Raw genomic sequence first — 57,671 nt, forward strand, 5'->3', positions numbered from 1 at the left:
CAGCGTGGTCGCGCCAGCTTCGATGGATTCTTGCAACCATGCCGCTTGCGATGTGGAGCCCGACGCGTCTTGCGTGCTGAAATCGCTGGTGTTTTTGCCCATGGGCAGGTGATTGATGTAGTTGGCTAAATTCAGGTTGTGTACGCAGCGGCCATCTTCGGCACGGATCTTCATCGCATTGCCATCGGTCACGATGCGCTCACGGCCATCTCCCGGAATGTGGTTGTAAATTGAGCGCTCTAGCGCAGTCAACAGCGTTGATTTCCCGTGGAAACCACCGCCCACAATTAAGGTGATGCCTTGACGAATCCCCAAACCACGAATCTCACCTTGGTTGGGTGTGGTCAGCGTCACTTCCAGTGCGCTTGGCGCAGTGAAAGGAACGGCGTCTTTCATCGGCAGGTCACAGTTACCGGCAAGGCGTGGTAGCACACTGCCATTGGCAACAAACGCGACCAAGCCTTGGTCTGCCAGTTGATCGCGCAGTGCGTCTTGATCTTCGATGATCTCACAGTGGTGGATCAGTGCGTCTTTATCCAGCTCACGCTCAATGGTGGCGCGGCGAATGAATTTTGGCATGTGGAACGTCAAGATATTCAGCGCTTTCTTGGCCAAAATATCACGCCCTTCTGCCGGCAGACTCATGCGAAAACGCAGTTCGATTCCGTCATCGGTGAACACCACGGAGGTGCTGTCGAGCACCGTCTGGCCACTGAGCGAAATGGAAATGGAGTTCTCTTGCTTGGCAAATTCAGCAAAGGAACGAGCGATAAAATCACGCGCCGCACGTTGGTAAGACGGCGATTTCTCGCGCAACCAATCAAGGCCGGTGAGCGACCAAGCGCGGGTCGCGCGAAGACGAGAGGCCGAAGCGTAAGGATCCGACTGAACGTGATCGATATACAGGGTGTAGTCACCAAAATCATATTGGCCTTTAATTTGCTGATACGCTCGGTAGTTCTGTTTTTCGAGTTTTTTCAGTATAGATGTTAATAGATCCATCTCGTTTATCGCTCATTGAGAAAGAGAAAAGGGGGCGATTATAGGGAGCGCCCACCTGAGAGTAAAGGGATGATAAGCAATTCAAAGCAGTGGGGAAACCTTTAATTGGCTTCCCCTTGCGTGCGCGGGGGAACCGAGGCGAGCCGCGAAACTACTTTGATGCTAAGTGGGTGTTGTCGCCCAATTTGGCAAAGGAATAACTTTGATTGAGCATCACCAGTTCAAACTCTTCGGTTGGCAATGGACGTCCGTACAGATACCCCTCAGCAATATCGCATCCTTCTTCAATGAAAAACGTGTCTTGCTCTGGGGTGTCGACGCCTTCAACCCCAACTTGCAAATGCAGTTTCTGCGCAACGTGAATGACTGAACGCAGAATCTCTTCGTCTTCGTCGTTATGGGTGAGTTGCTGCACAAAGGTTTTGTCGAGTTTGATTGCATCAAATGGGTAATGTTTTAAGTGATGGAATGAGGCAAATCCCGACCCAAACTCGCTCAGTGTGAGGTGAACTCCCAATTGATGTAAGGCGCTGAGTGTGTTGCGCGCGACGACTTCATCGGACAACAAGGCATTTTCGTTGATCTCCAAATCAAGTTGCGCGGGCGGTACATCATGCGCGTTAAGTAAGGCTTCGATCTGTTGGGCCAACTGACCATTTTGTAGCTGACCCGTCGAAATTGCAGCGGTGAGTCGTAGCGAGGGGAAGGAGTGACGCCAGCGGCCGGCCATTTCAATGGTGTGGCGCAGCACAAAGTTACCCACTTCAAACATCAGCCCGTTTTGTTCGGCCATGTTGATGAGCGCTTCATGTGTGACGTCGCCCAGCAGCGGATGGCTCCAACGCAGGACGGTTTGCGCGCCTAACCAACGGCGTGAACGGGGATCCACTTTGGGTTGAAAATAGAGCGCCAAGTCATCATTTTGCAACGCCTGCAACAGGTAACTTTCCAGTGCATTGGCGGACGCCAATTGATCCGCGCTGGATTGAGAATGGTAGTGGAACTGATAGCCGGAATCTTTGCAGGCCAACATGGCTTCGGACGCAAAGTGGATCAGTTCTCCGGCATGAGCGGAGTCGGCATGGGTCGCAATGCCAATGTAGGCGTTGAGGTGAAAGCGTTCTTGCTCAAGTTGAAACTCGGCTTGATGAATGCCGACCAGCCGATGGCACAGTAGCTCCAAACTGTTCTCTAAGGATGGCGCTTTGACCAACAGCACCAAATCGTTGGCGGTGGGGCGCGCCGTGAGGATTTCAATGCCTTCAAAATGCCCAACGCGTTCGCGGTAGCGCTTCAGCACTTTCTCCCAGTTTTGATACCCCAAGCGCGATTGCAGATGACGGGCGTTGGCAAAGCCAACATACAGCAGTGCCAAATCGTGATCGCCACGCGTGAGTGCTTTGTCGACTTCACGCTCCAAACCGGAATGATTGAAGAAAGCGGTGCTGGTGTCGTGGTGCAATTGGAACGCGACTAACTGTTCCGCCGCTTTACGCTTGTCAATTTCCTGATTGAGGGAGTAGTTGAGGTCGGCCAAATCTTGGGTGCGAATTTGAATGCGTGCTTGCAGATCATCATTGAGCAGTTTGAGCTTCTGATGTTGGTAAATCACAGTGAGTTGCGATTCGAGCGAAACACGAAAACTTTGCAGCAGCTTGCGATACGTGGGCGTGAAGGCATTCGCTTTATTGTCCAGCACACAGATGGTGCCAAACAGGTCGCCATTGGGCCAACAGACCGGAATCCCGCAATAGGCCACCATGCCGTGAGAAATATCAGGGTTATGACGCCATTTCATGTCAGTTAAGGCATTTGGAATGAGTAGTTCTTGACGTGTTTTGGCCACTGTTTCGCAATACAGGCCTTGGCCGAGGGCTTCGGTGTCACCGCTGCGATACGGCTGTTTGACATTGGTGTTGGCGCAGAAAACTTCGATTTCTTCATCGTGCAGACGCATGATGAGTGCGGCGGGAACCTGGAGGATATCGGCCAACAGATTGACGATGGTTTGCCAGCCACTTAGCATCTCTTGAGGAACAGTTAATGACTGTGTATTGATTTTCGACATACAGCCCATCCTTTGAACGTCGGCGGAACCGCTGAGCGATCCGTGCTCAGCTTTCGTGCGCTGCGTTGTTGCAGCACGTATTTACAGTATATGAACGGGTTGGCAAATCGACAAAAAAAGTCCCGGCAAATGCACGGGACCTTCACAAATTGACAGAAATTGTCGCCGATTCGACATTCGGCTCTGGCGAAGCGTCTAAAAGCGTTCTAGGTCGACGTCAGCATCGTAATCGATGCCGTCAAAACCAAATCCATTCAAACGCAGGAACTCGGCTTTAAAGCCCGCGTAGTCGCCCATTTGTTGGAAGTTGCTGCCGTTCATTTCAGCCAGCACTTCACGCACGCGCTGTTGCGTGTCAGGGTTCAGTTCCCAGTCATCCATACGTACCAGACGTTCACCATCAACAGGCACGCTGGTGTGACTATAGAGTTTGTCACTGAACAAACGATGCATCTGCTCAATGCATCCTTCGTGTGTGCCTTTTTCTTTCATCACGCGGTACAGCGCCAACATGTATGGGCTTAAGCCGGGAATGAAAACGCTCGCTTTGGTGACCAAGGCTTTACACACGGTGGCGTAGGCACCGCCATCAAAGTTTGCCAGTTTCAGGTTGAGTGAATGGCTGGTTTGATGCAGGTCGATTTTTGCGCGACCGAGCGTGCCATCGAGATAGATCGGATGCGTGATTGATGGACCCACATACGAAAATGCGATGGTTTTACATCCTGGCGCGATGGACTCGTTGTTGATCAGCGTATCAATCCAGCTTTCCCAATCTTCACCCCCCATCACATGCAGCGTGCTGTCGATCTCTTCATCGTTGGCCGGTTCCAAGGTGGTGTCGACCCATGTGTCGTTTTCCAACACAATCGTCGCGCCAGAAACGGCGTTACCAATCGGTTTGATGGCGGAACGCCAGAACTCATCGCAGCCCGGTTTGCGGCGCATGCCACTGGCAATACTGTAAATCACCAGATCCACTTCACCTTCAAAGTAGGTTTCGATCGCTTCAACGACTTGTTCTCGCACGGCATCGGAAAATACATCGCCGTTGATGTTGACCGCGATGTGGCCTTCACGTTCAGCAAATTTCTTGAACGCCAGATTATTGAAATAGCCAGCGCTGCCCACCCCTTTCTCAGACGGGCCGCGTTCAAAAGAGACCCCAATCGTGTCGGCGTTGGCACCACCAAATGTGAGTGCAATGCGTGCCGCCAAACCAAAGCCGGAAGAGGCGCCGAGGATCAGAACGCGTTTGGGCCCCTGTGTGATCGGTTTTGCCGATTTAACGTACTCAATTTGTTGTAAAACCGCTTGTTCACAGCCAAGTGGATGAGCGGTGCGGGCCACTACACCCTGAATCACGGGCTCAATGCGCATTGATGATCACCTTTTAAACATTACAGTAGGGGGAGTGTTAACAATATCGTAAAGCTGCGTAAATTTTATTGAGCTAGACCATTAAAAACTGGGATTTTAAGCAGGGAAGGCCGATTCCGCATGGTGTGAACGCCGCGGAATCGGGGAGGAAAAGGTGAAAATAAGATCAGAGCAATGGCGCGAGTTGTTGCGCCATAAAATCGGCGATCCAAGGCTGTGCTTCCGGTTTAGGGTGCAAACCATCGTTCATCATCCATTCGGGTTTAACGATGACTTGTTCCAGAAAAAACGGGATCAGCGGCACGGATTTTTCGTCAGACAGGGTGGGGTACAGTTGGGCGATCGCATCGCTGTAACGCTTGCCATAATTGGGCGGAATGCGAATTTGCATCAGAATCACGTGACTCTTATTGGCCTGAATCTGGTCGATCATCGCGCGTAAATTGTTTTCGACCACTTTGGGAGGAAAGCCGCGTAAACCGTCATTGGCGCCCAGCTCGATCAACACGGTGTCGGGTTGATGTTGTTTCAGCAGGGATGGCAAACGGTCAAGGCTATTGCCTGTGGTATCGCCGGAAATACTGCCGTTAACAACCGATACATTTTTGCCGTTTCCCGCCAACGCACTGCTGAGTAAACTGGGCCAAGCTTGCTCAATCGGCATCTGGTAGCCAGCGCTTAAACTATCGCCAAGTATTAAGAGTGTGTTACTACTAGCGCTAGCAGAAAAGAAAAGAACAAGAATCAAGGAAAGTCGTCTCATCATGCAAACACCTGTTATTTCAGCTCAATCGTTATCCAAAGTAGTCTCCACCAATCAGGAGCAATTAACAATCCTTAAAGAGGTGAATCTGCAGATTCATCAGGGGGAAAGCGTTGCCATCGTCGGTACCTCTGGCGCGGGCAAGTCCACGCTGATGACCCTGCTTGCCGGGTTAGATACGCCAAGCCACGGAGAAGTTCATCTGCTGGGCAAAGCGCTCTCCGCGTTGGATGACGAAGCGCGCGCGGCCATTCGCAGTGAATCGGTCGGGTTTGTGTTTCAGAGTTTTCTGCTGATCCCGAGCCTGTCGGCTTTGGAGAACGTGACGCTGCCCTGTTTGTTGAAAGGGGAAGCGGAAGATCGCGAGCGAGCGACTGCGCTGCTGACGTCTGTCGGATTGGAACATCGGATTCATCATTCGCCGAGCCAACTGTCCGGTGGCGAGCAACAACGCGTCGCCTTGGCGCGCGCGTTCATGATTGGCCCGCAAGTGCTGTTTGCTGATGAGCCAACCGGTAACCTCGATCAAGAGACGGCGGCGAAAGTGATTGATCTGCTCTTTGAACTCAACGCGAAACATGGCACCACGCTGGTGCTCGTCACTCACGATCCAAAACTGGCGGCGCGTTGTGATCGTCGTTTTCACATGCAAGCGGGCATGCTGGAGGAGCGCACATGAGTCAGCATTCGGCCCCTGCGCTTAATCGACGTCTCATTCGTTGGAGTTTGAGCGAGATTCGTCACGGCCAGTTGTGGCCTATTTCTGTCGCGCTGACGCTGATCATCGCATGCGTGTTTGCGCTAACGGCGCTGGCTGGTCGCATGGAACAAGTGGTGGTGAAGCAGGGCAAAGATGCCTTAACTGCGGACAGCGTGTTCGTTTCTGCCAACCCGATTCCGCCCGCGCTGCAAGCGCTGACTGAGCAGCAAGCGTTGACCACATCCACCATGACCCGCTTTGCGACCATGGCCTTTAGCGACAACGGCATGCAGTTGGTGACGGTCAAAGCCGTCGATAGCGATTACCCGATTCGCGGTGAGATGCAGCTTTCCGACGGTCAAACCATCGTTAATCATCTTCAGCCTGGTCAACTGTGGCTCGATGAACGCATTTTTGCTCAGCTTGATGTCGCGATAGGAGACAACGTGACGATTGGCGATGCCGATTTTACGGTGAGTGGACGTATTGTCGAAGAGCCGGGGCTGAGTTTTAACCCCTTTCAACAAATGCCGTCGGTGTTGATTCATCAGCAGGACGTGGCCAAAACTGGTGCATTGCAAGTGGGAAGCCGAGTCAGTTACCGCTTGTTTATCAATGGGGAACCGGCGCAAATTGAGGCCTTGAAAAAAGCAACCGAACTGACGCCGAGCGACCGTTGGCGCGATCAAAACAGCGCCAGTCGCACCAACGAGGTGTTTGAACGCACTCAGCAATACCTTTCGTTGACCGTCGCCATCGTCATCATTATGGCCGCGACCACCTTAGTGCTGACGTGTCAGCATTATGTGTCTACGCGTCAACGCACCATTGCGATGCTCAAAAGTTTGGGCGCCAGCAAGCGTTGGATCTTCCGCTGGTTGGCTGTTCAAGTGTTGATGCTGCTGGGGTTTGCTGCCCTTGCTGGCATCGTGATTGGTGTGGGGCTGGAATATCTGCTGCGGGTGCCGCTGGTGGATCTGCTGCCCAATCCGCTGCCGGGTTATGGTTACAAACCGGTGATGGTTGCGTTGGCATCAAGCGTGTTAATTGCGGTGCCCGCGTTGGGCATTCCGCTGGGGCATCTGCTGAATGTGAATGCCGTGAGCGTGATGCAAGCGACGCAACAACAGCGTCGTCACCGCTGGAATGTGGCGCTGATTCTGGTGCCGCTGGTGCCGATGCTGGCGGTGTACTGGCAAAACCGTTTGGTGTGGATTGTGCTCGCTGGCATCGTGGTGCTGTTTGTGGTCTTGGCGCTGCTAAGTGTGGCGGTGACCAAAGCCCTTGGCCGCCTGCCGTTGAACACCTCGATGAAACTGGCGCTGAGCCGCATCAATCGTTCGAGCGTCGCGACCGGTATTCAGTTTGGCGCGTTGTCGCTGTCGTTGATGCTTTTAGCCGTGATGTGGCTGGTGCGTACTGATCTGCTGTCGGATTGGCAACGCACATTGCCGCCGGATGCCGCGAATGCGTTTGCGCTGAATATTGCATCGTATGAAAAAGAGGCGTATCTCAAAACGCTTGATGACGCTGGCATTGAGCGCTCTCAGGCATTTCCAATCATTCGGGGTCGATTGGCTGATATCAATGGTGTGGATGCCAAAACACGGACTCAGGGAGAAGAGGGCACTGATGCGTTACGCCGAGAGCTCAACTTCACATGGGGGGAAACGCTACCGAGCTACAACGAGGTGCTGGATGGTCAATGGACCACGCACGATGGGGTGTCGGTTGAAGAGGATGTGGCGCGCGATCTGGGCTTGAAGATTGGCGATACATTGACGTTTGTGATCAACAGTCAAAAGATTGAAGCGACGGTGAACACCATTCGCCACGTGGAATGGCGTGAAATGAAGCCGAATTTCTATTTCATCTTTACCCCGGATGTCATGAAAGACATCACCGGCAGCTGGCTGGTGAGCTTTCGGGTTGAACCCCAGCATGATGCATTGCTCAATCAATTGTCGCGTAACCACCCGACTGTAAGCTTGATGGATATCCGCTCGATGGGGGCGAAGATCCAAACGTTGCTGACGCAGATCGTTTGGTCGATCACCGTGTTGGCGGCATTGGGCGTGGTGGCCGGTATCTTGTTGATCTTCACGCTGCTGCGCTTGAGTTTGAGCCAGCGCCAGCAAGAGATTCAGCTCTATCGCACGCTGGGGGCGAGCCGTCGCCGAGTCACACGCACCATTTGGGCCGAGTACGGCTTAATGGCACTGATCGCAGGTTTGGTCGCGAGCCTCAGTGCGGACGCCGTGGTGGCAAGCGTGATGAAGTTTGGTTTTGAGCTCACGCCATCTGCGCATTTTGTGATGTGGTTGACGCTTCCTGTGGTGACGTTTTGCACACTTGCTGTGGTTGTGAGCAGTCTCATCAAACGGTTATTAGTTCCTATAAATAAAGCGTTTAATTAGACCTCACTTGAGTAATTAGTTTAGTTATCCACAAAAACAGTGGATAAAGTTTGGGATAACTCAGCCTGTTAATAACTCACAGTTTCGCGCCAGCCCCGTGCCGCCGTAGGATCCAGACCCTTCGTTATGCACAAGGGGCTGAAAACGCGGTTTTGGCAATAATGAGTCAAGCTTTTTTTTGCTTTTTTTGTCTTGATTTGTTCAGAGAGTGATCCAGCTCTATTGATGGGTAGTAACAAAAAAATTGACGACATAAATGAGTCGTTCTTGAATGAAGACCGCGTAAAAAATGTGATTTTCATAGCGTTTTACAAGCATTAGAATAAGCAGCGAATAAATGACGATCGGCAGCGACATGTTACAAACAACGCCAAATACCGTGTCACCCAGCGTCGCTATCATTGGTGGTGGTGTTGCGGGGGCGACCGCAGCAGTTCACATGAGTGAGTTAGGGCTCAATGTGCTGCTGTTGGAAAAAGGGCCGGGTTTAGTCAATGGCCCTCCTATTTGTCACTTGCATGCAGGCGGCAACTTGTACCGCGAAATTTCTCAGCAGCAGTGCATCGAATTATTAAGACAGTCGATCGAAACCGTTCGGCTGTATCCTCATACGTTGAATAAACGCCCGACAGTGATTGCGGTGCCACATTCGGACCCGGGTCAACCGCAGGATATTTTGCCTCGATTGGTGGCGATTCAGAGCGCATATCAGGCGCTGGTGAACGACGATCCTCGCAATGAGATTCTGGGCGCGCCGCAAGATTACTATCAAACGTTTGAACGTGCGGAACTGGAAGCGTTAGCAACCCAGACGCAGCCACACAACCCGACCACGATGGCGGAGTGGTTGATCCCGTTTGCGCAGCATGCGGATCTTTCCGCGCTGAAGTATCCGGTGGTTGCGGTGCAAGAGTACGGCTGGAGCGTGTTTCGCTTAGCGGCCAGCGCGGAACTGGTGCTGGCGTCGCTGAGTAACTGTCAGGTTTTGACCCACGCGACCTTGATCGCATCGGCGTTTGTGGATGGCCAGTGGCAACTGACGTATCAGGATGCCGACGGCCATCAACACCAGTTGGTGTGTGATTACTTGATCAACGCGTGCGGCTTTGAAACTGGAACCGTGGATGACATGACCCATTTTCAGCGTCAGCGATTGGTGGAGTTTAAGGCCGCTTACGTGACGCACTGGCCGCAATGTCAGCAGCAGTGGCCGGAAGTGATCTTCCACGGGCCACGTGGCACGCCGCAAGGTATGGCGCAGCTCACCCCGTATGCGGATGGTGTTTTCCAATTGCACGGCATGACGCAAGGCATCACACTCTTTGATGATGGCTTGGTGGCGTCCAACGGCATGTCATCACAGCCAGAATTGCCCGAATACTTGACTCACAAGATCACGCAAGGCTGGCAAGCGGATGCGACGCGTGAGCGTACGCAGCGCGCCATTGAACATATGAGTCAGTTTGTGCCCGCGTTTGCTCGAGCCGAAGTGGGCGGAAAGCCGCTGTTTGGCGCGCAGCAGATCCCGGGCGATGACGCCACGTTGCGAGCCGCTGATGTGACCTTTGAAGCCCATCATTATGCGCGCATTGAAGTGGTGAAAGGCTCCTCTGCACTTGAAGCGGCGAGAAAAATTGTCTCTGAGTGGCAACTGACGAATGAAGATGCCGCAGCGTCTATTGAGGCGCAGCATCCAGTCAGCATGAGCCTTTCCGCAGCGCAGGTGGAGTGTAAAGCGTTGCAATTGGCGCAAGAACGTGGCTACCCAGCCGCGCTGGCGAAAGTGGTCGGCATGGCGTAACCTTGCGAGACAAGCTGTGATAGACATATAAAAGCCCTGATTGATCAGGGCTTTTTTGTCGATGTCATGCCGATGTCGCTGTCACTGGGTCGCCAGTCACCGTGAGCCGATCAGTAACCAAAGAAGCGCGCCCATTGGCACCACACATCTTGCAGACCTTCTAAATCTCCTTTCACAAAGCGCACGCTTTGCCCGGGTTTGGCTTGCGCCAATCGCGGCAGATCGATTTTCGCCACGCAGCCTATTTTCGGGTAGCCGCCGAGGGTTTGGCGATCATTTAATAGCACGATGGGTTGTCCGTCGGGAGGAATTTGAATCGCACCCAGCGCAATTCCCTCAGACAAGATCGGTTCGGTGGGCGGAGGCACTTCTGGGCCCGTCAAGCGATAGCCCATGCGGTCGGCGTGCTGACTGACGGTGTAAGTGCGCGTAAAAAAGGTGTGCAAACTCTCTTTGTCAAACCAGTCATTCTGATAGCCTTCAATGACCCGTAACCGTAGCGGCAAGTTGTAATCCGGTTTGAGACGAAACGTCATTTGCAGCGGCTTATTGTCCAACGGATGCGAGTCGAAATAGAGTGCATCACCGGCCAATAGAGCGCGCCCGTCGCGATGCAGACCGCCCAAAGTCTCTTTTTTCACCGTCGATACACTGCCCAGATGTTGTTCAACCAAGAAGCCACCGCGCACCGCCAAATAAGCACGCAGGCCATTGCGCGGCAGGGCAAACTTCAGGCGTTGCCCTTTTTGCGCGCGAAACGTACACCAGTTCGTCAAAGGCTCGCCATCGAGGGTTGCGGCCAAATCTCCGCCGGTGAGGGCCAATTGACACGGGTGTTGAATCTCAAATTCGGCTTGGCCTAAGGTGATTTCTAAAGTGGGCGCGTTTACCGGGTTGCCCAATAAATGGTTCGCCCAACTGTAGGCATAATCATCCACTGGCCCTGATTGCGAGATGCCCAAATGGCTGAGGCCAAAACGGCCGAAATCATGAATCAAGCTCAGTTGCCCGGGCTTGATCACGTGAATGCAGGCGTTCATCGTTCACCTCCCGCTTGAAACTGTGCTGGCGCAATGATGCCGCCGAGTGCTAAAAACTCATCGCGCGCAATGGCGCGGAATGTCACTTGGCTGCCGATTTCCCAAGGCAGCATAGGCGAGTGGTTGGGCGTGAAAAGCGGCAGTGGACAGTTGCCGATGACATTCCATCCGCCCGGTGAAGCGTTCGGGTAGACGGCTGTTTGCTGCTCGGCAATGGCGACGCTACCGGCGGGCAGCGAAAGCCTTGGCGTCGCATGGCGTGGGCGGCGCAACGGCTCGGCTACATCGGTCATAAATGCAAATCCCGGCGCAAATCCGATGGCGCACACGGTATACGTTGGGCGGGTGTGTAGGGCAATCACGTCGTCGACGCTTAACCCTTGCTGCTGATACAGCGCCAAATTCGGGCTAACCTCTGGGTGATAATACACGGGCAGTTCCACTGGCGCCGAAGGTTGCGCATCCGTAAGGCTGGCTTTTTCGACGCACTGAATCACCCGTTTCGCGAATGAACTTGGCGCGATGCGGTAGGGCAAGTAATCAATCAGAATGGTGGTGTAGGAGGGCGTCACGTTCATCACGTAGTCCCCCAGTGTTAGACGAATTCGTTTGGCGATTTCTCCGATGGTGACGGACAACGCGGCATGCGCTTGATGCTCAAAACGAATCAGCAGGCTGTTTTCGGCAACCGGCTCAATGGCGTAATTCAGTCGCAATTAAAATCCTTTTTTTATCTCTCAAGTTGATCGCGAATCTTCGCAATGAGGGCAATGGCTTCGTCATTGTCGCCATGAACACACAGCGTATCGGCTTCAATGGGAATGACAAAACCATCGGCACTGGTGACCTTGCCGTATTTGGCGATCTGTTGCACTTGGCTCAGAATGGCATCCTCGGTTTTGAGCACCGCATTGGGCATCGAGCGCGGGGTGAGTGTGCCGTTGGCCAGGTAGGTACGATCGGCAAATGCTTCAAATAACAACGGTACATCGTAACGATCCGCGATATCAAGATAATCTTGATTGTTGGATGAGGCGAGGATCATCAGCGGCACATTGAACACCGAGACGGCATCGACCACCGCCCGAAACACCGTTTTGTCCCGCATCATGTCGTTGTACAACGCGCCGTGGGGTTTGACGTAACTCAGTTCGGCATTTTTGCTTTCACACAAGGCTTTCAATGCACCAATTTGATAGATCAAAATCTCGCAGATCTCTTCATCGTTGAATGCCATAGAGCGGCGGCCAAAGCCTTGCAAATCAGGGTAACCCGGATGGGCGCCAATCATCACATCATGTTGCAGCGCCATATCGATGGTTTTGCTCATCACATGCGGATCGGACGCGTGGAATCCACAGGCAATGTTTGCCATGTCGACATAAGGCATCACGAGGTGGTCTGCGCCCATGGTCCAAGCGCCAAAACTTTCGCCCATGTCGCAGTTGAGTTTGATTGTTCGTGTCGTCACCGGATTCCATATCCTTGTTGTATTGGCCACGGCGAATGTGCTGCCATGCTGCATGGCACACCGTGAAAGCATGCATTGATGATGTCTATGCAGTCTCCGGTTTCTCAGCCGTTTGTCCAGAGGTTTACGTTGCTCTTTTTAAGAATAGTGAACCGAAAACGGATAGGAAAATTCGGCGATGAATTCTTTGCATTGGGTCAGCTTCATCGACTCAAACATGCCACAGAGCAACATCAGTAGAACGACATCGGTTGAGTGAAGTTTGAAATCGCATCGTGATGCGTCGCCGCGAATACGATGTCAAAAGTCGGTACACGTTAAACCGGTAAACAGTGCGTAGCGGCTAAATAATGTGCGTTAGTTCAAAATAAGCGCGGGTATTAGTCACTTTGTTGCATTTAAAGTGTCACGTTCGTGGCCGATTATGCCTATCTTTATCTTCATACCGACCCACACAACGACTCACGAAGGACCCATGATTCAGCGATTTGCGTTGATATTGACCTCAAGCTCTCGGTCACACGGCGACAGGGCTCGGCGCGATGAGTGAACTCTCACTGCGCACCAAGTTGCTGCTGCCCATTTTTATGCTGATGACGCTCATCTTTGTGATTGCGCAGGGCTTTGGGTTGTACACCGGGACTCAATTGCGACAAACGAACCTGATTGAGCGGGTGAACGTGTTGTCGAAAGGGGTGGCGTACAATCTGCAAGCTGCGATGGTGTTTGACGATCAATTGGCCGCACAGGAAGTGCTGTCGGCGTTTTCGGCTGACAAAGACGTGGTGCGCGTCAAACTGTATGACGCGGCTGAACAGCTGTTTGCCATGTATGAACGCTATGACAGCAGTGCGCCGATCCCCAATGCGCAGCAGCGCGAGCAGATTCAACGCCAGCAATACGCCATCAGTGAGGACTACATTTATTTGCGGGTTCCCGTTGTGATTGATGAAACACATGGGGCATCGCTGCGCGTCATCATCTCCAAACAGTCGATTGCGCAGCTCTATCAATCGGCGATGTATAACGCGACCTTCTTTTTCTCGCTGCTGTTTATGGGCGGTTTGATTCTCTATTGGATGGCGCAGCGGATGATTCTGTCGCCCGTTTTGGCGCTCAATCAAGCAGTGCAGGCCTACATCGAACGCCAAGAACGCCGTCAGACCTTGGTCCGCCGCGCCGACGATGAAATCGGCCATCTGGTGCAGGCGTTCAACACCATGCTCGACAAGCTCGATCAACGTGAACGACAGGTGTTGTTTACGCTCGACAAACTTGAACAAGAAAAGTCATTTGCCAACGAAGTGGTCGATACAGTGCAGCACGCGCTGGTGGTGGTGGACGCTATGGGGATGATTCTTCACGCCAACGATGCCGCCAATCACGTGTTCAAATGTACCCGCGCGTATTTGCGGGGGGCCAATTTACTGCATGTGTTGAAAACGGATCAGCTTGACGTCATCCAAGCGGCCATTCGCAACGAAACGCAACTGGATGAACAACTGGTGGTGGCCACGGATGTGCGCAGCCAACCGCTGCTGTTGCGTGTGGGCAGCCGAGCTTTATCGCGTGACGGGCAAACTTTGTTCGCGATTCAAGATGTCACCCAAATCGAGATCGCAAGGCGTCGTCAGCGCTTGGCGGCCGCTGTGTTTGAGAACAGTCAAGATGGGTTGATGGTGCTCAATGCGCAAGGGGACATCACGCTCCTAAACCCCGCGGTATCGCAGTTGATAGGCTATCATCGCGACGCGTTGCTCGATCAACCCCTGCGACACAGCGTGGCGTGGCGGCAGCTTTCATTGCTCATGCCGGCGATTACTGAGGCCGTGGCGGCGCAAGGGCATTGGCAAGGGGAAGTGTGGGAACAGCATCAGGACGGGCACCTTGTGCCGCTGCTCATCAAAGTGAATCGCATCTCATTGCCGGAAGCGCCGCACGACGATGACATGGTGTTTATGATTTCCGATCTGTCCAACATCAAAGAGATGGAGCGGCTTGCTTACCTGGCGCATCACGACTCGCTCACCGGCCTTGCCAACCGCTCGGAACTGTATCGTGTGGTGGAGGATATTTTGGCGAGCAACCACAACACGCTGGTACCGTTTGCATTGATATACCTTGATTTGGATGGCTTCAAACAGGTGAATGATTCATTTGGCCACGATGCGGGCGATGAAGTGCTCAAGCAGGTGTCAGAGCGTTTGTTGTCTCAAGTTCGCAGTCACGATCTGGTTGCGCGTCTGTCTGGGGATGAATTCGTGTTGGTGATCTATCCTAGTGAGCGTGACAGTGTCACTCATCTTGCTAATCGACTGCTGACCGTCATTGCGCAGGACATGGTCTACCGCGGGCAAGTGCTGCGTGTCGGCGCGAGCATGGGGGTTTATTATGTGGATGACGCCAATCTCGATTTGGACACCGTGATGAAATCGGCCGACAGCGCTATGTATCAAGCAAAATGTGCGGGTAAAGGACGTTACATTCTCATGGATCATACAAGGCAAAGAACCCTGAATTCCTAAGTGATTTCAGGGGCTAGTGTCGTTACAATAGCCTTAAATTCTAAGGAGGCTAGGTATGAACGTTTTAGTAACCGGCGGCATGGGCTATATCGGCAGCCACACATGCATTCAAATGATTGCTGCTGGCATGACCCCTGTGATTCTGGACAACCTCTACAACAGCAAAGCCAGCGTGTTGGCGCGCATTGAGAAAGTTGCGGGCGTCCGTCCTCAATTTATCGAAGGCGATATTCGTGATAAAGCGCTGTTGGTTGAGGTGATGAAGCGTTACCACATTCAATCGGTGATTCATTTTGCGGGCCTGAAAGCCGTGGGTGAATCGGTTCAAAAGCCGTTGGAATACTACGATAACAACGTCAACGGAACATTGGTGCTGGTGGATGCCATGCGTGAAGCAGGCGTCAAATCACTGGTGTTTAGCTCGTCGGCGACGGTGTATGGCGATCCGGCATCAGTGCCAATTACCGAAGATTTCCCCACCAGTGCGACCAACCCGTATGGTCGAAGCAAATTGATGGTGGAAGAGTGCCTGACGGATTTCCAAAAGGCCAACCCAGACTGGAGTATTACACTGCTGCGTTACTTCAACCCTGTAGGTTCGCATCCATCGGGTGAATTGGGCGAAGATCCCCAAGGGATTCCAAATAACTTGATGCCGTTTGTTTCGCAAGTGGCGGTCGGTCGTCGTGAGTTTCTCTCTGTGTTTGGTAGCGACTACCCAACCAAAGATGGCACAGGCGTGCGCGATTACATCCACGTGATGGACCTGGCGGATGGCCACATCGCAGCACTACAAAAAGTGGGTGAGAAATCTGGTTTGCACATCTACAACCTGGGTACAGGCAATGGCTACAGCGTGCTAGACATGGTGAAAGCGTTTGAAATCGCCTCCAATAAAGCGGTGCCTTACAAGTTGGTGGAACGTCGTCCGGGCGACATCGCGGAGTGCTGGGCTGATCCGCGCAAAGCGCAGCAAGAGCTGGGCTGGAAAGCGACCCGTACTTTGGAAGAGATGACGCAAGATACTTGGCGTTGGCAGTCTCACAACCCGCAAGGTTATCCTGACGCGTAAGGCGCTGGACGCATTCGCTTGCGTCATGTCCTCATCGCCTTTGTCCTGATATTGTGGCTCTTCGCACAGTGCAAAGCAAAGAAAAAGCCAGTCGAATGACTGGCTTTTTTACTATCAACATTTTTCTATCGATCATGATTCTCCGCGTTTGTGGATGCGGAGAAGCAAGGTCTTAGTTCGTGCGATAGCGCTGCAGCGTTTGCCCCAGATTACGCGTCGCTTGAGCGATATTGGCAATCCCTGTTGATGATTGCTGCGCCACGGTGCGAATGGTGTTCGACTGCGCGCGAATGTCACTCAGTTCAGAGGCGATATCGTTGGCCACCGAGCTTTGCTCTTCTGCCGAGGTCGAGATCTGAATACTCATGTCGTTGATCATCTGCGCCGACTCGGCGATCAGATTGATGTCTTGACCGATTTCTGCCACCAGCGTGTTGCTGCTTTCTGCTTGGCTGACCGTTTGTTGGGTCATCTTCGCAATGTTCTGGCTCTCGGTTTGCAGTTTTTCAATCATCGATTGAATCTCGACCGTTGCGGCTTGAGTGCGGCTGGCCAGCGTACGAACTTCATCTGCCACCACGGCAAAGCCACGGCCTTGCTCACCCGCGCGCGCTGCTTCGATCGCCGCGTTGAGTGCCAACAGGTTGGTTTGCTCTGAAATCGCGTTGATGGTGGTGATCACTTCGTTAATCTGAATCGCATTGTCATTGAGCGTGGAGACCGATGATGAGGTTTGTGAAATAAAACGCGAAAGCTGCTCAATTTCGTGGATGGCTTGCTGAACACGTTGACGGCCACGTTCCACCTGTTTGGCATCTTGTTCGGCTTGCTGAGTCGCTTGCTGAGAAATGCCGGAGACTTCTTGCGCGGAAGCGGTCATCTCTTCCATGGCGGTTGCCACTGAATCAAGCGACGCATATTGGTTTTGAATTTGCGTTTCGCTCTCTTTCATCTCGTTGGCAAACGAGTTCGATGTTTCGCTCAAGGTTGAAGCGTTGTCTTTCACCGAAACCACCAAGTCGGTCAGCGTGTCCATGGCGTTGTCCAACGCACAACCAATGGTGCCGAATTCGTCACGACCCGGGTGGAAGCCCAAGCGCGATGTTAAATCCCCCTCAGCAATTTTCAGCGTGGTGCTGTAGAGAACCCACAAAGCGCCGCCAATGAACGTGGCCACCCAGTAAACGAAGAGGGCAAAAGGCAACGTCCACAGGTAAGAGAGCAAGAACGAGGTCAGTGCTTGTGAGCGCACTTGCGCCGCTTCGCGGCTGAAATCGTCGCTCAATGCATAGACTTTGCCGTTGGCGGCGGTGGCTGTTGCGGTGACTCGGCCATTATTATAGGTGGTTTCAGCCGTGTTCGTGCGGGTTTGCAGCCCAGGAAGGGTGGTGACATCAGGGTGACTCAAGATGCCTTGTAATTTGTATTCCACAGCCAGTTTGGATTGCGCTTCAAAACGCGTCAGCGTGTCGAAGTAACGAGCGCCAGCAATGGCAGTTAACGCGGTCAGAAAGAGGACGACGATGGCCCACATTTTGTCGTTGATCGACATCTTAATGAACACGCGGTCAATCGTCCTGAATTGAACTTCTTTCATGGTAACTCCGGTGCTAAAAATAGATTTGAATAGACGAACTCTATCCTAACGCCGAAGGTGTTCTATCCAACATAAATTTATGCAATAGGTGTTGATCGAATGATACAATTGAGACTTTTGTCAAATAAATCGTATTCAATCAAACCGTGTAGCCAAACCATGCAATCAAAAAAGGCGAATACCGAGTATTCGCCTTTTGGGTGCCAGCTTGCGTGTGTGCTTATCCCAGTGACGGTAACACGCCAATGGTGATAAGCAACTGCGCGCCTACAATCAGAATGCCCACCACACCAGTGATTGCAAGGGCAGGTGTTCCCCCCATCACTTGGTAATAGGTGCCTTCTTTGCTTTGACGACGCACACGAGACACCATCATCAATGGCAGGAAAATCGCCAGCACCGCCAGTGCGATGGCTGCATACCCCAGTGCCATAATGAAGCCTTGTGGGTAGAAGAGGGCAAACATCAACGGTGGAACAAATGTGGCCAGAGATGCCACCATTCGGTTCATATTGCCGTCTTTTTTACGGATGGTATCGCCCATGAATTCAAACAGACCCAAGCTCACGCCAAGGAAAGAAGTCAGCAGTGCCAAATCAGCGAAGATGCCAATCACATTACCCAAATTAGATTGATGAACGGTTTGCGACAACGTGCCAATCAGCGCGCTGAGCCCTGCGTTTTCAACCAGTTGTGGTTGGCTGATCACACCCAATGTCACAATTTGCCAGAACACATAAATGATCAGCGGAATCGCAGACCCAATCACAATCGCTTTACGCAAGGAAGGTGTGTGACCATCCAAGTAGTTCACGATTGCAGGAATACTGCCGTGGAAACCAAACGAGGTGAAGATGACGGGAATGGATGCAATCACCAACCCTTGGCCCAGCGGCATGCTCAGTAGGTAAGATTGGCTGACATTTGGCGCAAGAAAGGTCAATACCATCACCATGGCCACCATTTTTCCGGCAAACAGCAAACGGTTCACGCGGTCTACCGTGCCAGTGCCGATGGTTACCACCGCAGCCACGATCAACGTGAAGATCAAGGTGCCCGTTGGGCCATTGACTTCCAAACCCGTCAGTTCACCAATCCGGCTGGTGAATTGTGCGCCGCCGCCTGCAATGTATGCTGCGCAAAGTGCGTAGAAAAGGAACAGCATCGCAAAGGTCGCGACCCATTTGCCTTTACGGCCAAGGATCTGTTTCGCCAAGGTGTGCAGGGTGGCGTCTTTATCGGCGTATTGGTGGATTTCGACCATCAACAAAGCGGTAAATGCCATCATGGCCCACAAAGCGAACATGATCATCAGTGAGGTTGAGAAGCCGATCCCGGCGGACGCTAGCGGCAGCGCCAGCATACCAGCACCAATCGTGGTGCCAGCGATAATCAAAGTACTGCCTAAAAGCTTTGATTTCATCATAATGTAAACTTATCTGTACGATTATTGTGATTGCATAAGTGCATTGTGCGAATTTTGAACAAATATTCGACATTCATTCGCTGGTTTTTGGCTATTTTGTAGGAGTTATGGGTTCTGGTCAACGGGTTTGTAAAAATAAAAATCCACAAGTGTAAACTTATAATTACATTTATCTTGATATAGGGGATTGGCTGGGAAAGAAAGGACTAGCGCAGTTGCACATCCTATGATAAAGATCTTACTTCGCTGCAAAATGACGCTTGAATTTCATCGTCGTGTCATGGAAGCAGTTTAGAAAGGAAACGGGATGCAATTCCCGTTGCATGATAAAGGAGGTCAAAATGAGTGACCAAACAACATACCAACAAGATGATTGTCTCGAGCTGCTTGATGCGCTCGAAATTGGCTTTGATCTATCCGAGTACGAAGCGACTCGCGAAGAAGTCGGTGACGATTTCTGTCTTCAATAATCCCATCAGAGAAGCCAACTGAAATAGTTGTCTTTTAGAGCATGAACTATCTAGCCCATTTGCACATTGCGGACTACTGCCACAGCAGCCTGCTGGGTAACTTGTTAGGTGATTTCGTCAAAGGCGATCCGGATACGCAGTTCTCGACGGAGATTGCGCGTGGTATTCGCTTGCACCGTCTGGTCGACGCCTACACCGACAGCCACCCCGTGATGCAACAGGCCAAGGCCTATTTCCCCTCACAAACGCGCCGCTTTGCGCCGATTGCGCTGGATATGTTCTGGGATCACTGCTTGGCAAACGAGTGGCGACAATACCATTCATTGTCACTACGCTCGTTTGTCAATCAAGCACAGCAACGGGTACAACGTGCCCATCCGGCGGTTCTGCCTGAGCGCTTTACTCGTGTGTCGACGCACATGTGGCAGGGGCGCTGGCTGGAATCGTATGCCGATTTTGACAATATTGAGTTTGCGTTGCAGCGAATGTCGCAACGCAGTCCGCGTATGGCGCCGCTTGCTCACTGCTTTGATAGCATGCAGCGCCATTACCAGCCCCTGAATGCGCTTTTTGCTACCCTGTACCCTGACGTATTAGAGAAAGCCAAACTGGCCGAGGTCTGATACAATCCGCGGCCCATTGTTTTTCGAGTAAGTGACATGTCCGCACCATCTTCCCCTTTTCTTCCATTAGGCATCGCACCCGCGTTGGTCGAACGCTTGTCTGCGCTTGGTATTCACACGCCAACCGAGATTCAGGCACAAGCCATTCCCCATGTGCTTGAAGGCAAAGATGTATTGGCGGGCGCGCAAACGGGCACCGGCAAAACGGCAGCGTTTGGTTTGCCCTTGATTCAGCGTTTTGTTGATCATCCGTTGCAACGGGAACCCAATAGCAAAGACATTCGCGCTTTGGTATTGGTACCGACTCGTGAACTGGCGCAGCAAGTGTTTGATAATTTACAGTCGTACGCGCAAGGCAGTGAACTGAAAATTGTCACCGCGTATGGTGGTACCAGCATGAACGTGCAAAAGCAGAATTTGCGTGGCGGGGCCGATATTTTGATCGCAACACCCGGTCGTTTGCTGGATCACGCTCATGTGAAAACACTCTATTTGGGCAATGCGGAAGCTTTGGTGCTGGATGAAGCCGACCGCATGCTCGACATGGGGTTTATGCCTGACATTCAACGTGTGCTGCGCAAGATGCAGCACGAACGTCAAACGCTGTTCTTCTCGGCGACCTTTGATAGCAAGATCAAAGCATTCGCGCATCGCATGATGCAAAACCCCGTGGAAGTTCAAGTGGCGCCGAGTAACTCTACCGCCGACACGGTGGAACAAATGGTGTATCCGGTCGATAAAAAGCGTAAACGTGAACTGCTGGCATATCTGATCGGGTCTCGCAACTGGCAACAGGTGTTGGTGTTTACGCGCACCAAGCAGGGCAGTGATGCGTTGGCGCAAGAATTGAAATTGGATGGAATTAAAGCGGCATCGATCAATGGGGATAAGAGCCAAGGTGCGCGCCAAAAAGCGTTGGATGATTTTAAATCCGGCAAAGTTCGCGCATTGATCGCCACCGACGTGGCGGCACGCGGTATCGATATTGCCCAGTTAGAGCAAGTGGTGAACTTTGATATGCCGTTTAAGGCGGAAGATTACGTGCATCGTATCGGCCGAACCGGGCGCGCTGGCAAAGCGGGTTTTGCGGTATCGCTGATGAGCCACGATGAACAACCTTTGCTGGAAGCGATTGAACGCCTGTTGGATAAACGCCTGCCGCAAGAGTGGCTGAAAGGGTATGAGCCTTCACCGGTGGTGGTCAGCGAAGAAAGCCAAGCGCCGCGCCGCAACAGCCGTTCGGCGGAAAAACGCAAAATGAAAGCGAAGTTGAAAATTCACGCCAATCGCGGCAAGAAAAGCTAAGCCGCGATTGATTTACGAATGCATGCATAGACGAGAGCAAGCGTTCGCAAAGACATTCAAATGCTAAAAAGGCTGCGTGAGCAGCCTTTTCTATATCGAGAATATCGTGTTGTCACGGTGCGTGACGCACTATTCCTCTTCGTCGTTGAGTTCGCACATCTGGGCGCAATGTTTTTCCCAGTTGTAGTTGAGCGAGTACACCAAATCTTTCACGGCTTTCGGGCGCAATACTTGGTCATCCGGGACATTGAATTTGTGCACCATGATCTCGTTAAATAACTGCCAGTGGCGCAGCAAACATTCATCCAAGCTGTCGGTTTCTCGCGACCATGTCTCTTTCAAAAATGGGGTTAAGCTCGCCGCACTGTGGGTGTACATGATCATCTGCCATTTGAATTCCCAAATTTGCACGGGCGTGTCTGGAAACTCTTGGTTGTATTGCGCTGCCACACCTTCAATCATGCACTCGAGTTCACCGGCCGTGTCGATGAAGTAGTCAAATAGCGCATCTTCTTGGCGCACGGCATCGGCAATTAACTGCATGGGCTGCTTGATGATCAACCCGTGTGCCAGCAGGCGCATGATGAAAGAATAGAGTTTGATGTTGGCCGGGGTGGAATCGGGAATGTGGTCCAGCACTTCACGAATGTAATGTTGCATGTACAGATGCAGCCCGTCACTGATGCTGTGCCAGATCTTCTCTTTGCTGCCAAAGTGATGACGAATCAGACTGTGCGACACACCGGCCTTCTCACTAATTGAGCGCAGTGATACACGGGCATAGCCGAGCTCGCAAAACATCGCTGCTGCCACTTTGAGAATGTGATACCGGGTTTTTTGTGCGTCTTGAGCGCTGCGGCGCCCCTGTCTTTTTTCTGTCATTGCTGTTCTATGTCCACCTTGTCGGCCGTTGTTTTACCAGATCTGATACGGAGTTTCACGGAAAAACGTGCTGCACGTATGATTGAATGCTCAATTCTCGTTCTGCGAAGCATAAAACGCAGCAATGTCTCGCAAATCATTATCATTTAATCGTTGCAATTGAGCTTGCATCATCAGCGCAAGCGGTCCTTTGCGATCGCCCTGCTGGTAAGCTTTCATGGATGAAAAAAGGTAAGCCTCATGCTGACCTTTGAGATTAGGGTAGCTGTCGTTGACCGCTTTTCCATCAGCGCCATGACAAAAGACGCAACTGGGTGCCTTTTGTTGGCCAAGAACGGGATCACCTTCAAAGGCTTGTGCATTGAGGGAGAGACATAACAAGGAAAAAAGGGATAACAGGCGCATCTGATTCTCCATGGAAAAAGTGCGCCTATTGTAAAGCGTCACCCTAGGGGCGACGCAAGCAGGTTCTACAGCAATTTGGCCAGTTCTGCGAGTAATTGGTCAATATCGCTGCGAGTTACGTCTTTATGAGTGACAAATCGCACCGGATTGCCAGCGGAAACCAAAATGTCTTTCTGTTTCAACTGTTGGCAAATGTGTTCAATATCGAGGTGGTGATCGAGTTTGGCAAACACGATATTGGTTTGTACATGGTCTGGGTTGACGTTAAACCCCGGCAGTGCCGCAAGGCCATGCGCCAGATGCTGCGCATTGTCGTGGTCGGTCGCCAGTTGCGCGACCTGTTCAGTGAGCGCGAGTTGACCTGCGGCAGCCAAGATGCCGGCTTGACGCATGCCGCCGCCCAGCATTTTACGAATGCGACGGGCTTTTTGAATGAAGGCTGCATCGCCGAGCAACAACGAACCAATCGGCGCGCTGAGGCCTTTCGACAAACAGATGGTCATCGAATCAAAATATTGCGCGATGTCGCGAATGTCCACATTCAATGCCACGGCCGCGTTGTAGACGCGCGCGCCATCCAAGTGCAGTTTGAGGTGATTCGCGTTGACGAACTCACGCGCTTGCTTGAGGTAGTCGAGCGGCAACACTTTCCCGTTTATGGTGTTTTCAAGGCTCAGCAAACGTGTGCGAGCGAAGTGAAAATCATCCGGCTTGATGGCTGCTTTGAGCTTGTCGAAATCCAACGTACCGTCGGGGTTGTTTTCGATCGGCTGTGGCTGAATGGAACCAAGAACCGCGGCGCCGCCCGCTTCATATTTGTAGTTGTGGGCTTGCTGGCCACATAAGTATTCGTCACCGCGTTCGCAGTGAGACATCAATCCCAACAAGTTGGCTTGGGTACCCGAGGTGGTAAACAGCGCCGCTTCAAACCCATGACGCTCTGCGGCCCATTGTTCCAGCGCATTGACGGTCGGGTCATCGCCGTAGACATCATCACCAACAAGGGCTTGTGCCATCGCATCGCGCATGGCTTGGGTCGGACGAGTCACTGTATCAGAACGAAAATCCATTTTTTCTCCTTGTTTAGATGCTGACAATATTAAATGGCTTACTAAAGGATGGGGTTACAAATAGCCACATAGCTTGGCTTTGCTTAAACACGCGATGGTTTTTGAATCACTAATTTCGCCTTCGATGATCTTCTGTTCCAGTTCTTCGATGGTCAGTTCCAGCACTTCGATGACTTCATCATCATCGCAGGCGTAACGCGCGGTTTTACTCAATTGTTTGGCGACATAAAGGTACTGAATTTCGTCGCAGAATCCGGCCAGTGGTGTCACTTGGCCCAATTCAATCCATTCTTGCGCGCTGTAACCGGTCTCTTCTTCTAGTTCCCGTGCAGCGCAGTCGAGCGGGGCTTCATTGTCTTCGATGGTGCCTGCTGGCAATTCCAGCAACCATTTTTTCAACGATGGGCGAAATTGGTGAATGACTACAATTTTGTGGTCAGTGGTGATCGGCAGGATTACTGCCGCGCCCGGATGCTCAATCGTGGTGTGCGCCACAGTGCGGCCGTTGGGCAAGCGCACATCTTCTTCAATCAATGCGATGGTTTTCCAGCGATGTATGGTTTTGCTCATGCGAATCTTTCTTTCAGGTTGGTGATAGTCGTCATCCGTGGGTAATCGCATTATTGGGTCAGGCTAAAGAATGACTGCGTGTGACTATCATGGCTCAATGGAGGAGGCTGTTGGTCACCTTACCTTAATTTGGTTTCATAACCCAAACACTATCTGAGCTGACGATGGCATCTGTGCGATGATTGGTCGCTTCGCCATGCCGTGGCCAACTGGCACACGCGATTCGGGTTAGTCCTTGTTTAATATAGGGTTAATTGGTGAAGTGACTCACAAATTTGCAATCATTGATTGCGTGTGGTTTCATGCAAAGGAGATCTGTTATAAGGAGGCGTCCCCATAAAAATACACTTGTAACAAAGTGATAACAAATGTATAAAACCCTCTACTATTCTTATTATGTCCAAGCCTGCCGTGGAGCGATTCTATGATCAATCCGTCTTCTGCTTCTCACGCACAAAAGGCGCTTCTCTCAGAACGTATCAATAAATTAGCCAAAGCCTTGTCAGATGGTGTGTACGAACGTGAAGGTACCATCAAATTGTGTCTGCTTGCCGCCTTGTCCGGCGAGAGCGTCTTTCTACTCGGTCCTCCGGGGATTGCTAAAAGTTTAATTGCCAAACGACTCATTCAAGCTTTTGATAACAGTAGTTATTTTGAATACTTGATGACCCGATTTTCGACCCCGGAAGAGGTGTTTGGTCCGCTCAGTATTCAAGAGCTGAAAGACAATGGCCGCTACGTGCGCTTGACGCAAGGTTACTTGCCGACTGCACAAGTGGTGTTTCTGGATGAAATCTGGAAAGCCGGGCCTGCGATTCTCAACACCCTGCTGACGGTGGTGAACGAAAAAACCTTTAAAAACGGCAGCGATATCGAACGTGTGCCAATGCGCCTGCTGGTGTCGGCCTCCAACGAACTGCCGGATGAAGACAGTGGCCTTGAAGCGCTGTATGACCGAATGTTGGTGCGCGTGTTCGTCAACCGGATTCAAAACAAACAGAATTTTAAATCGATGCTGACGGTGGGTACGCCGCAGGAAGCGCGTATTCCTGAAGGCTTAGCCATCACGGATGAAGAGTATCATCAGTGGCAAACTCAGCTCGATAAACTCGATTTAAGCGACGATGTGTTTGAAAAGCTCTATCAGCTGAAGCACATGCTTGAGAGCGCGGTAGAGAGCAGCCATCTGCCGCAAGCCGACATGTATGTGTCGGATCGCCGCTGGAAAAAAGCTGTCAAACTGCTCAAAGCCAGTGCGTTCTTTAATGGTCGCGACGCCATTAACCCGCTTGATTTGCTGCTGCTGCAAGACTGTTTATGGAACAGCCCAGAATCGCGTGAAGTCGTGCGCGACGTGATTCGCGAGTTTGCGCTGCGCTACGCCTTTGATCAATTGGAAGTGGAACAGCAAATCGAGTTGTGCCGTGAGGAGTTACTGGCGATTCAAGATGAATTGGAGTCGGAGTTCGGCATGATGTTGTCGATGGAAACCTCCACGGGGCTACTCAAAAAGCAGATTCATCAATATGACATCAGCCATGCCAAAGCGTACAAAGTGGGCTCGGCATACGATCTGGTCAAACTGGTGCTACTGCAAAGCAACATGTCCGTCTCGGAATCGGAAAAAGGCGACAGTCGCTGGGTCTATGTGCCGAAGAACGAACTGGAGCGCGTGATCAAAGAAGGGCATGGCGATGTGTACGGTTACGTCAACCAAAACACCAATTTGTGCCGCCTGCGCTTTGATATCGATGCCAGCAACAATTTGGTGATAAAAGACATTGCCAATCGCGCAGTGCTGGTCGCGCTTGTGACGCAGCAAGGGCTGGACCAATCGGTGTATCAGGATTGGTTGGTGAAAGCTGAGCAAGCCGTGACCCAATTGCAGCACGCTGAACACCATTTGCGCAAAGTGCGTTCGCGTTTCCATGGTGCTTTGCCTCATAACTTTATCGACCCCGAATTGCCCACGGCGATGGAAGCAACGTTGCAACACCTGCAACAGCAGCTCGATAGCACTCAGGTGGAGTGTGAAAAGAGCGTGCAGCGCTTCCGTCATCTTGATCAATTCTTCGCGTAGGGGATGTGAATGCTCGGTGTAGACGGACTGAACCTCGCGCTGATGATTGCTGACTCTGGTATCATTGACACCGCAGTCAGCGATTTAATGGGACGCTCTCAGGTCATGATGATGGCCGAAAGCCGTGGCGTGAAGTCGTCGGTGAAACGTCATCTGCTCAAATGGCGCGGCAACGTGAAAACACGCATCACCCGCGTGTGCGAAACCGAGCGTTTTCAACAAGAGTTGGGGTTGTATCAGGACGTGATCCATTGGGATGAAGAGACGTTTTTTGAACGCATTCCCGATGTGGTGAAGAAGCTGGAATGGCACTCTGCGTTCTATTTACCTGCCCGTCGTTTGCTGGAAAAGAACAAAGGGATCCACAACCCGATGTTCCCACATTTCTTTTGCGATCAATGGTACAAATCGCTCTCCGAGGCGATTCGCCAAGCGCAGGTGTTGGAGCTGGAAGCCAACAAAGAAAAGCTGCTGTCGGACCTGTATCAGCGCATGGAAACCATTCGCAACATGGATAAAGTCACCGAATCGGGTGATGAAGCCAGTGTTGGACGTTTGTGGGACATGGCTGCGGCGAAGCTCAGCCGGGGCGATATTTCGGTCATGAAGCGTCACGCCGAGTTTCTGAAGAAAAATCAGGGCTTGCAAGACATCGCCGAGCAACTGGGCCGCATGGCAAGTGATGTGGATGATCCGGATCTGAACCGCGCACCGGCCGAAGAGCTGCAATTGGTGGAAGAGAAGTCTGATGAAGCGACCGACGACATTGTCGGTATTCATGAAAGTGACGACCTCAACAAACTGCTGCCCAACGAAACCATGTTTTTGGCCTATCCCGAACTGGAAGTGGTGTTCTACAAGCATTTGGTCGACAAACGGTTGATGAACTATCGCATGCAGGGTAAATCTCGCACGCTGCGTCGTGTACGGGCACATCGCCCCGACAACAAGCAAGCGGATATCGAAAAAGGCCCGTTTATCGTCTGTGTGGATGCGTCTGGCTCCATGAATGGCTTTCCTGAGCAGTGTGCCAAAGCGATGGCGTACGCCTTGATGCAAATTGCACTGGCCGGCGATCGCGATTGCTTTGTGATGCTGTTCTCGACCGAACACATTACCTATGAACTGACTCGTCAGGACGGGTTGCGTGAAGCGAGCGATTTTCTCAGCTACGCCTTTCACGGCGGCACAGACCTCGAACCGGTGATGCTCAAGTCGATTGAATTGATGGCTGGTGGGCGTTACAAAAACGCCGACATGGTGGTGATTTCTGATTTCATTGCGCCCAAGCAAGATGACGCAATTCTGGCTCAAGTGGCGGCACTCAAACAGAAGAAAAATCGTTTTCACGCCATCAGCTTGTCGAAATACGGCAACCCGGAGCTGATGAGTCTGTTTGACCATTGCTGGCATTACCATCCTAACTTGGTTGGGCGCTTAATGAAAAAATGGTGATCTTACTAAGAACACGCGGTTGAGCGTCGAAGAACTGGTCAATCTGGTTTAAATCTCGGCAAGTAAACAAAAAAAGTGTTTTTTTGTTTGACTCTCGTCGCTCAATCCGTAAAGTGTGCAGCGAACGCAACGGGGACCACCCCGACAGCGGTTCAAGGTAAGGCGCGTTGGCAGAGTGGCCATGCAGCGGATTGCAAATCCGTGAACCTCGGTTCGACTCCGGGACGCGCCTCCATTCTCTCCTTGAACAGCAATCATCCACCAGCTTTATGCTGGTTTTTTTATGCCTGAAATTCAGTGTTCACTTCCTCCCTGATGCTTTGAGAACCCCCCTGTTTGTTTTGAACACGACTTGTTTCTAATCGACTTGTTTCGAATCGACTTATGTCGACTGAGTACGATGGTTTCGAACATGGCTTGTTTTGAACTGCGCTTTCTTCAAACACGATTTGCTTCAAACACGGCTTGCCGAGAACGCCCGTTGTTGAGAGCGCACTCATGCGGCGATTTGCGAGCGAGCCAATCACCGCATGTGCTTCGATGGGCTATTGCGCCGAAGGTGGCGTAAAGTGGCGCTGAATCGCTTGTGCTTCTTTCACGTCAATCGCCATCTGTGGCCAGCGTTTGGCTTTCTTGATGATCATCTCCAAATAGCCGAGATCCGGCGTGAGTTGGCTGCTGAGACGTTGATTCAGCGTTTGATAGTTCGCCACGACGTGCGCTTGTTTGAGTTCACCTGGGGCTAAGTCAAGCGCGTAGCCGCGGAAAAGCCACTGCAAGCCTTGATACACCGCGACATGGTAAACCGAATGGTGATCGTCGTGCTCGTAATAGCGGGAGGTTATGTCCAGATTGGCAGCATGATGCGTGCTCACGTTGTCGGCGAACGCATTTAAATGATCACGATGAACATAAGAGCGGCCAAAACCCGGTGTATACGGGTTGTTGGCAACCGCGATGTAGAGCGATGCGCGGTGTTCAAGCGGCGTGATTAGGGCATGCTCAATGCGTTGATAGTTTTTGGGGTAATCAAACCATAAGCTGGCATCAATCGAAATGTAGCCTTGAAATGCGCCTTGATCGCGCGCCACGGCATCCAGCGCCAATAAGCCTCCCAATGAGTGGCCGACCAACAGATTCGGCGCCGCCGTGCGAAACTGACGCTCAATCTCTGGGCGTAACTCTTGCGTTAAGTATTGAAGAAAGCGGGCGCCGCCCCCGGTGTGCGCGTAGCTCGGCCCCGCAGGATCGCCATTGGGCAGTTGATCGGTATGGCTTGGGGTGTAGTCCCGCATGCGATCGGTATTGTGAATTGCCACAATGATCATCGCCGGGATTGCGGGATTCAATCCGGAACGAAACGAATGCACGATGCCAGCAACTTGCAACAGACGCTGATCGCCATCGAGCAGGTACAGCACCGGAAAATGCTGCTCGGGGTGCGCGCTGTATTCTTGTGGCAAATAGACGCTGTATTGCCGTTCTTCGTTGAGCAGCGACGAGTGATGTTGATACAACTGCGCGTAGTTGACCGGCGTCGCCTGAGCTGAAGAGAGGCTCCACAGGGCGGCCATGGTGGTCAGAATTTTTTTCATGATCGGTGTCTTCCAGTGTAATTCAGTGCAAAAACCCAACCGGCTGGTTCTCCGATTGGGTTGGGCAAAATAACAAAGCAGGGCACTTGGCCCTGCGGGCAGGCCTTATTTGAATTTATAGGTGAAGCCGGCCATGACGTTTGCAGGTTCACCGTACATGTTGAATGTGGTGGTGGTCCCAACGCGGTAGAAGTATTCGCGGTCAAACAGGTTGTAGACGTTGAATGTGGCTTGCATGTTCTCGGTGATGTCGTAACGCAGCGCTGCGTCAAACACCGCGTAACCGCCTTGGTGAGTGGTCACGCCGCTTTTGGTAAAGGAGTAATCACTCACGGCGGTCATGCCACCACCAATGTGTAAGCCTTGGACCCAATCAGCCAAATGGTAGTCCGTCCACAATGACAGTGAGTGGCGCGGAATGGCGTCAAATTTCGAGTTGTGGTCACCTGATTTCTCATCGATATCGGTGTAGGTATAGCCCGTCATGGTCATCCAGTTTTGAGTCAGATAACCCGTCGCTTCCAGTTCCACCCCTTTGGTTTCCACTTTGCCCGTTGCCCAGTAGGTGTTGCTGATGGCGATGCCGCTGTCATCGTAGGCTTGCGCGGCGATGTTGCTGTCTTTCATCAGGAACACAGTGGCGCGCGTATTCAGGCGGCCGTCCAGTAGTGACGATTTCACGCCGGTTTCCCACTGGTTCCCTTCACGCGCTTTCAGCATGTCGCCATTTTCATCTTGGCTGGTTTGTGGTTTGAACACTTTCGAGTAGCTGGCATACAGCGCATGTTCATCTGTTAGATCGTACACCACGCCCGCATAAGGTGTGATTTCGCCGTTAAAGCTGTCTTTTTGCTCTGTTTCTGCGCCAGTAGAAAGGGTGGTGTTCACGGTTTTCAGATCGTACCACGACACGCGCGCACCGGTGATCACGGCCAAAGGCTCCAGCAAACGCCAGGTCACTTTGCCGTACAAGCCCAGTTCAGACTGCACTTCGTGGACGTTTTTGGTGTAACTGTACGTCGGGGTGCTCACGCTGGTTGGATCGTAATCGAACACGTTGATCGAGGCGATACTGCGGTTGGTGTAGCTCTGGGTATCAGACTCGTAGCGCTTGTAATCGGTCCCGAGTACGAATTCGCTTTGATGGCCAAACAGGCCAAACATTTGGCTGTAGTTGGCATCCAAGGATGCGTTCTTCTGCTGGTTTGCCTGCGCGCTGAACATCAAGCCAGTGTTGCCGCTGTCATCAATTGCCCCATTGGTGTATGTCTGCTCTAGGGTGACGTCATGATCCATGTAGCGCGCGGAAATTTGGCCCACGCCGCCGTTCGGGAACGCGTGTTGCAGCGACGCGCCCACATCGGTGGTTTTGGCGTTAAAGTTATCGTCTGCCGAACCCAAATAGGTTTTGCGGCTGATGTTGAGCATCGAGCCATCGCTGTATGCAGGCAGGCCGTTGGTCGGCACGATGTCTTTGGTTTGATGCAGTACGTACACCGAAAGCAGTGTGGTGTCGGTTAAGTCAAACTCCATGGTGCCGTAGTAGCTGCCATTGTCGTTGTCGTTGTAATCCACCTGGTTTTTGATGTCGGCATTGGCGACTACAAAGCGGCCACGCACGGTGCCATCGTCATTGAGCGACCCGCCCATGTCGGCTTCAAGGTAGTGGCGGTTCCAACTGCCGTAACGCGCCGTAACTGAACCGCTGAACTCCTCCGTTGGGCGTTTCAACACCATGTTGATCACACCGCCCAGTTCACTGGTACTGTTAAACAGGCCTGATGGGCCGCGCATGATTTCAACGCGATCGACCGCTGCCAGTGATGGCAAGTTACCGTATTTGCTTTGCATCGGTGATGGCAAACCGTTGAGGTTCACTTCGTCGTATTCATAACCACGGGAGAAAATGGAAGAGCGGCCACTGTCGTTGACCATAGTGCGAAGCCCCGGGGTGTATTTCGCCAAGTCATCGACTGCGACAAAGTTACGTTCTTCAATGTAATCGTTGGTGAGCACGGTGATGGACTGTGGAATGTCTTTAAGCGCGGATGGCGTTTTGGTGCCTACGGTGGCGGAATCGACGCTGTAGCCGCCCGTTTCTTCAGATGGCGCCATGCCATACAATGGGTTGCCATACACCACCACGGTTTCATCGGTTTTGTCTTGGGATTCTTCGGCAAAGGCTGGTTGCACGGCCGTCGCGCCCAGTGCGAACGCAATCGCCAATGCAACTGGGTTCAGTGCTTTATGTTGATAGACCACCATAACTGATTAACTCCTTAAATCTATATGATAATTATTTTCATTTGATTTTATGGGCGTTAATATAGCACCCCCAACCACGGGAAAATTTTGCGGTCTGTTCATTTAGTTTTTCAAAATGGTCAAAGTCATGAGAAGTGAATCAGTAATTCGGGACACCAATGTGAGAAAACGCGGCTTATTTACCGGTCGGGTGGAAAACCTGATGGTGGAGGAAGGCATCTTATTTCATAACAAAGATATCGTCCATAAAGCCGACTTTTCGACACAGCGCGAACTGCCGCCACAACTGATCATCGCTTTGCCATTGGAAAGCAAAGCGTTGATGACCTATGGCGACACGCACCAGTTGAAAGGGTGCCGGTTCCACAAGTCTGATCCGCTGGTGGCCACTGCAATCTACTACGCCAAGCCCGACATAGTGCGCGGCGCAGCCAAAGCTTACGTGCGTAGCCGTAGTATTGTGTTGTCGCTCTCGACCGAATGGTTGCAGTCGGCGATGAACGAGGCAAAACGCGACAGTTTTCAGCGCGTGTTTCATCAGCACCTGAGCCGCTTTGACTGGTCGTTACCGCCGCACATCAGCCAAATGGCTGAAGCGCTCAATCTCACCAGCAGCCAAAGCCCCGCCGAAGCGTTAATGCGTCAGGCGTTTGCGCTGTCTGTTTGGGACAACTTGATGAACAACATGAAGCAGTTGTCGTTTGTATCCACGCAGCGTCATCACGCGCAGTCCACGCGCTTGAAGATGTTTTTGATGGAAGAGAAAGTGGATGACATGCCACTGACGACCATTGCGCAGGAGCTAGGGATGAGCGTGTCGACGCTGCAGCGCGCAGCCAGGAAAGAGTTGGGTATGAGCCTGCAACGGTATCTGCGAGAGCGTAAGTTGCAGGAAGTGAAGGTCAAACTTGAAGCGCGCAGTGTGACGGTGCAGGAAGCCGCAGAATTGGCTGGCTACACGCACTCGGCCAACTTCATCACCGCATTTCGCAAGTTGTTTGGTTTCTCCCCGAATCACATCAAAAAAAGCGCAGAGCGCAGCGTCGAATCGCATGAATTTGCGTGATGTTGCAGTGCTAAATGTAGCATTGGTCTAAATTTTGTCGCTGATCCCATCAGCAACGCTCAACGATTGTCTCGATTTACCGCTATAGTTTGTGTGGGTTTTATCAATAGTGGTGGGACATCGTGAGCAATGAAAAGGAAGTCTCGTTTGGTCGCGACGAGATGATTATCAGTAAAACAGACCTTCAAGGCCGATTAACGTACGCCAATCGTACATTTATGCGCGTCGCCAATTTTTCTGAAATTCAACTGCTGGGACACAATCACAACATCATTCGTCATCCGTCCATGCCACGCGGGGTGTTCTACGGCCTGTGGAAAACACTGCAATCGGGTCAGGAATTCTTTGGCTTCGTCAAAAACAGTACCGCCGATGGCAATTTCTACTGGGTATTTGCCAATATCACCCCCGATGTGATGAACGGAAAAACCGTGGGGTATTACTCCGTGCGTCGTACGCCCTCTAAAGCGTCTGTCGATGTCATCAGCACCATTTACCATCAGATGTGCACCATGGAACAAGGCGCGGACCGAAAACAAGCGCCCGAGTTATCGTGGAACTGGATGGTTGACAAGGTGGAGCGAGAGCAAGGCATCAGCTATGAACGGTATGTTCTCGATTTGTACAAGCAGTCTCGTTAAGAAGGATGGCGCATGAACTCTAGTCATATCAGTAAAAATATTCTGCTGCTCAGACAAAAATTCCAACTGCTGTGTGGTGTCTTTGTGGCTTTGGTGATCGGATTGTCGATTGCCAATATTACACTCTATGGATTCAATTGGCTCAATCTAGTTGGCCCGGCGTTTGCGATTGGTTTTACCTTATATGCCTATCATGATCAGAAGCAGCCGATTTTGGTGCTTGGGCGCATTTGTGATGCGCTGGAAGAGGCCAAACGCGGCAACATTCACGTCCGTATCACACAAACCAAAGGCTTGGGCGAGGTGGGGCAGGTGGCGTGGGCGCTGAATGATTTCCTCGACATTGTCGAAACCAATTTCAAAGAGCTGTCGAACAGCTTTCAGCGCACGTCGCAAAAGCAGTTTCATCGGCAAGGCTTGGCCGATGGGATGCCCGGTGAATTTTCGGCGACAATGGACAAGATCAACCACGCGATTCAATCGATGCATGACGCGCACGTGTTCTCGACGCAAAACCGCTTGAAAAGCGAATTGCATCATATCAATACATCGAACCTGCTGGTGAACCTCAAAAACAACCAGCAGGAATTGGTGTCGCTGTCCCAGAAAATGGATGATGTGCTGTCGATCGCGACCCAAAACCGCGATGGCGCTGAAGAGAGCCGAGAGACGGTGCAGGATTTGAAAGTCGCGCTTGAAGACATGAACCAGCGTATGAGCAGCATGGAGGCAACCGCGCAGCGCCTTGGCAGTAATAGCGTGCGCATTTCTGAAACGATCAAGATCATTACCGACATTGCTGAGCAAACCAATTTGTTGGCGCTCAATGCTGCCATTGAAGCCGCGCGTGCCGGCGAAGTGGGGCGCGGGTTTGCGGTGGTGGCTGATGAAGTTCGCATGTTGGCGGATCGCACGCGTTCATCGACGTCGGAGATCAGCAACGTGGTCACCTCACTGACGCAGCAAATTGAGGACATGGTGTCGCAAACCATGGCGGTCGGTGAACAGGCGGCGAAAGTGGGGGATGAAGTGAATCACTTCCACACCAACTTTGATCAGGTCGCGAACTCGTCGCAGGAAACCATCGCGTTGATTAATCAAACCAAAGACATTTCGTTTGCAACCTTGGTCAAACTGGATCACATCATCTACATGCAAAACGGTTACATCGGGCTGGAAAGCAACGGTGAAGGGCAAGAAGCGCACATGGTGGGGGTTGATCACCACGGGTGTCGACTGGGCAAATGGTATTATGAAGGCGAGGGATACCAATCGTTTAAAGACCTGTCGGCCTATCATCGCTTAGAGAAACATCACCAAGCGGTGCACTGCAACATGCACGCGGCGATGGATCTGGTCAAACAAGACTGGCTCAATGACGATGCCGTCCTGCATGCCTTGGTCTCGACCATCAGTGATGCCGAGAAAGCGAGCAACCATGTGATGGATTGCATCAGCGATATGGTTCTTGAGAAACACGGCGATTGATTAGACGTTCTTGAGCAACGGGCGTTGAAATCATCACGCTTGAAAAACACAATTAACGCTTGTCTCACAACCCACCGCAGCCCGTCGCAGCGGTGGGTTTTATTTTTGCCGATGGGGTATTCTCAGCCACTAAGCCGATTCAATAAGCGAATGATGCGCTGCTTGTTGTGTTGATGGGATGCCATCGTATGGTCGATGAAAGACTGAATGGCCTCTGCGGTCTCTCCGTCGCATTGCAGTGGCGCCAAATGATCGCGACAAAACACGATCTGGCAGGCACTGTCGTTAAATGCGCCGAGTTCCGTTTGCAGCTGTTTGAGCTTTTTCAACGGCAGATTGGGTTTGAGCTCGATATGGAGCGCGAATGCGAAGTCGGTGAGGTAGCGCATTTTTTTACACGCAATGCGCACTGTGTGAATGTCGTCATCGGCACTGTCGGCATGAATGTTCCCCATGCTTTTGCGCAGCTTTTTCTGATGCTGCGTCCATTTTTCTGTCGTTACCGCGTGAACATCTTCCAATCCGAGATGGGTCGGGTGCTGAGCGCATTCGATCAAACTCGTGAACGTGGCTTGCTTGAGCGCGCGATACTCGTTACTTTTCAGCCAAACAGAGAACCATTCAAACGCTTGGTTGCGTTCAAGCTGCACCTGTGGGCGCAAGGGATTTAGCATCTCAAAGCGGATCGGATCGTGCGATTTGGGATCAAGAAATACATCCAGATCGCGCAACTTGCCGGTGGGTTCCATCAAGGCCTTGAACTGCTGAAGCAGCAAGTCCACACTTCGGCTACGATAACAGTCTTGCAGTATCGCAAGCAGGGAACGGCAACGGCGCAAGCTGACGCGGTATTGATGCAAGTATTCGGTATCGCGGTCGCAAGCCATGCCCGTTTCATGCATTTGCGCCAGTTGAAACTCATTCAGCAGGTATTGACTCAAGAGCCAAAAGGCGGGTTGATCCGTCTGCGTGTTGAAATGCATGAAGGGGGTCGAGAGAGATAAAGACGAAAATTCGCGCATGAGTCACCTCCAATGCACTGAGTGTAGTTCGCCGGTGAACCTGCAAATGTGATAGACACGAAAAAAAATTCATCGCGGTTTTGCTGCGGAGTGGCGCTTTTGTGTTTCGCGAAGTTTGGGCACGGCCGCGGCGAAACGCGGCTGTCTTTTGGCCGGGTGATGAAAATAAGCAACTGAAATAACGGTGTAAAACAACCGTCACAACCAAACTTTATCCTCAGCTATCGTGATTCTTTAAGGAAAAAGACAATGAACTACTCGGCATTACTGTTGACGCTGTTGACCACGTTAAGCACCTCAACTTGGGCGGTGGAATTGACCCAAGTACACCAAGGTGAGGTGATTTCAGTCACTTTGTCGGAACTGAAACCGACGCAACCATCGGTGGGTTATGACCAGATTTATTACAAGTTAGGGCGCTACCAGCACGATGCGGAAAAGCAGTTTGATGAAATTTGTGAAGCGAATGGTCAGAAAGGGGTCAGCAAGTTTGATGCCCAATCTCAACCGGCTGTGGCAACCAGTTTTCAGTGCAAGGAGCCGGTCGGCACGGAGCGCCAAGACATGAAAACGGTGGTGATTGCGCCCAACAATCAACTCTATTTGACCGATGGCCATCACACGTTTAACACCTTCTGGCACATGGATGGTGGGGGCAGCGCATTCCCGATTCATGTGCTGGTGGACAAAGATTATCGCGCGCTCAGCACCATGGCGGCGTTCTGGAAACAGTTGGCGCTCGACAAAAATACTTGGCTGTTTGATGTCAACGATCAGCCGATTTCCTACCAGCAATTGCCAACGGAACTTGGCATGGACAACTTTGCCGATGATCCGTACCGGTCGCTGATGTATTTTGCGCGCGATGTTAGCTGGGACAAACCTGCTCAGCCTGTGCCGTTTCTTGAATTTTACTGGGCGAAGCAACTGAAGCCGCAGTTACCGCTGGCTCAGTTTGATCTCAACACCGAGCATGGTTACTTAAATGCCATCGAAACGGCGTCTCAACGGATTCTGGCTGAACAGAGTCTCGACATTGGCGGCTCTGGTCTGTCGGCGAAAGCGATGGGGCAGTTTGATCATTTTGATGCGAAGAAGTTTAAGAAGCTCAGCAAACAGAACAGCAAGTTGAGCTACATGCTGGGCTATAAAACCGCGCAGCAGTAGCCTGTTGAGTGATGAAAAACAGTGGGTTGGCGCGGCTAACTCACTGTAAAGTGCTGCATCACGAACTCAACGAACAAACGTACCCGTAGCGGCAAGTGGTCCCGATCGCGATAGAGCATAAACAGCGTTCTGACTTTGCTGCTCCAGCCGGGCAGCACATGCGTCATCTCCCCTTGGGCGATCATCGGCAATGCAAAATAATCGGGCACATAACCAATGCCAATCCCGGTTTTTACGGCATGGGTCAGCATCAGGATTTCATCCACTTCAAGACGAACCCCTTTTTGCGGGTGATAGTCAAATTCCTCGCCATTTTCCTGATTCACCAATTGCCACGGCACCATCGGACGACAAATGATGGTCGGATGCCCGCACAACTGCTCTGGGGTGGTGATGCCAGAAATATCGTAGTCGGGATGGGCACATAAAATGAAGTGAATGTGTTTTAGCGGCCGCGCGATCCAGTTGTCGACCACCGGACTGCCCACGCGAAACACTACATCCATGCCTTCCGCTTCAATATCAATCAAAGAGTTGGAAAAACTCAGGTCCAACTGAATATCCGGATACTGCAACAGAAAATCATAAAAAATGGTGCGCAAGAACTGGGAACCGGCATTGATCGGTGCCGAGATGCGAATTTTTCCTTGGGGTTGATGCTTGTCGCGGTGCAGGTCTTCGTCGATATCATCGAGTTCATCAAACAGGGCCGCCGAGCGTTGGAAATATTGCTCACCCGTGCTGGTTAATACCACGCGATGTGCATCGCGATTGAGCAGCCGAAGCTGTAAATCGGCTTCCAATTGGCGAATGCGACGGCTTAAGGTCGAAAGCGGCATGCCCAACGATTGGGCAGCGTCTTTGAAGCTGCCGCAACGTGCCACAGCACAAAAGCAACGCAAATCATCCAACGAATAGCTAGGTTTCATTATTGGCATTTACTGTCTTAATTTTGCTTGTTTATCCAATTATTGAAATCAATACACTAGTGAATATGTTTTGACAAGTCATTCGGAGTGACGATGAAATCTGATTCAACCATGAAAGCGATTGTTCTGCTCATTATCTGCACCTTCTTTTGGGGCAGTTGCTTTCCGATTGGCAAGCACGCGCTCAGCGAAGTGCATGCACTGACACTGGTGTTTTGGCGCTTTGTGATTGCGGCTGCCTGCTTGGGGCTCTATATCAAAGCGGCGCGGATGCCCAAACCTCATCTCAGTTCGCGTCAGTGGTTGTGGGTGATTGCGGTCAGTGCCGTTGGGGTGGGCGGGTTGAACCTTGGGCTGTTTACCGGCCTGACGTACACCAATGCCACCAATGGCTCCTTGATCATGGCGCTCAGCCCGCTGATGACATCGCTGATTGCCTGTATTGCGCTACGCACGCTGCCATCGTTTGCTCAATGTTTTAGCCTGCTGGTGAGTTTGACCGGCGTGCTGATGGTGATCACCAACGGCCATTTGGAAACGCTGTTTTCGATGGAGATTAACCATGGCGATAAGCTGATTTTCTGCGGTATGTTGGCTTGGAGCCTTTACACCTACTTCAGCCAAGGCATCAGCCGTTGGATGCCGGTGATTCCTTATACCTTTGTCGGCATGGTCAGCGGTGCCGCGGTGATTGGCGCGATGTGTTTGCTATCGCCTGACGTGCAGCCTTTTGTTGAGCTGTGGAACAGCAGCGCACTGGGCATGACGGAAGTGGTGTACATCGGCGTGTTTGGTACGGTGGCGGGGTATCTGTTGTGGTTGAACGGCGTGCGTCACCTCGGTTCGGCCAATGCTGCGCTGTTTTTCAACTTTGTGCCGATTTTCTCGGTGTTGACCTCGTTTCTACTTGGGCAAGCGGTGACTCAGCTTCAGCTGGTCGGGATTGCGGTGGTGATCGCAGGTTTGTTGTTGCCACGTCTTCGCCTGTTGAAACGCCAGCCGAACGTGTGCCCCAATGCGTGACGGCCGTCGTGTGGCCGTCGTGTGGCGGTGCTGTGTGTTTAAATCCAAAGGCGAGAGAATATCTCGCCTTTTTTTATGCGGATTTAACTTCCGTAGGCATTCCAATGTTATGTCACAAGGCCATTATTGCGCCGGCTCAGCGATAAGCTTTGCCGTCAGGTATATTCGTGACATGGGGCAGGCGTTACTTCGCTTTGCGAGCGGCTTCAATCAACCCGTCCAACCACTCTTGGTGTCCATTGATCATTGGATTGGGTTTGGTGATCGCTAACTCCTTCGCTGGCTGACCATTTTGTGCTTCTTGAGTCAAGATGCGGACACGGTTGCCTGACAGATCTTCAATCAGCCAAGCGTGATGCACGTCAAGGCGTGTGTCACCTTCGCCTGACCAGCCATGCCACGCCAAGCGCGCTGGTTGGCCGTTGATTGGGGCAACATACTCAACGCATTGAGATTCAACGGGGAAGCCAAAGGTTTCAAAATAGAATCGAACACCAAGAGCTAATTCTGGGCCTTGATCGTCATAAAAACGAGGGTTGGCGGAATTTGCATAGTATGTCGGCCAGAGTGCAGGCGTGTTCAGGAGTGGCCAAATGTCTTGGGTGGATAGGTCGGCCACAATGACTTCATTGGAGCAGAAGTTGTCAGTAAAACCGGGTACGAAGCCTTCAGGCCAGATGATATCACTCATATTGAATTCCTTACGTTTGCACGTTGTTTGGTTGTTGGCTGGTATCATCTGCTGTTTCCTGTTATCACTCCAATCACAAATCAAGATAAAGACTATTACGCGTGTTTATATCTGAATGGCGGCGATCGAGTTGCCACACTCAGAATGGCGTTTCCATTGACTCGATTTTCTTCTCAGCCGATGCCAAGTAGAATGGATCGGTCTCGCCAACATTTGAATTGCATGGTGACCAGAAGGTATTGATTGATTCAGTCGCTGTGACTATCGCTTAAGGAGCCAGTCCCTCAATGAATAATGACTTACGAAATCTCGATTTGAATCTTCTTAAGGCATTCGATGCCCTGATGGATGAAGGAAGCGCAACGCGTGCCGCGCAACGTTTATCGCTAACGCAGCCGGCGGTGAGTGCCATGCTGACGCGGCTCAGAAGTTATTTCGATGATCCATTATTCGTACGAGTTCAGCGGGGGATGATTCCCACGGAGCGAGCAATACAACTGTCAGGCCCAATCAAACAGGTATTGGCGGACATTGATCGATTATTGCAACCGATCCACTTTGATCCGCTGTCTGTGAAGATGACGTACACGATAGCGGCTACCGATTATGCACTGAAAGCGGTCGTCGTGCCCTTCATGGCGGCACTCAAAAAACGCGCTCCGGGCATTCGAGTGGCGGTAATTACGGTGAATCACGACAACTTGTCTCGACAAATGGAGCAAGGTGAGGTGGATTTGGCGTTAGTGACGCCACAAACCACGCCAGAGGAGTTACACAGTCGCGCCCTGTATGACGAACAATATGTGTGCATGATGCGGGCAGATCATCCTGCAGTCGCAACGGGTTGCCTGACGTTGGATCAATTTTGTTCCTTGGAACATATTTTAGTGTCCAATAAAGGGAGTTTCTGGGGGCCGACGGACGAGGCGTTAGCGGGTATGAAGCGTCAACGTCATATCGGACTATCCGTAAACAGTTTTTTGATCTTGGCGGAAGTGTTACGAATTACCGATATGATTGCCGTGGTACCTAGGCAGTTAGCATCTCGGCAAGATGATTTGGTGATCATGGATACGCCATTAGAGGTTGCCGGGTTTACGAAAAGCATGGCGTGGCACGAGCGTTCACATCGTGATCCTGCACATCGTTGGCTTCGATCGCTGTGTTTGGAAGTGAGCCAGCTTCCGCTTTCCTGATATAAATTTCATTGATAGTGCTAATAAACCAATCGCTATTTCCGCAAGTGTCGCCTTTCTCTAGCATGCACGGTGATCTTATTCGTGACCAATTCAGGAGAATAATCGAATGACAGTGCTTTTCGATGATTATGACCTTCGTGGAAAAACGTTAAAAAATCGTGCCGTTGTCGCGCCGATGACGCGTGCTAGAGCACCGGGTAATGTGCCCACGGAAAGTACCGTCCGCTATTACGGTCAACGAGCAAGTGCGGGGCTGATCGTGACCGAAGGTACGCCTATTAGCCAACAAGGAACGGGGTTTGTCGATTGCCCGGGAATTTGGACTCAGGCTCAGATCAAGGCATGGCGTCAAGTGACGACGCATGTGCATGATCTTGGCAGTGTGATTTTTGCCCAGATCTGGCATGTGGGCCGAATGAGTCATACGTCATTGCAGAAAGAGGGCGCTGCACCAGTAAGCTCAACAGATCGACCTGCACGTCATTGCAGTGCTTTTGGGTACGACGCCCATGGTGCACCAAACTTTGTACCTGCCAGTCAACCTCATCGCCTCGCGATAGGCGAGATTAAAGCAGTGATCACCGATTTTGCTCAGGCTGCAGAGAACGCCGTTGCCGCTGGCTTTGACGGTGTCGAAATACACGGTGCAAACGGCTATCTGGTGGAACAGTTTATGAATGCGGCAGTGAATGACCGTCACGATCAATATGGCGGTGAAACCGTAGAGAATCGCGTGCGTTTTGCGCTTGAGGTGGTGGATGCATGCATTGCGCGTATTGGCGCTGAACGTGTTGGAATTCGCCTTTCACCTTTTGGTCGATTACATGATTTAGGTGATTTTGATGGGGAAGAAGAGACGTTCCTTCATTTGGCTCGAGCGCTGAATGAGCGTGACATCGCCTACATCCACATCATGGATCAAGCGAGCCGTGGTGCGCCTGCTATGCCCAAGGGATTTTTGGAAAAATTCCGCCACCTATTTCAAGGCACTTTAATCCTCGCAGGGGGATTGGACTTGGCAAAAGCAAATCAGCTACTTAATGATGGAACCATTGATTTAGCGGCTTTTGGCGCAGCCTATATCGCGAACCCTGACCTCGTTGAACGTTATCGTCATGGTTGGCCGCTGGAAACGCCGGATCAAACGCGCTATTACGGTGGGGATGAACACGGCTATACCGATTATTTACCCTACAGTGGCATCGCACGCTAAGTTATCCTGTTTTCTCTCCTTTGTCGGCGAAAGGTGTTCGTGAAGCCATACGGGATGTGGTGCTCAATTAAGCGCATGCTGCGTCATGTATTGGCTGTTATGTTTCGCTCATCATCAATCAATAAGGCTGAACTTCCAACGGAGTTTCAGTCTTTTCACGGTAATCAACTATGCATATTTTGTTCTTTTTAATGGCGCTTGCGGGCGGTGCGGGTTTGTCAATTCAGGCGGCGATCAATAGTCGATTGAGTTCTGGTGTTGGCGGTCAACCTTTGATTGCGGCGTTTATCTCATTTAGTGTTGGTGCGCTCTGCCTTGGCATCGCGGCGGCTTTTTATGCAAACTGGAATGGCTTTACGGTCAATATTGTTCAGCAATCGCCGTGGAAATGGCTGGGTGGTTTAATCGGCGCGGCCTTTGTTTTCACCACGATTTTTCTGGCACCCAAAATTGGCATTACCAATGTCATGTTTTTGTTCATCATGGGTCAGTTGGCGACCGGCTTGTGTATCGATCGTTTTGGCTTGCTTGAGATGCCCATCAGAGCTGTGCATTGGTGGCATGTGATGGGATTGGGAATCATGTTGCTTGGGCTGATCTGTTACATGTACGGAAATCGCATTTTTCTTAAGTGATCGACGGGAAGTACGCTTGGGGTCATCGGGTCAATTATTTGTCCCGATTACATCCATATGTGTCCATATAGCCACTTTTGTGGTGATATCGCACTTCATAAAATAACGTCATACCCACAAGACTGGAGCAACGTTATGAACATCACTCAAATTCGCAATGCCACACAAATCATAGAATACGCAGGGAAAAAATTTCTCATTGACCCGATGCTCGCCCCTCAAGGCACCTATCCGGGATTTGCGGGCACGGTGAATGCCGACGTTCGTAATCCAACGGTTGAATTACCATTTTCAATTGACGAAATTATTGATGTTGATGCGGTATTACTGACGCACACGCATCCTGATCATTGGGATGAAACGGCCATTCAAGCCATTCCCAAAGAGACGCTGATTTTTGTGCAGCACGAAGGTGATGAACAGATCTTACGTAATCAGGGATTTACTCACGTAGAAATTTTTTCTGAGAAAACCGATTACGCAGGTATTTCTTTTACACGAACCGCCTGTCAGCATGGTTCCGACGCCGCCTATGAAAACAAAGAACTGGGCGATATGTTGGCGGAAGTGACGGGTGTCATCCTGTCCCATGCAGAGGAAGAGAAACTGTATTTAGTTGCCGATACGATCTGGACTCAGGCGGTAGAAGACACCATGAAACGCGAGCAGCCTGATGTGGTGATTTTAAATACCGGATGGGCGCACGTCATTGGGTATGGCCCAATCATTATGGGCAAAGAAGATGTCGTGAAAACACACGTCGTGCTGCCGAACGCCAAGATTGTCGCAACCCACATGGGCGCCGTGAATCACGCGCTTGTCACTAGAGACGCATTGCGTGCCTATGTCGACATCAATCGATTAACGGATTACGTTTACATTCCAGAAGATGGTGAGACCATCACCTTGTAGGCTTCTATGTTGATTACGCAGAGCGGTTAATCACGTAGAGCGGTTCATCGAGCAGAGCGGCCATTCCATTGTCGGTCGCTCCTAAAATAGGGAACAATCAATGACCGATAAAACGTTATCGCCCAAGACGACTCAACGCATACCTAAGGTGTCCGTCATTGTCTGCAATGAATTCAGCCCGTTCCACATTTCTGTTCCAAGTATCGTGTTTGGTCGCGACATGTTACATGAAGCGTTATTTGACTTAGAGTTCATCTCGGGTGAGGCGGGGCCTATTTTGTCTGACATGGGCATGGAGATTCATCCCCACGCGACGCTCGATTCACTCCAGACATCGGATATTGTCATTGTGCCGTATTGGCGAACGATCCATGAGCGGCCAAGCGTTCAATTGGTTACGGCACTTCGCCAAGCGCATGAGAGAGGCGCGCTGGTGGTAGGGCTGTGCCTTGGTGGTTATGTGTTGGCATATGCGGGATTACTGTCCGGAAAACGCGCATCGACGCATTGGGAATTAGAATCGGACTTTTCGCAACGTTTCCCAGAAACGTTACTCGATACCAATGCTCTTTATGTTGAAGATGGGGGCGTGATCACCTCGGCAGGTACCGCCGCGGGTATTGATTGCTGCTTATTCATTTGTCGTAAATTCTATGGCAGCACCATTGCCAATCGCATTGCGCGAAGAATGGTTGTGCCGCCATATCGTGACGGTGGGCAGGCACAATTTATTGAACAACCGATCCCTATTACGACATCGGATGCGCGTCTCAATGAGTTGATGGAGACCATCCGAGGCAACATCGCTCACAAGTACACCTTGGATGAATTGGCTGAGTCTGTGATGATGACCCGCCGCACTTTTACGCGTAAGTTTCACAAGGCCACGGGCATGGCTTTTGGGGCGTGGCTTGCGTCAGAGCGCTTGAATTTAGCTCAAGATTTACTGGAGTCGACGGATCTGTCGATTGAACAAATCGTGAGTCAAACCGGATTCAGTTCGGTGTTACTTTTTCGCGACAAATTTAAAGAACGCTACGCGGTGAGTCCCCATCGTTGGCGAAAAACCTTCCATGAACATGACTAAAACGAATGAGGCCAGTTGCGTCCATACCAACCTGCGTCTCGCCCTTGATCATACTCGATGCTAAGCAACTCATTTTAGGACTACACAGATACGGCGTGAATGCCGGTATTTGTCGCCCGCCAGATTCGCCATTATAGTCAAAGGGAGTGCACGATGGTGTGCAGGCATTTAAGTTCGGCGCTTAGCCGATACGATGAAAGGAACAAGGAGGTTCTATGAGTCATAAAATCAGCGGGGGATGCTGCTGCGGAGAAGTGACGTTTGCCGTGGAAGATCATTTCAAACATTTTTATTTCTGCCATTGTGAGCAGTGCCGCAAGATGACCGGATCAGCGCATGCGTCTAATCTTTTTACGGCGCCTGACAACATTCGCTGGTTGACGGGGGAATCGATGACTCAGCGCTACGATCACCCGCATCGCTCGTTGACGCAGGTGTTTTGCAAAAAGTGTGGTTCCGGGTTGCCGTATGTGTCATCCAACGGCAAATTTTTGATTGTGCCTGCTGGCAGCCTCAACGAAGAACCCAGTAAATCACCCGATGCCCGCATATTTTGCAGTGAACAGACCGAATGGCATAAAGCTGGGCTGGAAGCGCCGCGAGTCGCGAAGTTTCCGGAGCCGTGAAGTTGAGGGATGAGCGGCGACGCTAGGCATTTTCTCAGCGACAGTGCGGTCAGCCTTCCCCGCATTGCCCTTTGCAGTCAGTGATGGAATCGGCTAACGTGATGATTCGACGTCATTAGGGGGAAGGCATGACCAGAAAGATCATCGTTATCCGGCACGGGCAAACGCAGTTCAACGCTGAACGTAAGTTACAAGGACACTGCAACTCGCCGCTGACCAGCAAAGGCAAAGCGCAAGCATTGGCTGTTGGCACGCATCTTAAATCCCATCTCACGCAGCGCGCGTATCGCGTGTATGCCAGTTCACTTGGGCGCGCCATTCAAACCGCGCATATCATTTGTGACGAAATTGGTTTTGAGAAAGCCAACGTACATCAAGATGATCGCTTGAAAGAATTTTCACTCGGCACATGGGAAGAAAAACCGCTGTTTGAGTTGCTCGATGAGGATCCGGCGTTGTTGGATCGCCGCGATTGGTATCTTAAGGCACCGAAGGCAGAAACATACCAAGACGTGCAAACGCGCCTCAATGATTGGTTGGCCGAGATCCCTGAGCAAGAAGACATTGTCGTGGTGAGCCACGGCCTGACGGGAATCGTGTTACGCGGGATGCTGCTGGGGTTGAGTTACGATCAAGTGTGGGCGCAAGATTTACCGCAAGACGCCTTTTTTATCATTCAAAATGGAACCATAGAACGAGTGAATTGTTTTCAAGATAAATCATTAATTTAGCTGTGATTTTTGGGGCGGTTTCACGGCGACAGAACCCCCAAGTGTGCCCTAAAATGATAGTTTTAACAATATGTCGTTCGCATTGGTGTGCTCAATTTGTGACTGTGGATAGAGAAGTCAAACACAAGCTTTGCAAATCGCGCCAACGGTCTGATTTCGCGGCTTCCTTCGTATCTTTCCTTAGGGGTTACCGCTTATATTTCTGATACAGAATGGCGGACGGCATGGAGAGCGAATGAACGATGAGAAGGCACTGAACATTGATTTACGCCAGATGATCATGGCGATTGAAAAGACCGTCTCATTGGTGGGCATGAACGACACCAATCATGGCAAGCGCGTGGGTGCCATCGCCTACCAGATCGCGCGTGAAGCGGGATGCGACGACGAAGATGTTCAGTCTGCCTTTGAGCTTGGCATGCTGCACGATTGTGGCGTTTCAACCGCTCAGATGCATTCGACATTGGTGAACCACTTTGACAGTGAAGATGCCCACATTCATTGTGATATTGGTTATCGCTTGCTGCGAAACTTTGCGCCGTTAGCCAAATATGCCGTGCCTATTCTCTATCATCACACGCCGTGGCGTGAGCTAGAACATTCCGGTATCAATGAGCGCGACGTGCGCATGGCTAACCTGATATTTTTGGCCGATCGGATTGATGTGCTGGGTGTCGGCCATTATGAAACGGACATTCTGCTGATCAACGAACAGATCGTGCAATCGATTCGCGGCTATGCCGACCATTATTTTTCTCCTCAGTGGGTGCAAGCCTTTGAACGCGTGCAGCGTACGGAAGCGTTTTGGATGGCGTTGGAAGATCGCTACGTGACGCGTTTAGCGTGGGAGATGGGGCAGTCGCAGAACCCGCAGATGCTCTCTTTGGCGCAAGTGAAACAGTTGTCGATGATCCTGTCTTATGTCGTCGATCAAAAAAGCCGTTATACCGCAAAACACTCGATGCGGGTCGCTGATGTGGCGCGCAGTATCGGCGTATTGTACGGTTTGTCTGAATCCCGATGCGACAAAATTGAGATCGCGGGATTACTGCATGATCTCGGTAAGTTGAATGTGCCGGATGACATTCTGGATAAACCCGGCCCGCTGACGGACTACGAACGTTCCGTGATGATGCGCCACAGCTACGAAACCTACGACATTTTGCGCAGCATTGAAGGGTTGGGCGAGATGGCCCGTTGGGCGGCGTTCCACCATGAAGGTGTGAATGGCGTTGGTTATCCGTTTCATCCTCAAGAACACGAACTCAGCATTGAAGCGCGTATGATTGCGGTGGCCGATGTGTTTCAAGCGTTGGTTCAACATCGGCCGTATCGCAAAGGGATGAGCCAACCGATCGCACTGGCGCTGATTGATGGTATGGCGGATGCTGGCAAGTTGGATCGCCGTCTCGTTGATTTAGTGATTCAACACGCGGAAACCTTGTACGCCATTGCGAAAGGCGCCGACCCCAATCACAACCAAGCTTACCTCAACCTCATGACGGCCTGAGAGAAACGCTCGTCGAATGGCCAAATTTTCAGCGGCAATTTCTGTTTCTTGATTTAGATCTAATGGAAAATGCTGGTTTTGAAAATTAGAGCTATTTTGTGGAAAAACGTGTTAGTTCTGATTTTTTGTCCCTGCTAGCCTACAGCCCATCAAACGTAACCCGTAAATTAAAACAAGGTTACTGCACGGTGCAGCACAGGCTGCACTGGCTGAAGCCGAGGAGCACAATTATGTCTAACATGTTTTACATTCCTTCTTCTAACCTGATGGGACCAGGCTGTCTGGCCGATGCAGCGACTGCGATCGCTTCTCATGGCTTTAAACGCATTTTGATCGTCACTGACCGCTTCCTGAACAAAATGGGTGTGGTCGATAAAGTGGCAACACTGCTAAAAGAAGCGGGTGTGGACAGCGTTGTGTTTGACGAAACCAAACCGAACCCAACCGTGGATAACGTTGAAGCAGGACTGGCAAAACTGAAAGCCAGCGAATGTGACTGTGTGATGTCTCTCGGCGGTGGTTCACCACACGACTGTGCAAAAGGTATCGCGCTGCTGGCAGCAAACGGCGGCGAAATCAAAGATTACGAAGGCGTTGATAAATCACCAAAACCGCAACTGCCACTGTTCTCTGTAAACACCACAGCGGGTACTGCATCAGAAATGACCCGTTTCTGCATCATCACTGACGAAAAACGTCACATCAAAATGGCGATTGTCGACAAGCACGTCACACCGCTGATGTCTGTGAACGATCCTGAACTGATGCTGGCTAAACCTGCGTCTCTGACTGCAGCAACCGGTATGGACGCATTGACTCACGCGATTGAAGCGTACGTGTCTATCGCGGCCACACCGATTACAGATGCAGTTGCTATCAAAGCGATTGAGATGATTCAAGCGAACCTGCGTCAAGCAGTAGAACACGGCGATGACATCACCGCTCGTGACAACATGGCATACGCACAATTCATGGCGGGCATGGCATTTAACAACGCGTCACTGGGTTACGTTCACGCCATCGCACACCAACTCGGCGGTTTCTACGACCTGCCACACGGTGTTTGCAATGCGGTACTGCTGCCACATGTACAGCAATACAACAGCGATGTTGCCGCTGAGCGTTTGACTGACGTGGCACGCGCAATGGGTGTGGATACTGAAGGCATGACACCAAGTGATGGCGCTGCAGCCGCGATTCGCGCGATCTGCAAACTGTCGTCTGACGTGAAAATTCCTGCAGGCCTGACCGAGCTTGGCGTGAAAGAAGAAGACTTCGACGTGCTGGCTGAAAACGCACTGAAAGACGCTTGTGGTTTCACCAACCCTAAACAAGCGACTCATGAAGAAATCGTTGCCATTCTGAAATCGGCAATGTAATTGACCATCAGGCCTCATGACCCGCTGTCGTGGGGCCTGACACCTTTCTGAATACGCGCTTTCAGGCGCTGTCCTCTGATTGTTACACGTAAAACCCACAACTTTTTATAATGAGATTGTGTTCATATCCAATCAATTATCTTACACTGCCCCTTCTGAAAATTATGATCACTTGGGCTGAATGAAAACACTCAACAGTTTCCGTCGGGTTGATGAAACCGAATACGCGCTATCAACCGACAAAGTCAACGTGCTGTACTATCATCTGCCAAAACACTTTCAGGGCGAATACCGGTCTTACGAAACGCCGCGTCTGTGTACGATTTTGCAAGGCAGCAAAGATGTGCGCATCAACCAGTCGCAGCAGTTTACCTATCGAAAAGAGCAGTGCGTCCTGTTGCCGCCTCATGCCAATGTGCACATGTCGATGTCGGAATTTACCAAAGCTTTGGTGTACGAATTCAGCGAAGATGTGCTGGATGATGTCAGTGCGCGAGTGGGTGACCAACTTGAAGTCGAAGCGTCACTTGACCATGATTACAGCCATTTTCAGATGGATAATGCCCAAGACCGCATCTTTGCACTGCACGACCGCGCGCAGGAAATTCTGCACAGCAACGACACCAACATTCCGTTTCTGCTCGATTTAGTCACGCAAGAAATGGTGTATGAACTGCTCAAGCGTCAAGGGTCATACGAAATTTTGTCTCAGCACCATCACCATCCGATCAATCGCGCGATTCAAATGATGAAAGCGCATCTTGGCGATGGTTTATCGATTTCAGAGTTGGCGGAAGAGGTACGCATGTCGCTGCCAAACTTCAGCCAAAAATTCAAACTGGTCACTAATCAAACCCCAAAAGAGTATTTCACTCGGCTGAAACTCAATCAGTCAAAACGTTATTTAAGTCAGCTATCGGTGACAGACACCGCATTAGAACTGGGGTATGAAAACATTTCCCATTTTATCCGCCTGTTTAAGACCGAGTTTGGTGTCACGCCAAAACAGTACAAGCTATCTCAGGAGTTGAGACACTGAGCTACGACCTGAGTGGCTTATGAGTCGAACCCGCGATGAAACGAACGCAACTTCATGATCACTTCAGCATTTTCAGGTCACAAGAGGCGCGACGGACTTTATCCGCCGGCGCTTTTCCGCTAAGGTAGTCGCGCATTTCAAATTGCCCCTGGATCAGCAGACAGGGTAATAACTGAGCTGGGTAATTGATCGTTGAACTCATAGCAATCAAGGAGCCTGCTTATGTCTGCACAACGCCTATGGATACAATCCCCGCTGGCCTGTTTCACCGCCAACCCCTGCGATGCCAGTGGTGGTCTGGTCATTGAAAACAACCGCATTGTTGAACTGCTAGCTCAAGGACAAACGCCGTCGACGCCCGTCGATGAGGTGTTTGATGCCCGTGAGCTGGTGATCATTCCGGGATTGATTAATACTCACCATCATTTTTATCAAACCTTAACCCGAGCGTGGGCGCCCGTTGTGAGCGTGCCGCTGTTTCCGTGGTTAAAAACCTTATATCCGGTTTGGGCGAAGCTGACACCAAAAGCACTGGAGTTGGCCAGCAAAGTGGCGCTGGCTGAATTACTGTTATCTGGCTGTACCACCGCAGCCGATCACCATTATCTGTTTCCGACGGGCATGGATGAGGCAATCGACATTCAAGTGGCCGCCGTTCGTGACATGGGCATGCGCGCCATGTTGACCCGAGGTTCAATGAGCCTTGGGGAAGATGAAGGCGGTTTGCCGCCACGGCACACCGTGCAAAGCGGTGATGTGATCCTCAAAGACAGCGAGCGCTTAGTGAAGCGTTATCATGAACGAGGTGAGGGCGCGCAGATCCAAATTGCACTTGCGCCGTGCTCACCTTTTTCGGTCACGCAGAACATTATGGCCGACAGCGCCATGCTCGCTAAAGCGCTGGACGTGCGTTTGCACACGCATCTTGCCGAAACCCTCGATGAAGAAGCCTTTTGCCTCAAGATGTTTGGCATGCGTACGGTCGATTACCTCGACAGCGTCGGCTGGCTGAGCGATCGCACTTGGCTGGCGCACGGTATTCATTTCAACCAAGAAGAGATCGAACGCCTTGGGCGAGCAGGGACTGGCGTGTGTCATTGTCCGGTGTCGAATATGCGTTTGGCCTCAGGCATGTGTCCGACGCTGGATCTGCAAGCCGCTGGCGCGCCTGTGGGTTTGGGCGTTGATGGTTCTGCATCGAACGACGCTTCCAACATGATGTATGAAGCGCGTCAGGCCCTGTATTTGCAGAGGCTGAAATATGGCGCCGAACGCATCACGCCGGAAGTGGTGCTTGGCTGGGCGACTCGCGGCTCGGCTGCGCTGCTGGGACGTTCGGACATTGGTGAAATTGCCGTTGGGAAACAAGCCGATCTGGCGATGTTCAAACTCGATGAACTGCGTTTTTCCGGCAGTCATGATCCGATTGCCGCTTTGTTACTGTGTGGCGCAGAAAAAGCGGAGCATGTGATGATCGGCGGACAATGGCGAGTGAAAAACGGCATCATCGCCGGGCTTGATATTCAAGCGCTGATGGCTGAACACAAAGCTTTGGCCGCGGAGCTGGTAAGTTAAATAGTGGGATAACGTTGAAATGAATTTTATAGGTCAATGAAACCCCAATATTAATTAGTGTGCAATTCATCACGTATATAAATTGGTCAAAAATAATTTTCCCTACTTTAATTAATTTTTAGTTGATAGTTATATTGCAATGTCAGAGGGAAACTATGAACCAATATCTAAAAATAATGCTTCTTCCATCGTTATTATTTACACCGTCAGTCTTCTCTGCCGATTACAAGGATGAACCGTTTCAGGAACATCCTTATCTTGGTATTGGATATGCCTATGTTGATACAGATGTAGATGTGTCAGGTGTTGGATCCGGTTCCTTTGATAATGGGATGCTAGGGCTTATCGTCGGCTATCAATGGCATCGAAACTTCGGCGTCGAATTTCGTGGATATGGCAATCTCGATGATTATGAAGTTTTGGGGTATTCCGTTGAGGTGAAATCAGTCTTAAGCGTATTGGGACGAGTTACCTTGCCTGTTTCAGAAAACTTTAATATTTATGGTTTATTGGGTGGGGGGCGAGTCAAAGGAGCCATTGATGGTTATTCTGAATCTGAAACAGAATTCCAATTCGGATTGGGAATGGCGGTGAATAAAGGGCAACCATTAGAATTGCAAGTAGAATGGGTCAGATTATTTGATGATGGATTTGGTATTGAAGGCGTCAATTTTGAAGGGCATAGTTTCAATCTTAATCTTGTTTATCATATGTAATATGGCATAAAAAAGAAAAGGCGAACCTTGCGGTTCGCCTTTTTTAGGACTCAAAGTTATGTTCGGACTCTTAACTTTGTTTGCGGATGAGGTAGTCAAACGCGCCTAAGCTTGCTTTCGCACCTTCACCCATCGCAATGATGATCTGTTTGTAAGGGACGGTCGTTGCGTCACCTGCAGCAAACACACCATCCATGCTCGTTTCACCGCGGCTGCCGATTTCAATCTCGCCACGGGCAGACAGTTCTACCGCTGAATCTTTCAGCCATTCGGTGTTAGGCACCAGACCGATTTGGACGAAGATACCAGACAGGTCAATCTGCTTGATTTCATCGGTGTTGCGGTCTTTGTATTTCAAACCCGTCACACGAGTCCCATCACCCACCACTTCGGTGGTTTGAGCCATCGTGATGATGTCGATGTTTGGCATTGAATTCGCTTTGTTGATCAGCACTTGGTCTGCGCGCAGAACATCAGCAAATTCCAGGACGGTTACGTGCTCAACGATACCCGCTAAGTCAATCGCCGCTTCGATGCCTGAGTTACCACCCCCGATCACTGCGGTTTTCTTGCCTTTGAACAATGGGCCGTCACAGTGCGGGCAGTACGCCACGCCTTTGTTGCGGTATTCTTGTTCGCCAGGTACGTTCATTTCACGCCAGCGCGCCCCCGGGCTTAAGATGACGCTGTTACTTTTCAGTGTCGCGCCGCTTTGCAGATTCACGTGAATTTTGCCATCTGCGGTGAATTCAGCGCCCATCAGTTTTTCAGCTTGTTGCTCTGTGATGATGTCTACGCCGTACTCTTTCAGGTGTTCACCCAAGTTCGCCGCCAGTTTTGGACCTTCTGTGTGTTTCACAGAGATGAAGTTTTCGATCGCCATGGTGTCCATCACCTGACCACCCAAACGCTGCGCTACGATACCGGTGCGAATGCCTTTACGCGCTGCGTAAATGGCTGCCGCTGCACCTGCAGGGCCGCCGCCGACCACGAGTACATCATATGGGTCTTTTTCGTTCAGGCTGGCTGCTGCTTTTTCTGCGGCGCCATCATCGAGTTTGTTCAGGATTTCAGTCAGAGTCATACGGCCTTGACCAAACAGTTCGCCGTTAATGAACACACTTGGAACGGCCATGATGTCGCGGTTTTTCACTTCATCTTGGAACAGCGCACCGTCGATCATGGTGGCGCGAATGTCTGGGTTGATCGCTGCCATCATGTTGAACGCTTGCACGACGTCAGGACAGTTTTGGCAAGACAGAGAAATGAACACTTCAACATCGAGCTTTTTGTCGAGTTTCGCGATTTGCTCAATGGTTTCTTGCTCTAGTTTGATGGGGTGGCCGCCTGAGTGCAGCAACGCCAGAACCAGAGATGTAAATTCGTGGCCCATCGGCACGCCTGCAAAACGCAGTTGTGTGCCTTTATTTGGATTTTGGACCGTCATGACAGGCGTGCGATCGCTTGCCGCATCATCACGCTCAACGGTGATCAGTGGGCTGAGTTCAGCGATTTCATTCGCCAATGCCAAAATGTCTTGTGAGCCTTTGCTTTCATCTAGGCTGACCACTAAACGGACGTCTTCTTTTAAATTGGTCAGATACTGTTGTAACTGTTGCTTGATCGCTTGGTCTAGCATACCGAAATACCTTCTTCTTTATTATTTTGAATTTAGAGTGGTCACTCTAGATAAAAGGGGAGAGCGAACCGGGCATTTAGGTCGTCAGGTAAAACACCCGGCCCACTCTTAATTGTGACTCATCTCATTGGAAGCCGCGTCGTGCCAGCGATTGTGCGCCTCAGCCAAGACCCATCTGTGGGTTTTACTCATGCTGGTGGTCTTATTCACGGCGCTGTGCGCAGCTTCAAACGATTGGGTCAGTCATCTTTGGGGATGACAAACTTGCCTTAGATTTTACCAACTAGGTCAAGTGAAGGAGCCAGTGTTTGCTCGCCTTCTTTCCATTTCGCTGGGCATACTTCGCCTGGGTGAGAAGCTACGTATTGTGCCGCTTTCACTTTACGAAGTAGGTCTTCTGCGTCACGGCCGATGCCTTCTGCAGTGATTTCCATTGCCTGGATAACACCTTCTGGGTCAATCAGGAATGTTGCACGGTCTGCCAGACCTTGGCCTTCACGCATTACACCGAAGTTGTTGGTGATGTTGCCAGTTTGGTCGCCAACCATGTAGTAGTTGATTTTACCGATAGTGTCAGAGCTGTCGTGCCATGCTTTGTGAGTGAAGTGGGTGTCAGTTGATACTGAGTACACTTCTACACCACGAGATTGAAGCTCTGCATAGTGATCCGCAAGGTCGCCAAGTTCAGTTGGACATACGAAAGTGAAGTCCGCTGGATAGAAGAAAAATACTGCCCATTTGCCTAGAACATCCTGTTCTGTGATGTCAACGAATTCACCGTTTTTGAATGCTGTTGCGCTAAATGGTTTGATTTTAGTATTAATCATATTCCGAGTTTCCTTTAAGTTATTGGGTTTGGAATGTCTTGTCTTCGGGATGTATAGTCACATAATCCTTCGTCTTACGAAAATTGCTTGTAGCTATTGTATTGATAGGCAATACCGATGTTTACCCTATCACTTGAACGGCGCATGATTCGTGATCATGGTCGCCTTTAACTACTTGAATATCATGTTATGTTTATTTGTTTCAATAGCTTGAGTACATTTGGTTACAGTTTGTCGCGGGTTTTAATATCCTTTCATTAAATAAGGATAATGGCGTACTCAAGGAGGGGTGAAGATGTCTACGATAGGCGAAAGCTTACAAGAAAAGTTTGGTGAAAGTCTCATTTTGAGCCCGAATCTGGTCATGAAACCGATCACTGCGCAGGCATGGCCGCTGTTTCAAGCGTTGCATCAAAACCCGCAGGTGATCGCGCTCTGTTTTGACCCACCAAGCGAGGCTGAATTGAAAGCGAAGTTCGCGCAAAGGTTGATGCCATGGCAAATGAACCAGAACCGCTGGCTCTGTTTGACCATTCAAGAGCGCACCACTGGCGAGTGGATTGGTATCACGGGTTTCATCGATCACGAGGGCGTCGCCGAAGTCGGCTATTTGCTGCTGGCTGAGCATCATGGCAAAGGCTACGGCACCGAATCGCTGCGCGCGGTGATTGAGTGGGCACAGCAGGAGCACGATATTCAGCAGTATCGCGCCATTGTGACGCAAGGGAACGTTGGCTCTGAGCGGGTGCTGGAAAAGTGTGGCTTTACCTTAACGCGTATTGAACCGCTGGCGTATGAGATTGGCGGCACACGCTATGACGACCACATCTATACCCTTCCTACTTGAAGTTGCAGCGGTGTTGGCTGCATTCATTCACCCCAATCACATAGCGTATCTATGCTCATGGGGACTCACTCATTTGCCACCTACCTGCAAGTCCAAGTTGTTTGGATATATGCGCATAAGGGTTAACGGCTTTGAATTGAGTTGGTTTTTTATCTATCTATCCCGATCTTGGTTCCCAACTTCAGGTTTTCAGCAAAGCAGCGCAATCAGTGCTGCTTTGTTTTTGTCGCCGCGATTGCCTGCTGATGCAGCGCGAGCGAGACTTTCGAGGTCGGCATTCGTGCCAGTTCGGCGCTGATCGCCCAGCCTGCACGCGCCACCGCGGGTAAATCGACGCCAGTTTCAATCCCCAACCCGTGACACAAATAGAGCACATCTTCTGTCGCCACATTGCCTGCGGCGCCAAAAGCGTACGGGCAACCGCCGAGCCCAGCCACGCTGCTGTCCAGCGTCGCAATGCCCATCGACAAGGCCTGATAAAGATTAGCCAGCGCTTGTCCCCAAGTATCGTGAAAGTGAACGGCCAGTTGCTCGGTGGGAACATGGCGTTGCACTGCGTCCAGCATCCGCGCGATGCGCAGCGGCGTGCCGGTGCCGATGGTATCGCCAAGTGAAATTTCATAGCAGCCCAGCGCGAGTAAATCCGCCGCTACGCTGGCGACTTGCTCGGGTTGGGTCGGGCCATCATAAGGGCAGTCGGCGACGCAAGAGAGATAGCCACGCACCGGCATGTGCTGCGCTTTCGCCGCCTGCATCAGCGGTTCAAAGCGCTTTAGGCTTTCGGCAATCGAACAGTTGATGTTGCGCTGGCAAAAGCCTTCGGACGACGAGGTAAAGATGGCGACCTGATTGGCGCCGCTGGCCATGGCCTGTTCAAAACCCTTCAGGTTGGGGGTAAGGGCGGCGTATATGACGCCGTCTGCTCGCTCAATGCGCGCGAACACATCGCCGGAGTCGGCCATCTGCGGCACCCATTTGGGTGACACAAACGAGCCCGCTTCAATGTGGGTGAGTCCGGTCTGCGACAGTTGATTGATCAGCGCCACTTTGGCATCAGTGCTGACAAAATCTTCGTTTTGCAGCCCATCGCGCGCGCCAACTTCTACAATCGTCACTTTTGAGGGCAATGACATCATCGGCCTCCGTCTTGCTTGTCTGTGGCTTGCGTATCTTTGGTTTGAATGTCTGCGGCGCGCCAGTCCGGTGTGCGTTTGTCAAAAAACGCGTTGAGTCCTTCCTGACCCTGCGCTGAAATCCGCAGTTCGGCGATCACTTGGCTGGTGTGCGCAATCAGCTTTTGATCAATCGGCTCGGCGTCGCAGCGGGCGCACAAGGCTTTGGCCTGCGTGAGGGCGGCCGGGCTGTTGGCTAAGAGCTGCGTGGTGAACTGGTTGACCGCTTGTTCGAGAGCATCCGGCTGATAGCCGACCACCTGATGCACCAAACCGAGGTGGAGCGCGGTAGCGGCGTCAATTGTTTCTGCGCTTAGCATATAGCGACGCGCTTGGCGATTCCCCATGGCGCGGCACACATAAGGGCCGATGGTGGCGGGAATCAGCCCGAGGCGCACTTCGCTCAGGCAAAAGCGCGCATTCGGCGCGGCCAGCGCAATGTCGCAGCAACAAATCAAACCCAAGGCCCCACCAAAGGCGCTGCCTTGCACAATGGCCAAGGTTGGGTGTGGGAACGTGTCCAGCGTCTGCATCAGCAGCGCCAATTGCGCCGCG

General features: G+C 51.3%; 50 protein-coding genes and 1 tRNA gene (2 of these 51 only partly in view). 29 read left to right on the forward strand and 22 right to left on the reverse strand.

Features of this window, described 5'->3' with window-relative positions; all coding sequences use genetic code 11:
* The 4 genes from VFA_RS15420 to tesA all read right to left on the reverse strand — a co-directional run.
* Positions 1-1,002 carry the 5' portion of an ABC-ATPase domain-containing protein gene (locus tag VFA_RS15420; protein WP_004727786.1) on the reverse strand. Its footprint begins 648 nt before the window's first position, so the window shows 1,002 of its 1,650 coding nt (coding positions 1-1,002); it begins with the start codon at positions 1,000-1,002; the stop codon falls past the left edge of the window.
* Between the two features lie 151 nt (positions 1,003-1,153).
* Complete coding sequence (locus tag VFA_RS15425) at positions 1,154-3,070, reverse strand: sensor domain-containing diguanylate cyclase (RefSeq protein WP_004727788.1); 1,917 nt, start codon at positions 3,068-3,070, stop codon at positions 1,154-1,156.
* Positions 3,071-3,265: 195 nt separating this feature from the next.
* Positions 3,266-4,450, reverse strand: coding sequence for an enoyl-ACP reductase FabV (fabV, locus tag VFA_RS15430; RefSeq protein WP_004727789.1), 1,185 nt, complete (start codon positions 4,448-4,450; stop codon positions 3,266-3,268).
* Positions 4,451-4,616: 166 nt separating this feature from the next.
* Positions 4,617-5,216, reverse strand: coding sequence for a multifunctional acyl-CoA thioesterase I/protease I/lysophospholipase L1 (tesA, locus tag VFA_RS15435; RefSeq protein ID WP_038151943.1), 600 nt, complete (start codon positions 5,214-5,216; stop codon positions 4,617-4,619).
* Between tesA and VFA_RS15440 the strand changes: the two genes are divergently transcribed.
* The 3 genes from VFA_RS15440 (at position 5,215) to VFA_RS15450 (ending at position 10,131) form a co-directional block, all read left to right on the forward strand.
* Positions 5,215-5,892, forward strand: coding sequence for an ABC transporter ATP-binding protein (locus VFA_RS15440; protein ID WP_014258130.1), 678 nt, complete (start codon positions 5,215-5,217; stop codon positions 5,890-5,892). The two genes, tesA and VFA_RS15440, sit on opposite strands and share 2 nt — an antisense overlap.
* Positions 5,889-8,330, forward strand: coding sequence for an ABC transporter permease (locus VFA_RS15445; protein WP_004727791.1), 2,442 nt, complete (start codon positions 5,889-5,891; stop codon positions 8,328-8,330). The genes VFA_RS15440 and VFA_RS15445 overlap by 4 nt, the downstream gene beginning before the upstream one ends.
* A 355-nt stretch (positions 8,331-8,685) precedes the next feature.
* Positions 8,686-10,131 (forward strand): FAD-dependent oxidoreductase, encoded by a 1,446-nt coding sequence (locus VFA_RS15450; protein WP_038152326.1) that lies wholly within the window; start codon positions 8,686-8,688, stop codon positions 10,129-10,131.
* A 110-nt stretch (positions 10,132-10,241) separates the two neighbouring features.
* On the opposite strand, the gene VFA_RS15455 is transcribed toward VFA_RS15450, so the two are convergent.
* From VFA_RS15455 to VFA_RS15465, 3 genes are read right to left on the reverse strand one after another with little or no spacing between them, the layout of a single operon-like run.
* On the reverse strand, positions 10,242-11,171 hold the full coding sequence (locus VFA_RS15455) for a 5-oxoprolinase subunit C family protein (protein WP_004727793.1): 930 nt from the start codon (positions 11,169-11,171) through the stop codon (positions 10,242-10,244).
* A complete protein-coding gene (locus tag VFA_RS15460) occupies positions 11,168-11,887 on the reverse strand; it encodes a 5-oxoprolinase subunit B family protein (protein ID WP_004727794.1) in 720 nt (239 codons plus the stop codon). Before VFA_RS15460 ends, VFA_RS15455 begins: the two co-directional genes overlap by 4 nt.
* Before the next feature lie 14 nt (positions 11,888-11,901).
* Positions 11,902-12,642: a 5-oxoprolinase subunit PxpA gene (locus VFA_RS15465; RefSeq protein ID WP_014258135.1), complete on the reverse strand. Its 741-nt coding sequence runs from the start codon at positions 12,640-12,642 to the stop codon at positions 11,902-11,904.
* Between the two features lie 542 nt (positions 12,643-13,184).
* Between VFA_RS15465 and VFA_RS15470 the strand changes: the two genes are divergently transcribed.
* Together VFA_RS15470 and galE are read left to right on the forward strand one after the other, a co-directional pair.
* Positions 13,185-15,167 carry a diguanylate cyclase gene (locus VFA_RS15470; protein ID WP_004727797.1) on the forward strand — a complete coding sequence of 661 codons (1,983 nt, stop codon included), beginning with the start codon at positions 13,185-13,187 and terminating at the stop codon, positions 15,165-15,167.
* A gap of 55 nt (positions 15,168-15,222) precedes the next feature.
* Positions 15,223-16,239, forward strand: coding sequence for a UDP-glucose 4-epimerase GalE (gene galE / locus VFA_RS15475; RefSeq protein WP_004727798.1), 1,017 nt, complete (start codon positions 15,223-15,225; stop codon positions 16,237-16,239).
* A gap of 172 nt (positions 16,240-16,411) precedes the next feature.
* Here galE and VFA_RS15480 read toward each other — a convergent pair whose 3' ends face one another.
* Both VFA_RS15480 and VFA_RS15485 read right to left on the reverse strand, forming a co-directional pair.
* Positions 16,412-17,836, reverse strand: coding sequence for a methyl-accepting chemotaxis protein (locus VFA_RS15480; protein ID WP_004727799.1), 1,425 nt, complete (start codon positions 17,834-17,836; stop codon positions 16,412-16,414).
* A 220-nt stretch (positions 17,837-18,056) separates the two neighbouring features.
* Positions 18,057-19,262: an aromatic amino acid transport family protein gene (locus tag VFA_RS15485; protein ID WP_004727800.1), complete on the reverse strand. Its 1,206-nt coding sequence runs from the start codon at positions 19,260-19,262 to the stop codon at positions 18,057-18,059.
* Positions 19,263-19,603: 341 nt separating this feature from the next.
* Here VFA_RS15485 and VFA_RS24170 point away from each other — a divergent pair, with 341 nt between their 5' ends.
* From VFA_RS24170 to VFA_RS15495, 3 genes are read left to right on the forward strand one after another with little or no spacing between them, the layout of a single operon-like run.
* On the forward strand, positions 19,604-19,732 hold the full coding sequence (locus VFA_RS24170) for a hypothetical protein (RefSeq protein WP_004727801.1): 129 nt from the start codon (positions 19,604-19,606) through the stop codon (positions 19,730-19,732).
* A 41-nt stretch (positions 19,733-19,773) separates the two neighbouring features.
* Complete coding sequence (locus VFA_RS15490) at positions 19,774-20,355, forward strand: acyl carrier protein phosphodiesterase (RefSeq protein ID WP_004727802.1); 582 nt, start codon at positions 19,774-19,776, stop codon at positions 20,353-20,355.
* A gap of 36 nt (positions 20,356-20,391) precedes the next feature.
* Positions 20,392-21,660: a DEAD/DEAH box helicase gene (locus tag VFA_RS15495; protein ID WP_004727803.1), complete on the forward strand. Its 1,269-nt coding sequence runs from the start codon at positions 20,392-20,394 to the stop codon at positions 21,658-21,660.
* Positions 21,661-21,789: 129 nt separating this feature from the next.
* Here the strand turns inward: VFA_RS15495 and VFA_RS15500 are convergent, their stop codons facing one another.
* From VFA_RS15500 to VFA_RS15515, 4 genes are all read right to left on the reverse strand, one after another.
* On the reverse strand, positions 21,790-22,542 hold the full coding sequence (locus VFA_RS15500) for a TetR/AcrR family transcriptional regulator (protein WP_004727804.1): 753 nt from the start codon (positions 22,540-22,542) through the stop codon (positions 21,790-21,792).
* Positions 22,543-22,632: 90 nt separating this feature from the next.
* Complete coding sequence (locus tag VFA_RS15505) at positions 22,633-22,947, reverse strand: c-type cytochrome (protein WP_004727805.1); 315 nt, start codon at positions 22,945-22,947, stop codon at positions 22,633-22,635.
* 65 nt (positions 22,948-23,012) lie between these two features.
* Positions 23,013-24,017, reverse strand: coding sequence for a low-specificity L-threonine aldolase (gene ltaE, locus VFA_RS15510; RefSeq protein WP_004727806.1), 1,005 nt, complete (start codon positions 24,015-24,017; stop codon positions 23,013-23,015).
* A gap of 54 nt (positions 24,018-24,071) precedes the next feature.
* On the reverse strand, positions 24,072-24,587 hold the full coding sequence (locus VFA_RS15515; protein WP_004727807.1) for an NUDIX hydrolase: 516 nt from the start codon (positions 24,585-24,587) through the stop codon (positions 24,072-24,074).
* 424 nt (positions 24,588-25,011) lie between these two features.
* Between VFA_RS15515 and VFA_RS15520 the strand changes: the two genes are divergently transcribed.
* The 3 genes from VFA_RS15520 to VFA_RS15530 all read left to right on the forward strand — a co-directional run bounded on the left by VFA_RS15520 (position 25,012) and on the right by VFA_RS15530 (position 28,357).
* Positions 25,012-26,667, forward strand: a complete 1,656-nt coding sequence (locus tag VFA_RS15520; RefSeq protein WP_004727808.1) for an ATPase RavA domain-containing protein — start codon at positions 25,012-25,014, stop codon at positions 26,665-26,667.
* Positions 26,668-26,676: 9 nt separating this feature from the next.
* On the forward strand, positions 26,677-28,122 hold the full coding sequence (gene viaA / locus VFA_RS15525; protein WP_004727809.1) for an ATPase RavA stimulator ViaA: 1,446 nt from the start codon (positions 26,677-26,679) through the stop codon (positions 28,120-28,122).
* Positions 28,123-28,283: 161 nt separating this feature from the next.
* Positions 28,284-28,357: transfer RNA gene (locus tag VFA_RS15530), tRNA-Cys, on the forward strand.
* A 310-nt stretch (positions 28,358-28,667) separates the two neighbouring features.
* On the opposite strand, the gene VFA_RS15535 is transcribed toward VFA_RS15530, so the two are convergent.
* Together VFA_RS15535 and VFA_RS15540 are read right to left on the reverse strand one after the other, a co-directional pair.
* Positions 28,668-29,717: an alpha/beta hydrolase gene (locus VFA_RS15535; RefSeq protein WP_004727810.1), complete on the reverse strand. Its 1,050-nt coding sequence runs from the start codon at positions 29,715-29,717 to the stop codon at positions 28,668-28,670.
* A gap of 105 nt (positions 29,718-29,822) precedes the next feature.
* The gene (locus tag VFA_RS15540) at positions 29,823-31,982 is read right to left on the reverse strand and encodes a TonB-dependent siderophore receptor (RefSeq protein WP_004727811.1); all 2,160 of its coding nucleotides are present in this window, start codon (positions 31,980-31,982) and stop codon (positions 29,823-29,825) included.
* A 127-nt stretch (positions 31,983-32,109) separates the two neighbouring features.
* Between VFA_RS15540 and VFA_RS15545 the strand changes: the two genes are divergently transcribed.
* From VFA_RS15545 to VFA_RS15555, 3 genes are all read left to right on the forward strand, one after another.
* Positions 32,110-33,048, forward strand: coding sequence for a helix-turn-helix transcriptional regulator (locus VFA_RS15545; protein ID WP_232281728.1), 939 nt, complete (start codon positions 32,110-32,112; stop codon positions 33,046-33,048).
* A 122-nt stretch (positions 33,049-33,170) separates the two neighbouring features.
* A complete protein-coding gene (locus VFA_RS15550; protein WP_014258146.1) occupies positions 33,171-33,689 on the forward strand; it encodes a PAS domain-containing protein in 519 nt (172 codons plus the stop codon).
* Between the two features lie 12 nt (positions 33,690-33,701).
* Positions 33,702-35,177, forward strand: a complete 1,476-nt coding sequence (locus VFA_RS15555) for a methyl-accepting chemotaxis protein (protein ID WP_004727814.1) — start codon at positions 33,702-33,704, stop codon at positions 35,175-35,177.
* Positions 35,178-35,299: 122 nt separating this feature from the next.
* Here the strand turns inward: VFA_RS15555 and VFA_RS15560 are convergent, their stop codons facing one another.
* Positions 35,300-36,199 (reverse strand): CHAD domain-containing protein, encoded by a 900-nt coding sequence (locus VFA_RS15560; protein ID WP_004727815.1) that lies wholly within the window; start codon positions 36,197-36,199, stop codon positions 35,300-35,302.
* A 249-nt stretch (positions 36,200-36,448) separates the two neighbouring features.
* On the opposite strand from VFA_RS15560, the gene VFA_RS15565 reads away from it, so the two are divergent.
* A complete protein-coding gene (locus VFA_RS15565) occupies positions 36,449-37,366 on the forward strand; it encodes a ParB/Srx family N-terminal domain-containing protein (protein ID WP_004727816.1) in 918 nt (305 codons plus the stop codon).
* A gap of 35 nt (positions 37,367-37,401) precedes the next feature.
* Here the strand turns inward: VFA_RS15565 and VFA_RS15570 are convergent, their stop codons facing one another.
* Complete coding sequence (locus VFA_RS15570; RefSeq protein WP_004727817.1) at positions 37,402-38,295, reverse strand: LysR family transcriptional regulator; 894 nt, start codon at positions 38,293-38,295, stop codon at positions 37,402-37,404.
* A gap of 93 nt (positions 38,296-38,388) precedes the next feature.
* Here VFA_RS15570 and VFA_RS15575 point away from each other — a divergent pair, with 93 nt between their 5' ends.
* Complete coding sequence (locus tag VFA_RS15575; RefSeq protein WP_004727818.1) at positions 38,389-39,318, forward strand: DMT family transporter; 930 nt, start codon at positions 38,389-38,391, stop codon at positions 39,316-39,318.
* A 184-nt stretch (positions 39,319-39,502) separates the two neighbouring features.
* Here the strand turns inward: VFA_RS15575 and VFA_RS15580 are convergent, their stop codons facing one another.
* Positions 39,503-40,009, reverse strand: coding sequence for an SRPBCC family protein (locus VFA_RS15580; protein WP_004727819.1), 507 nt, complete (start codon positions 40,007-40,009; stop codon positions 39,503-39,505).
* A 287-nt stretch (positions 40,010-40,296) separates the two neighbouring features.
* Here VFA_RS15580 and VFA_RS15585 point away from each other — a divergent pair, with 287 nt between their 5' ends.
* The 12 genes from VFA_RS15585 to VFA_RS15640 all read left to right on the forward strand — a co-directional run bounded on the left by VFA_RS15585 (position 40,297) and on the right by VFA_RS15640 (position 52,631).
* Complete coding sequence (locus tag VFA_RS15585; RefSeq protein ID WP_004727820.1) at positions 40,297-41,205, forward strand: LysR family transcriptional regulator; 909 nt, start codon at positions 40,297-40,299, stop codon at positions 41,203-41,205.
* 109 nt (positions 41,206-41,314) lie between these two features.
* Positions 41,315-42,421, forward strand: a complete 1,107-nt coding sequence (locus tag VFA_RS15590; protein ID WP_038151950.1) for an alkene reductase — start codon at positions 41,315-41,317, stop codon at positions 42,419-42,421.
* Positions 42,422-42,591: 170 nt separating this feature from the next.
* Positions 42,592-43,056, forward strand: a complete 465-nt coding sequence (locus tag VFA_RS15595) for a DMT family transporter (RefSeq protein ID WP_004727822.1) — start codon at positions 42,592-42,594, stop codon at positions 43,054-43,056.
* 135 nt (positions 43,057-43,191) lie between these two features.
* Complete coding sequence (locus tag VFA_RS15600; protein WP_004727823.1) at positions 43,192-43,968, forward strand: MBL fold metallo-hydrolase; 777 nt, start codon at positions 43,192-43,194, stop codon at positions 43,966-43,968.
* A gap of 100 nt (positions 43,969-44,068) precedes the next feature.
* The gene (locus tag VFA_RS15605) at positions 44,069-45,055 is read left to right on the forward strand and encodes a GlxA family transcriptional regulator (protein WP_004727824.1); all 987 of its coding nucleotides are present in this window, start codon (positions 44,069-44,071) and stop codon (positions 45,053-45,055) included.
* A 215-nt stretch (positions 45,056-45,270) separates the two neighbouring features.
* On the forward strand, positions 45,271-45,681 hold the full coding sequence (locus VFA_RS15610) for a GFA family protein (RefSeq protein WP_004727825.1): 411 nt from the start codon (positions 45,271-45,273) through the stop codon (positions 45,679-45,681).
* A gap of 128 nt (positions 45,682-45,809) precedes the next feature.
* On the forward strand, positions 45,810-46,412 hold the full coding sequence (locus VFA_RS15615; protein WP_004727826.1) for a histidine phosphatase family protein: 603 nt from the start codon (positions 45,810-45,812) through the stop codon (positions 46,410-46,412).
* A 235-nt stretch (positions 46,413-46,647) separates the two neighbouring features.
* Positions 46,648-47,922, forward strand: coding sequence for an HD-GYP domain-containing protein (locus tag VFA_RS15620; RefSeq protein WP_004727827.1), 1,275 nt, complete (start codon positions 46,648-46,650; stop codon positions 47,920-47,922).
* 230 nt (positions 47,923-48,152) lie between these two features.
* Complete coding sequence (gene yiaY / locus VFA_RS15625; RefSeq protein WP_004727828.1) at positions 48,153-49,301, forward strand: L-threonine dehydrogenase; 1,149 nt, start codon at positions 48,153-48,155, stop codon at positions 49,299-49,301.
* Between the two features lie 181 nt (positions 49,302-49,482).
* Entirely contained in the window at positions 49,483-50,340 is an 858-nt protein-coding gene (locus VFA_RS15630; protein WP_004727829.1) for an AraC family transcriptional regulator, read from the forward strand.
* Positions 50,341-50,562: 222 nt separating this feature from the next.
* Positions 50,563-51,915, forward strand: coding sequence for an 8-oxoguanine deaminase (locus VFA_RS15635; RefSeq protein ID WP_004727830.1), 1,353 nt, complete (start codon positions 50,563-50,565; stop codon positions 51,913-51,915).
* A gap of 155 nt (positions 51,916-52,070) precedes the next feature.
* Entirely contained in the window at positions 52,071-52,631 is a 561-nt protein-coding gene (locus tag VFA_RS15640) for an outer membrane beta-barrel protein (protein ID WP_050780273.1), read from the forward strand.
* Between the two features lie 70 nt (positions 52,632-52,701).
* Here the strand turns inward: VFA_RS15640 and ahpF are convergent, their stop codons facing one another.
* Entirely contained in the window at positions 52,702-54,270 is a 1,569-nt protein-coding gene (gene ahpF / locus VFA_RS15645; protein ID WP_004727831.1) for an alkyl hydroperoxide reductase subunit F, read from the reverse strand.
* 269 nt (positions 54,271-54,539) lie between these two features.
* Entirely contained in the window at positions 54,540-55,097 is a 558-nt protein-coding gene (gene ahpC, locus VFA_RS15650; RefSeq protein ID WP_004727833.1) for an alkyl hydroperoxide reductase subunit C, read from the reverse strand.
* A gap of 295 nt (positions 55,098-55,392) precedes the next feature.
* On the opposite strand from ahpC, the gene VFA_RS15655 reads away from it, so the two are divergent.
* The gene (locus VFA_RS15655) at positions 55,393-55,944 is read left to right on the forward strand and encodes a GNAT family N-acetyltransferase (RefSeq protein ID WP_004727834.1); all 552 of its coding nucleotides are present in this window, start codon (positions 55,393-55,395) and stop codon (positions 55,942-55,944) included.
* A gap of 206 nt (positions 55,945-56,150) precedes the next feature.
* Here the strand turns inward: VFA_RS15655 and VFA_RS15660 are convergent, their stop codons facing one another.
* Complete coding sequence (locus VFA_RS15660; RefSeq protein ID WP_172475447.1) at positions 56,151-57,077, reverse strand: hydroxymethylglutaryl-CoA lyase; 927 nt, start codon at positions 57,075-57,077, stop codon at positions 56,151-56,153.
* A protein-coding gene (locus VFA_RS15665) for an enoyl-CoA hydratase-related protein (RefSeq protein WP_004727836.1) crosses the window boundary here: on the reverse strand, positions 57,077-57,671 show its 3' portion. It continues 260 nt past the right edge of the window; only the last 595 of its 855 coding nucleotides appear in the window; its start codon lies off the right edge, out of view; its stop codon occupies positions 57,077-57,079. Before VFA_RS15665 ends, VFA_RS15660 begins: the two co-directional genes overlap by 1 nt.

It is taken from the genome of Vibrio furnissii CIP 102972 (assembly GCF_000176175.1).
Lineage (GTDB): Bacteria > Pseudomonadota > Gammaproteobacteria > Enterobacterales > Vibrionaceae > Vibrio > Vibrio furnissii.

Coding starts and splice junctions, on each gene's coding strand:
- VFA_RS15425 (WP_004727788.1), bottom strand. CDS start 3,070: ATGTCGAAAATCAATACACAGTCATTAACTGTTCCTCAAGAGATGCTA.
- fabV (WP_004727789.1), bottom strand. CDS start 4,450: ATGCGCATTGAGCCCGTGATTCAGGGTGTAGTGGCCCGCACCGCTCAT.
- VFA_RS15440 (WP_014258130.1), top strand. CDS start 5,215: ATGCAAACACCTGTTATTTCAGCTCAATCGTTATCCAAAGTAGTCTCC.
- tesA (WP_038151943.1), bottom strand. CDS start 5,216: ATGATGAGACGACTTTCCTTGATTCTTGTTCTTTTCTTTTCTGCTAGC.
- VFA_RS15445 (WP_004727791.1), top strand. CDS start 5,889: ATGAGTCAGCATTCGGCCCCTGCGCTTAATCGACGTCTCATTCGTTGG.
- VFA_RS15450 (WP_038152326.1), top strand. CDS start 8,686: ATGTTACAAACAACGCCAAATACCGTGTCACCCAGCGTCGCTATCATT.
- VFA_RS15455 (WP_004727793.1), bottom strand. CDS start 11,171: ATGAACGCCTGCATTCACGTGATCAAGCCCGGGCAACTGAGCTTGATT.
- VFA_RS15470 (WP_004727797.1), top strand. CDS start 13,185: ATGAGTGAACTCTCACTGCGCACCAAGTTGCTGCTGCCCATTTTTATG.
- galE (WP_004727798.1), top strand. CDS start 15,223: ATGAACGTTTTAGTAACCGGCGGCATGGGCTATATCGGCAGCCACACA.
- VFA_RS15480 (WP_004727799.1), bottom strand. CDS start 17,836: ATGAAAGAAGTTCAATTCAGGACGATTGACCGCGTGTTCATTAAGATG.
- VFA_RS15485 (WP_004727800.1), bottom strand. CDS start 19,262: ATGATGAAATCAAAGCTTTTAGGCAGTACTTTGATTATCGCTGGCACC.
- VFA_RS24170 (WP_004727801.1), top strand. CDS start 19,604: ATGAGTGACCAAACAACATACCAACAAGATGATTGTCTCGAGCTGCTT.
- VFA_RS15490 (WP_004727802.1), top strand. CDS start 19,774: ATGAACTATCTAGCCCATTTGCACATTGCGGACTACTGCCACAGCAGC.
- VFA_RS15495 (WP_004727803.1), top strand. CDS start 20,392: ATGTCCGCACCATCTTCCCCTTTTCTTCCATTAGGCATCGCACCCGCG.
- VFA_RS15500 (WP_004727804.1), bottom strand. CDS start 22,542: ATGACAGAAAAAAGACAGGGGCGCCGCAGCGCTCAAGACGCACAAAAA.
- VFA_RS15505 (WP_004727805.1), bottom strand. CDS start 22,947: ATGCGCCTGTTATCCCTTTTTTCCTTGTTATGTCTCTCCCTCAATGCA.
- ltaE (WP_004727806.1), bottom strand. CDS start 24,017: ATGGATTTTCGTTCTGATACAGTGACTCGTCCGACCCAAGCCATGCGC.
- VFA_RS15515 (WP_004727807.1), bottom strand. CDS start 24,587: ATGAGCAAAACCATACATCGCTGGAAAACCATCGCATTGATTGAAGAA.
- VFA_RS15520 (WP_004727808.1), top strand. CDS start 25,012: ATGATCAATCCGTCTTCTGCTTCTCACGCACAAAAGGCGCTTCTCTCA.
- viaA (WP_004727809.1), top strand. CDS start 26,677: ATGCTCGGTGTAGACGGACTGAACCTCGCGCTGATGATTGCTGACTCT.
- VFA_RS15535 (WP_004727810.1), bottom strand. CDS start 29,717: ATGAAAAAAATTCTGACCACCATGGCCGCCCTGTGGAGCCTCTCTTCA.
- VFA_RS15540 (WP_004727811.1), bottom strand. CDS start 31,982: ATGGTGGTCTATCAACATAAAGCACTGAACCCAGTTGCATTGGCGATT.
- VFA_RS15545 (WP_232281728.1), top strand. CDS start 32,110: ATGAGAAGTGAATCAGTAATTCGGGACACCAATGTGAGAAAACGCGGC.
- VFA_RS15555 (WP_004727814.1), top strand. CDS start 33,702: ATGAACTCTAGTCATATCAGTAAAAATATTCTGCTGCTCAGACAAAAA.
- VFA_RS15560 (WP_004727815.1), bottom strand. CDS start 36,199: ATGCGCGAATTTTCGTCTTTATCTCTCTCGACCCCCTTCATGCATTTC.
- VFA_RS15565 (WP_004727816.1), top strand. CDS start 36,449: ATGAACTACTCGGCATTACTGTTGACGCTGTTGACCACGTTAAGCACC.
- VFA_RS15570 (WP_004727817.1), bottom strand. CDS start 38,295: ATGAAACCTAGCTATTCGTTGGATGATTTGCGTTGCTTTTGTGCTGTG.
- VFA_RS15575 (WP_004727818.1), top strand. CDS start 38,389: ATGAAATCTGATTCAACCATGAAAGCGATTGTTCTGCTCATTATCTGC.
- VFA_RS15580 (WP_004727819.1), bottom strand. CDS start 40,009: ATGAGTGATATCATCTGGCCTGAAGGCTTCGTACCCGGTTTTACTGAC.
- VFA_RS15585 (WP_004727820.1), top strand. CDS start 40,297: ATGAATAATGACTTACGAAATCTCGATTTGAATCTTCTTAAGGCATTC.
- VFA_RS15590 (WP_038151950.1), top strand. CDS start 41,315: ATGACAGTGCTTTTCGATGATTATGACCTTCGTGGAAAAACGTTAAAA.
- VFA_RS15595 (WP_004727822.1), top strand. CDS start 42,592: ATGCATATTTTGTTCTTTTTAATGGCGCTTGCGGGCGGTGCGGGTTTG.
- VFA_RS15600 (WP_004727823.1), top strand. CDS start 43,192: ATGAACATCACTCAAATTCGCAATGCCACACAAATCATAGAATACGCA.
- VFA_RS15605 (WP_004727824.1), top strand. CDS start 44,069: ATGACCGATAAAACGTTATCGCCCAAGACGACTCAACGCATACCTAAG.
- VFA_RS15610 (WP_004727825.1), top strand. CDS start 45,271: ATGAGTCATAAAATCAGCGGGGGATGCTGCTGCGGAGAAGTGACGTTT.
- VFA_RS15615 (WP_004727826.1), top strand. CDS start 45,810: ATGACCAGAAAGATCATCGTTATCCGGCACGGGCAAACGCAGTTCAAC.
- VFA_RS15620 (WP_004727827.1), top strand. CDS start 46,648: ATGAACGATGAGAAGGCACTGAACATTGATTTACGCCAGATGATCATG.
- yiaY (WP_004727828.1), top strand. CDS start 48,153: ATGTCTAACATGTTTTACATTCCTTCTTCTAACCTGATGGGACCAGGC.
- VFA_RS15630 (WP_004727829.1), top strand. CDS start 49,483: ATGAAAACACTCAACAGTTTCCGTCGGGTTGATGAAACCGAATACGCG.
- VFA_RS15635 (WP_004727830.1), top strand. CDS start 50,563: ATGTCTGCACAACGCCTATGGATACAATCCCCGCTGGCCTGTTTCACC.
- VFA_RS15640 (WP_050780273.1), top strand. CDS start 52,071: ATGAACCAATATCTAAAAATAATGCTTCTTCCATCGTTATTATTTACA.
- ahpF (WP_004727831.1), bottom strand. CDS start 54,270: ATGCTAGACCAAGCGATCAAGCAACAGTTACAACAGTATCTGACCAAT.
- ahpC (WP_004727833.1), bottom strand. CDS start 55,097: ATGATTAATACTAAAATCAAACCATTTAGCGCAACAGCATTCAAAAAC.
- VFA_RS15655 (WP_004727834.1), top strand. CDS start 55,393: ATGTCTACGATAGGCGAAAGCTTACAAGAAAAGTTTGGTGAAAGTCTC.
- VFA_RS15660 (WP_172475447.1), bottom strand. CDS start 57,077: ATGTCATTGCCCTCAAAAGTGACGATTGTAGAAGTTGGCGCGCGCGAT.